Below are 45,093 nucleotides of genomic sequence, written 5' to 3'. Positions count from 1 at the left end.
GTTCCGGACTGGTATGGGGCAGGCGCAGCGTTCCCCGCCGCACACCCGGCTGGTTGAGCACGACGGCCATTTGCTCATGATCACCCGGACGCGAAGCCCGGATGTGCACGGCATTTTGGGGGATTTGTACGGGCGGGATTGCTGTTTGCTTCATGACGTTCCTCGTCTTCAAATGCGAGGAGGTAAGAAGCTTGCGACCCTACCTGCCTCGGCAGGGTCCACAGGATGAAGGCGCTTTTAGCCCAGCACCGATCCTGCGCACCCCGAAAGGTCCGTGCAGGTCATGGTAAGGGTCTTTGCTACGCTGTTCATGCGGTGAAATTGAACGAACGCGCGCGCAAAGGCAAGCTCAAAAAACCCGCCACGCAATCACGATCAGCGTAAGCGCGATTACCCATAGCGCGACGCGACCCGAACGGCTGTGGCGTGCCTCGGAACGGCCGATGGCCTCGGCGGTGCCTTCGTCAAAACGCAGGCCATTTTCCGCCATGGCCGTCAGGTCGCGGGAGAATTTCTCCGTTTTCGCGGCAATCTCGGGCGCGGCCTCGGCAAGACGCAATGCGGCGTGCAGCCCTTCCTTGACATCGGACACAATGCGCCTGGGGCCGAGATTGTCGCGAATCCAGGCACCGACCACAGGCTCGGAAGCCTTCCACATGTTGAAGCGCGGATTGAGCGTGCGGGCAACACCTTCAACGACCACCATGGTCTTTTGCAGCATCACCAGCTCCGGCCGGGTCTCCATGTCGAAAAGCTGGGTCACCTCGAACAGCAGCGTCAAGAGCTTTGCCATCGAAATCGTTTCGGCCGGCTGGCCATGGATCGGCTCGCCGATGGCGCGGATCGCCTGCGCGAAGCTTGCGACATTGTGGTGGGACGGCACATAGCCCGCTTCGAAATGCACATCGGCGACGCGGCGATAATCGCGGGTGATGAAACCATAGAGGATTTCGGCGAGGAAGCGGCGCTCCTTCTTGCCAAGCCGGCCGACGATTCCGAAATCGACCGCGACGATCATGCCCTGCGGATCGACGAACAGATTGCCCTGGTGCATGTCGGCGTGGAAAAAGCCGTCCCGCAGCGTGTGGCGCAGGAAGGACTGGATCAGCGTATCGGCCAGCGCATCGAGATCGTGGCCAGCGGCGCGCAGGCCCTCGACATCCGACATCTTGGTGCCGTCGATCCACTCCATCGTCACAACGTCGCGGCCGGTGCGCTCCCAATCGACCTTCGGCACCCGGAATCCCGGATCATCCGCCGCGTTCTCGCCAAGCTCAGACAGGGCGGCGGCCTCGAGCCGCAGATCCATCTCGATCTTGGTGGTCTGCTCCAGCGTCTTCGTCACTTCGACCGGCCGCAGGCGGCGGGTATGGGGCAGGAAACGCTCCTGCAGCCCGGCAACGAGGAACATCGCCTCCAGATCATGGGCAAAGCGCTGGCGCACGCCGGGGCGAATAACCTTGACCGCGACCTTTTGGTCGATGCCGTCACGCACCACTGTGGCCGGGTGCACCTGAGCTATCGAGGCGGCGGCGATCGGCTCGCCGAAATGCCCATAGAGATCGGCGACCGGACGGCCGAGCGAACTCTCGATGGCGGCGCGTGCTTCCTCCACCGGAAACGTCGCCATGCGATCCTGCAGGAAGGACAGGTCGTCTGCAAAATCAACGCCGACGACATCCGGGCGGGTGGCGAGAAACTGACCGATCTTCACATAGGACGGACCAAGCCGCTCGATGGCCCGGGCCAGCCGGTCGCTGCGGACTTCCTGTTTGGCACGGCGGCGCGCGAAAAGGCCGGCGAAGGATTGCGCGGCCTTCGGCAGTGCCGGCATGTCTTCCGACGGCAGCGCCGACACGACGCCTTCGCGCACCAGAACCCAACCGATACGAACGAGACGGAGATAGGCTCCGGGCGTGCTCATAGCGGCCTGCCGCCGCGCCGGGGCAGCCCCTCAGAGCGCTTCACGAGAATGGATATCATGCGTCAGATCTTCCAGCCGGAATGCAGCGCGGCAATGCCGGCGGTGTAATTGGTATAGGTGACACGCGAGAAGCCGGCCTTGGTGATCATGGCGGCGAAATCACGCTGGTTGGGGAATTTGCGGATCGATTCCACCAGATACTGGTAGGGCTCGGCATCGCCGGTGACCATCTTGCCGAACTTCGGGATCGCGTTGAACGACCAGGCGTCATAGACCTTGTCGAGCAACGGCATATCGACTTCGGAGAATTCCAGCACAAGCAGGCGACCGCCGCGCTTGAGGACACGGTAGGCTTCCGACAGCGCCACGTCGATGCGCGGCACGTTGCGGATGCCGAAGGCGATCGTGTAGCCATCGAAGGAATTCGCCTCGAACGGCAGTTCCTCGGCATTGGCCTCGACGAAGGTGAGATTGGGCGACAGGCCCTTCTTTTCGGCGCGTTCGGCGCCGACGGCGAGCATCGAGCCATTGATATCGAGCACGGTCGCATGCGCCTTGCGGTCCGATGCCTCGACGATGCGGAAGGCAATGTCGCCGGTGCCGCCGGCAACGTCGAGAACCTTGTAGTCCTCGGAGCGGCGCGGATTGAGCGCTGATATCATCGCATCCTTCCAGGCGCGATGCAGCCCCATGGACATGACGTCGTTCATGATATCGTAGCGCTTGGCGACCTTGTGGAAGACATCGTTGACGAGCGCCTGCTTCTCGCCCTGGCCAACCTGGCGAAACCCATAGGAGGTTTCCATACCGCCATCGGCAGAAGTGCGCTCACCAGTCATCAAGGTTTACTCCATTCAATCGCTGTTGCGCCGACCATAGCGAATTCGCTTCATCCACGCTATCTCTGCGGCAGATAGCAGCCTGCGGCATTCGCGCCCGTGGTTAAGATCGGCCTGCTTATAGGACCGGCCTGCTATAGGATATGTGCGCAGCGAATGGAATTGCCAAATGGCCCCGGTCAGTTGGCGCATGGCAAGGAGACGTGAATGCCGGAACTTCCCGAGGTGGAAACGGTCAGGCGGGGCCTTGCGCCGGCCATGGAAGGTGCGCTGCTGGTGCGGGCCGAGCTGCGGCGCCCGGACCTGCGCTTCCCCTTCCCGGCCGGTTTTGCGACGCTTATCTCGGGACGGCGCATCGTCTCGCTGGGCCGTCGCGCGAAATACCTTCTGATCGACCTTGAGGGTGGCGACGTGATCATCGCCCATCTCGGCATGTCCGGGTCCTTTCGGGTGGAAGACGGCCGGGTGGAGGCGGATCCCGCATCCGACACACCCGGTGACTTTCACCATCCGCGTGGCAAAAGCGAAAAGCACGATCATGTCGTTTTCCATCTGGAGGGGACAGGAGGCCCTGCCCGCGTCATCTACAACGACCCGCGCCGCTTCGGTTTCATGGACCTTGCCCGTCGGGACACGCTTTCCAGCCACGCTTTTTTCCGCGAGCTTGGCGAAGAGYCGACCGGCAACGTGCTCGATGCCGCCTATCTGGCGGCGCGATTTGCCGGCAAGGCGCAGCCACTGAAATCGGCGCTGCTCGATCAGAAGAACATTGCCGGCCTCGGCAATATCTACGTCTGCGAGGCACTGTGGCGCTCGGGTCTCTCGCCGCTGCGGGTCGCAGGCACGCTGGTGGATGCCAGGGGGAAACCGAAGAGGGCGCTCGCTCTTCTGACCGAGGCGATCCGAACGGTGATTGCCGACGCCATCGCCGCCGGCGGCTCGTCGTTGCGCGACCATATCCAGACGGACGGCACGCTGGGTTACTTCCAGCACTCGTTCTCGGTTTATGACCGTGAAGGCGAACCTTGCCGGACGCCAGGCTGCGGCGGAATCGTCGCGCGCGCCGTTCAAGCGGGCCGATCGACCTTCTATTGCCCGAAATGCCAGAAATAACGCGGCCGGCCATGGTCACCCGGCCGCGGCGTTTTCGAAAATAGCGCGTTGACGCAGGCGGTGTTTAAGGCTATATGCCGCCCACAGTTTGGAAAGCCGCTCCAAGGTTTTCCGATATTGCTCCCTACTTGCTTGGACGACAGGTCGCAGTGACCCGGCACGGCGGTAGAGAGTTTTTGTCAGATTTCGAAGAGAGACACCAAATGGCCAATACAACTTCGGCGAAAAAAGCGACCCGCAAGATCGCCCGCCGCACGGAAGTCAACAAGTCCCGCCGTTCGCGCGTTCGCGGCTTCATCCGCAAGGTCGAGGAAGCCATCGCTTCCGGCGATCAGGTTCTCGCCCAGGCAGCCCTGAAGGCAGCCCAGCCGGAACTGATGCGCGCCGCAACCAAGGGTGTGCTGCATGCCAATACGGCATCGCGCAAGGTGTCGCGTCTTGCGAACCGCGTAAAGTCGCTTTCGGCTTAAGCCGGCTTATTAAAATATCATCAATGCATTAGCCCGGTTTCATGACCGGGCTTTTCAGATTCGTACCTCCGGCATGCGAATGGTTAATCCGCGCACACGGCATTGTGTCACCGCAATGACAGAAATTTTTAAATAAAATCAATTGCTTGCAGGAGGACGCTCAGACTCACCCGCCTGCTACCCGGGCCAGCCGGGGCTCTAAACGAGTCAAGAAATTTTTTATTTTTTTTGTTTTTCGCCAGCTAACTTCCGGGCCAAAATTCAAAGCCCTTGATTCAAAAGCGATTCTCTTCCACCGGGCTCCGGTCCATGCAGGACACGCTATGAGAGTCAACGCCCGGCCCTTCCCAAGCGTTAAAATTCGCGATTGATCTTGTGCCACGATCCTGCCTAAATGCCCCCACAGAAGGCGCAGGACATACCTGTGGGCAAGATGAGAAAGCGGCCTTTCAACAGGTGGCACACTCTCACTTAAACCTTCTGTAACGGGGTGGTTCCACAACGTTCCATCAATCAGAACAGGGCGTTTTCAACTGAGCAATATATTTGCCCGGAACGATGCCTTGCGACTTCTGGTTGAGAACGACTGGATCTATCCGATACACCGGACATTGCACATCGCGGCTCCTGCTGCGCTGTGAGGGGACGGAGGCCGGTATGCGGATGAGGACGCGATATCGGCAAGCTGGCCTGCCCTTCTTTTAACGAGGGTTGGGAAGGCCGGTTGGAGGTGAGTGGACGGAGAGGACACGAGGCCTCTGCGGATACTGAAATGAAATTGTGCAAACGGGACATGCGTTTGGCTTTTGCCAGATGGATATTGCACGAAACCGGGCCGTGGGAGGAGGATGAGGATTCCTCTTGCGGTGCGGGGAGCGTTTGAATTGGGCGGCATGCCTTTGAAAAGGGCCGCTTGAGACAGACATAAGGGCTGACGCCGGCAGCAATGGCGGCGTCGCGGAATGATATTGGAAGGCGGCAATATGCTTGGTAATTCGGTGACGGCGGCGATTGTGTTCGAGAATGGGGAGAATGCCCGTCAGATCGCGGTAAAGCAGTCTGACAATACGACCGGGGAAAAGGGCGACACGATGCAGAGCGCACTTTTCGAGCGGGTCAGTGCGCGTTTGAAAGCCCAGGTCGGTCCTGATGTTTTTGCCAGCTGGTTCGGCCGGCTGAAGCTCCACTCCATGTCCAAGAGCGTTGTGCGGTTGTCCGTTCCGACGACCTTTCTGAAATCCTGGATCAACAACCGTTACCTCGATCTGATCACCACCATCTTCCAGCAGGAAGACGCAGAGATCCTGAAGGTGGAGATTGTCGTTCGCAGCGCAACGCGCAGCACCCGGCCCGGTCTCCAGGATGATGTGGCCCAGACGAACCACAGCGATACGGCAGCGCCTGTATCTTCACGCCGTGCCGCGCCGCAGACCCTTGCCCATCACGCCGCAGCAACGGTGACCAATCTTCAGAAGCTCCAGCCGGTCGCAGGCCCTCTGTTCGGTTCGCCGCTGGATTCACGCTACACATTCGAAAGCTTTGTCGAGGGTTCGTCGAACCGCGTCGCACTTGCGGCCGCAAAGACGATTGCCGAAGCCGGCGCCGGCGCCGTGCGCTTCAACCCGCTGTTCATTCATTCGACGGTCGGCCTTGGCAAGACGCACCTTTTGCAGGCCATCGCCACCGCTGCGATCCAGAGCGCGCGCGCGCCCCGCGTCGTCTATCTGACGGCTGAATATTTCATGTGGCGTTTCGCAACGGCCATTCGCGACAATGATGCCTTGTCGCTCAAGGAAACGCTGCGCAACATCGATCTTCTGGTCATCGACGACATGCAGTTCCTGCAGGGCAAGTCGATCCAGCACGAATTCTGCCATCTCCTCAACATGCTGCTCGACAGCGCCAAGCAGGTCGTCGTGGCTGCCGACCGTGCACCCTGGGAGCTGGAATCGCTCGATCCGCGCGTCCGTTCTCGCCTGCAGGGCGGCGTCGCCATCGAGATGGAAGGCCCGGATTACGAGATGCGTCTCGAAATCCTCAAGCGCCGCCTCGAAGTCGCCCGTCTGGACGACCCGTCCCTCGACATTCCCGCCAATATCCTCAGCCATGTCGCCCGCAACATCACAGCCAGCGGCCGCGAGCTTGAGGGCGCGTTCAATCAGTTGCTTTTCCGGCTTTCATTCGAGCCCCAGTTGTCGATTGAACGGGTCGATGAACTGCTTGGCCATCTGGTCAATGCCGGTGAACCGCGCCGGGTGCGCATCGAAGACATCCAGCGCGTCGTTGCCAAGCACTACAACGTATCGCGTCAGGAACTGGTCTCCAACCGCCGCACCCGCGTCATCGTCAAGCCGCGCCAGATTGCCATGTATCTGGCAAAGACGCTGACGCCCCGCTCCTTCCCGGAAATCGGCCGCCGTTTTGGCGGACGCGATCACACCACGGTTTTGCATGCCGTTCGCAAGATCGAAGATTTGATCACCGGCGACACCAAGCTGTCGCATGAGATCGAACTGTTGAAGCGGCTGATCAACGAATAGGCCGCCCGTTTTCGGATGAATGGATTGAGACATACCCCCCTGTCCCGGACAGGGGGGTATGTGCCTGTCAAGCGGACCCCAAACTACTTCTTCCCGCTGGCAATCAGATGATACAGCGCGCGGATCGCCTGTGCCTCGCCGCCAAGCGGCGAATGCGGCCTTTCGGCCGGTGCCCAGCCGAAAATGTCGAAATGGGCCCAGCTCTTTGCATTGCTGACAAAGCGCTTCAGGAACAACGCTGCGGTAATCGACCCCGCCATACCGCCTGAAGGCGCGTTGGTCAGGTCGGCGATGCGGGCCGAGATATCCTTCTCATACCCCTTGTAGAGCGGCATGCGCCACAGCGGATCATCGACCGTCAGGCTCGATTCGGTAAGATCGTGGGCGAGGTCCTCGTCATCGGTGTAGAACGGCGGCAAGTCCGGACCGAGCGCAACACGGGCAGCTCCTGTCAGGGTCGCCATGTCGATCAAAAGGTCGGTCTCCTCCTCGTCTGCGTAAGCCAGCGCATCCGCAAGGATCAGCCGGCCTTCGGCATCGGTATTGTCGATCTGCACCGTCAGACCCTTGCGGCTGCGATAGATATCGCCAGGACGGAAGGCATTGGCGGAGATCGAGTTTTCGACCACCGGCACGAGGACGCGCAGGTCGATCTTCAGCTTGGCGTCCATGATCATCAGGGCAAGCCCCATGACATTGGCAGCGCCGCCCATGTCCTTCTTCATCAACAGCATGGAAGCGGCAGGCTTGATGTCGAGGCCGCCGGTATCGAAGCAGACGCCCTTGCCCACCAGCGTCACCTTGCGGTGCCCCYTCTTGCCCCAACGCATTTCAAGCAGGCGCGGTGCCTCGGCGCTGGCGCGGCCGACCGTGTGGATCAACGGGAAATTCTGCTTCAGCAAATCGTCACCGGAGACGACGGAAACCTTGGCCTTGTAGTGTTCGCCGAGCGCTCGGAAGGCTTCTTCCAGGGCATTGGGGCCCATGTCGTTGGTCGGCATGTTGATCAGGTCGCGGGCGAGGAAAACACCGGCAAGCTGGCGCTTTATATCGGATGCATCGGCGTCTGCGGGGATCATCAATGTCGGCGCTTCCTTACCGGCCGCCTTGTAACGGTCAAAGCTGTAGGAGCCGAGGCCGTAGCCGAGAGCGAGACGATTTGCCGTCAGCGGCGCGGTTTCGATATGCCATTTCCCGGCCGGCAATGTTCGTGCCAGCTTACCGGTGAGAAACGGCGCTTCGGAAGGATTGGCGCCAAGCCCGAACAGCGCACCGCCGAGATGACCGTCCTCGGACGGGATCAGCAGGACCGCACCGGACTCCGCCTTGAACCCCGCCTTGCGAGCCCAGTCGAGCGCAATCGGATCAATGGCGCCGATATCGATATGAGCCGGTGTTACCGCGAAGATCGGCAGGGTCTTGCCGGCGCTGGTATTGAACGGCGACGGACGGTCGATGAATTGATAGGAGGCCATGAAAATCCTTCGGAAGGAACGGAGTAGAATCACCCGATTAACGCTCTGTTAGGGTTAACAGATTATTGCTGGAGTGAAGATTGCGCCGATGTGTTGGGGATTTGCGTCCGGTGCTTGAACAAATGCTTAAGGGGCATTGGCAATGAACGCACGCGGACAACAGTCTTTTTCGAGCATCCGGTTCCTGCGAGCAACCGCCATGGCGATCCTCGCAGTGACGCTGGCCGGCTGCGGTACGCAGAAGAAGGAGCTGACGACGGGCTCCATTCCCTCCCCCAATTTCTCCAAACCGGTCCAGTCAATGAACGCGACCGAGCTCTCGACGGCAGCGGAAAGCATCGGCAAGGCCTATGAGCGCAACCCGAAAGACCGCGCCGCCGGCCTGAACTATGCCAACATGTTGCGCATGACCGGCCGCAATGACCAGGCACTGGCCGTCATGCAGCAGGTAGCGATCAATTTCCCGACCGACCGCGAGGTCCTTGCCGCCTATGGAAAATCGCAGGCCGCCGCAGGTCAGCTCGAGCAGGCGCTGGACACGATTACCCGCGCCCAGACCCCCGACCGCCCGGATTGGAAACTGAAATCGGCCGAAGGTGCGATCCTCGATCAGCTCGGCCGCGCAGGCGAAGCACGTCAGCGCTACCGCGAGGCGCTCGACATACAGCCGAACGAACCGACGGTGTTGTCCAATCTCGGCATGTCCTACCTGTTGAACAAGGATCTGAAGACGGCAGAAACCTATCTGCGCTCGGCGGCCGGCCAACCCGGCGCCGACAGCAGCGTGCGCCAGAACCTGGCGCTCGCCGTCGGCCTGCAGGGGCGCTTTCCCGAGGCCGAACAGATCGCCCGTCAGGAACTTTCGCCGGACCAGGCCGAAGCCAATGTCCAATATCTGCGTTCGATCATGTCGCAGCAGAATGCCTGGCAGAAGCTTGCAAAGGACGACAAGGGCACGAACTGAGCCCTGCGGCGCTACCGGCTACCGCAGCTGCGTCTCCCGACGGCAGCGCGGCGTCCAAGGCACCTGTGATCACGCGGTCATAGGTCCAAAGGCTGCAGTGCCGCGGTCATTTGAACCCGCTCTCCAACCCAGTCGATCAAGAAGGCAGCCGCATGGAAGACGCGTATCGCGATCTTCCCGACATGCTTTTGACCATACCGAAAACCGGATCAGAACTTGTCGGAGACCTGGATGCCAGCCGGACCGAGGATGACGGCGATCAAGACCGGCAGGAAGAACAGGATCATCGGGACGGTCAGCTTTGGCGGCAGCGCCGCAGCCTTCTTTTCCGCCTCATTCATGCGCTGGTCGCGGCTTTCCTGGGCAAGCACACGCAGGGCCTGCGCGACCGGCGTGCCATACCGGTCGGCCTGGATCAGGGCCTGCATCACCGATTTGACATCGTCGAGTCCGGTCCGGATGCCGAGATTTTCCAGCGCGGCGCGCCGATCCGGCAGAAACGACAGTTCAGCCGTCGTCAGGACCAGTTCCTCGGCAAGAGGCGCCGACTGTTCGGCGATTTCGTCGGCCACGCGCCGCATCGCGAGTTCCATCGAGACGCCCGATTCCACGCAGATCAACAGCAGGTCGAGCGCATTCGGCCACGCCCTGCGGATCGAGTGCTGGCGCTTGGATACGGCATTGGAAATGAAGATATTCGGCGCGTAGAAACCGAGATAGGCGCTGCAGATGACAGCCAGTACCCGCATCATGAATGGTTTTTCAGCAAGATACCCCAGTACGAAGATATAGAAGGCGCCGACAGCCAGAAAGAGGAAGGGAAGGCAAAAACGAGCCACGAGAAACATGTTCAGCGCGTTTTGCGAACGGTATCCGGCCGACTTCAGGCGGTTGACGGTATTCTCATCGACGAGCGCCTTACGCAGATTCAGCCTCTCGACGAGCTGCCGGACCGACGTGTTGTTCTGAGACCGCAGCGAGGCCTTGCCGCCACTGATCTCGGCGTTGAGCCGCACGCGCTCGCGCGCCCGGATCATTTCCCGCTCCGTCGCAACGGATTTCATCCGTTTTTCCAGATTCCCTCGTTCCAGGAACGGGACAGCCAGGGAGTAGAACGTCGCCAGCACCGCCACCGCCACCAGGAAGGCAACGATAACGTTCGGATTTGTCAGAGTGCTGATCATGCCCTCGCTCATACCGGACCCTTTCCTAGATGTCGAAGTTGATCATGTTGCGCATCACCCAGATGCCGATGCTCATCCATACCGCCGAACACCCCATGATGAAGTGGCCGCGCGGGTCGGTGAACAGGATGCTCATATAGTCCGGCGAGGTTGTATAAACCAGAAACGCAACGATGAATGGCAGTGCGCCAATGATACATGCCGAAGCCTTGGCCTCCATCGACAGCGCCTGAACCTTGGCCTTCATCTTCTTGCGTTCGCGCAGCACCTTGGAGAGGTTGCCAAGCGCCTCGGAGAGATTACCGCCGGCCTGCGCCTGGATGGCGATGACAATGGCGTAGAAATTGACCTCCGGCAGCGGGATGGTGTTGATCATGCGCGCGCAGGCTTCCGGAATATTCAGGCCGATCTGCTGCGCCTCGATGATGCGCTTGAACTCCGTCTTGACCGGTTCCATGCCGTCGCTGGCGATCAGCCGGATGGCATCATTCAGCGGGAGACCCGATTTGATCGAGCGCACCATGATGTCGAGCGCATTCGGAAATTCGTCCAGAAATGCCTTGCAGCGCCGCTTGACCATGAAATTGACGAGCCAGCGCGGGAAGCCGGCGGTGCCGATGAGAAAAATCCCGGCGATGATCGGCAGTTTCATGCCGGCAATCAGCGTCAGGAGACTGATTACGACGCCGAAGACCGCACTGGCGATGTAAAACTGCGAGATCGAGATATTGAAGCCGGCCTGGAGCAGCCTGATCTTCATGCTGGGCTTTGCCTTGGCCGACTTTTCCTGCTGCTTCTTTTCGAGATCCTTCAGCGAATCCTGGACGGATTTCCGCCGTTTCGACATTTCATTCATACGGTCGCGCGCCGCCTTGACCTGAACCCTGTCGGCTTCGGCGAATTTGACCTTGCGGACGCGGCTTTCGGCCTTCTTTTCAGTTTCGATGCGCGTGAACAGAATGCCATAGGCAAGTCCGGCCGTCGAAAGCGCGACGAGACCAACGATCGCCAGAATGGTGATATCTATCCCGAACATGAAGAGCTTCAGTCCTTTTCCATCGCATCGAGCGTCGCAGCCAGCCGCTTGTCCTCATTGAAGTAGCGGGCGCGATCCCAGAAATGCGGGCGGCCGATACCTGTCGATTTGTGCCGGCCGATGATTTTGCCGTTGGCGTCTTCGCCCTCCAAATCGTAGCGCATCAGGTCCTGGGTGATGATCACGTCACCTTCCATGCCGATCACTTCGGTGATGTGGGTAATTCGGCGCGAACCGTCACGCAGACGGGCGGCCTGGATAATGACGTCGATGGAGCCGGCGATAATTTCGCGCACCGTCTTGGCAGGCAGCGTAAAGCCGCCCATGGCGATCATCGATTCCATACGGCTCAGGCATTCGCGCGGCGTGTTGGCGTGGATGGTGCCCATCGAGCCGTCGTGTCCGGTGTTCATCGCCTGCAACAGGTCGAAGACTTCCGGTCCGCGGACTTCGCCGACGATGATGCGTTCAGGCCGCATGCGCAGGCAGTTCTTGATGAGATCGCGCATGGTGATCTCGCCCTCGCCTTCGATATTCGGCGGGCGGGTTTCAAGACGAACCACATGCGGCTGCTGCAGCTGCAGTTCGGCCGTATCCTCGCAGGTAATGACACGCTCTTCCAGATCGATATAGCCGGTCAGGCAGTTCAAAAGCGTGGTCTTGCCAGAACCGGTACCGCCGGAAATGACGACATTGCAACGAACGCGGCCGATGATCTGGAGAAGGACTGCACCCTCCGGCGTGATCGCGCCGAACTTGACCAACTGGTCGAGCTTCAGCTTGTCCTTCTTGAACTTACGAATGGTCAGTGCCGTGCCATCGATGGCGAGCGGCGGGGCGATAACGTTGACGCGGGAACCGTCTGGAAGGCGCGCGTCGCAGATCGGCGAAGACTCGTCGACCCGGCGGCCGACCTGAGAAACGATGCGCTGGCAGATCGACAGGAGCTGGGCATTGTCGCGGAATCGGACTTCGGATTCGATCGTCTTGCCGTTCACTTCGATGAAAGTCTGGCCCGCGCCGTTGACCATGATATCGGCGATATCGTCGCGTGCCAGAAGCGGCTCCAGCGGACCATAGCCGAGAACGTCGTTACAGATATCCTCGAGCAGTTCCTCCTGCTCGGAGATCGACATCGCGAAATTCTTGATCGTGATGATGTCGTTGACGATATCGCGAATTTCCTCGCGCGCGCTCTCATTGTCGAGCTTGGCGAGCTGCGAAAGGTCAATCGTATCGATCAGCGCCGAGAACACCTGGGACTTGGTGTCGTAATAGTCCTCTGTGCGCGCCGCTTTCTTGCGGACCGGCGGAGGAGATGGCGGCGCCCGTGTAACAGGGATGGTTTCGCGAACAGGTTCGGCAAGCACCGGCGCGCTCGGCCGCTCGGCAACTGCCACGGACGCAGCCGGCTGCACGGCGCTGATGGACCCGCCCTTTCCGAAGCCTTCGTTTCCTCGTTTACCAAACATGCGCTCAATCCGGTTTCCGTTTGACAGTCAGTTACTTGCGCCCAAGCATGCCGAGAACTTTGCCAAGGCCGCCCTTCTTGGCTTTCTTGGCTGTTGCCCGGCCGGTCAGCAGATGGGCAAGCTGCGAGAAGGTTTCCGCCGTTGGCGCCTTCTTGTCGATCTCGGCAATCATCCGGCCGCTGTTGGCGGCATTTCCAAACAAAACCACGTCGAATGGAATAATGGCGACCGGCTCGATCTCAAGGGAATCGCAGAAATCGTTCGGCGATATTTCGGGCCGTTTCGGCAATCCGACCTGATTGAGCACCAGATGCGGCATCTTGTCGTTGGGCCTGATCTTCTTTAGTGAATCGAACAGGTTCTTGGCGTTGCGCAGGTTTGCCAGATCGGGCACGGCGGTGACCACGACCTCATCTGCCTCCGCCAGCACCGTGCGGGTCCAGTCCGACCATTGATGCGGCACATCGAGCACGGAAACCGGCGCATTGCGCAACAGGATTTCCATCAGCGGCTGGAAGGCCGTCGCATCGAAGTCATAGGGCCGGTCAAGCATCGACGGTGCGGCAAGCAACGACAGATGCTCGGAGCATTTCGTCAAAAGCCGGTCGAGAAACATTTCGTCCAGACGCTCAGGGGAAAAGACCGCCTCGGAAATACCCTGCGGCGGGTCTTGATCGAAATTGATGTTGGCGGTGCCATAGGGCAGATCGAGATCGGCCAGCACCACTTCGGTGGAAAACAGGTTGGAGATACCCCAGGCGCAGTTGTGCGCGAGCGTCGAAGAACCCACACCTCCCTTTGCGCCGATGAACGCGATGCTACGGCCCAACGGTTCGGCTTCCGGATCGACGAAGATCGCCGCGATGGCGCCAAGCACGTCGGACATGACGACCGGCGCAACAATATATTCGGAGATGCCGTTGCGGATCAGCTCGCGGTAGAGCGGAATATCGTTGTAGCGGCCGATGATGATGACCTTGGTGCTGGGGTCGCAGACGGCTGCAAGCGGTCCCAGTTCCTGCATCAGCAAGCGCGGTTCCGTTGACGTTTCGATGATGATCAGGTTGGGCGTCGGGGTGGTCGCGAACATATTGGCGGCAGCGGCGATCGAACCGCTGTTGATCCTGAAGGTGACCTTGCTCATTCGCCGGTCTTGCCCGCACTTCTCCATCACCCGCTGCAAGGCCTCGGTCTCGCAGAAGGCATGCACGGATATTCGCGGAAGCGGCCGCAGGTGATCGACATCGCTCGGGCGGCCAGCATCGGAAAAGCCATCCGGCTCACCCGACGCGGTCTCAATCTGGTAGTCAATCGTGCTCATTGTGCTATCCCGTCAAACTGCCCGGACATGTCAGTTGATGTTAATCGTGGGACCACCGGGGTCGGTGGCGCCGTCTATGCCGCGATAATCCTTGATGACTTCACCGCGTTGAACAGCATCGATCGGCGACATGGCGCGCGGGCCGAGCAGATCCAGCGGATTGGCAATCTGCGCTGCAAGATTGGCCTGGCTGGCGCAGCCGAAGTTTTCGTAGTTCTTGTTCTCGATCGTGTTGGAGACCAGATCCTTCGGCCAGTTGCCGCACGGCGCTGTCTTTGCGGTAATCGCCGTATAGCTCAGCCGCACCGGCGCTGCGTCGCCATAGGGATCAGCCTGATAACTGACCTCGATCAGCCGGTTGGCCGGGATCCCGGCCCCGACCAGAACGCCGCGAATTTCCTTGCGCAACAACGATGCAGCCTGGGCGTTGGCGGAGCCCCGCGGCAGCAGGATCTGGACCGTACCCGTCGCGGAATTGGTATAGCTTTGTGCGAAGCCGCGGATGACATCGCGTGCGCCCTTCGTCAGGCGCCTGTCGCTCGACCCGACCGGCACATCGATCGCATGTTCGGCTTCGGCAATGACGATCGGATGGCGCGTCCGGTAGTCGTCCGGCAGAGCGCCGGTCGACATACCGTCGCGGTTGGCGCAGCCGGCAAGGCTTGTACCGGCAACCAGCAAGGCGCCAAATGCCAGCAGGCGCGCAAGACGGATCGGGCCCGCAAGGGTGTTTGGCCGCATGATCGTGTGCCTTTTCGTATCGCGGTTCAGAATGATCTTGGTTGTCATGTCCGCTCCCGCCTATTTGTAAATGAAGCCGACATTGCCGTGATACTGCCCGGTGGGGGCGGCCTGACGGTTGCCGTAGATGCGATTGACTTCGCCGAGAAACGCGCTCGACAGGTCGTCGGTCGGATTGAAGTTGTCATCCGGACGCGACAGGTCGCCGCGCGCCACCGGCTGAACCAGGTATGGTGTTGCGATGATGACCAGCTCCGTCTCGTTGCGGACGAAATCCTTCGAGCGGAACAGCGTGCCGAAAATCGGAATTTTCGAAACGCCGGGAAGACCGGACATGGCCTGGCGGATATCGTCCTGGACCAGACCGCCGATCACGATAGAGCCGCCGGAAGGAAGCTCGACGCTGGTGGACGCCTTGCGGCGGCGGATCGACATATAGGTCTGGCCGGGAATGCTGGCCGCGTTGCCGTTGACGACAGAGCCCTCGAACGTCGGCTCGGAAACCTCGGTTGCGATTTCCAGGCTGATGCGCCCCGGCCCCAGAACGACAGGCGTGAAGTCCAGTCCGATACCATATTCGACAGTGTCGACGGTTCGGGTCAGCACGCCCTTGTCGTCCATTTCCTGTTCTGACGGCAGACGATACTCGCCACCGACGGAAAAACTGGCCTTCTTGCCGGAAATCGCCGTAAGGCTCGGCTCCGCCAGCGTGCGCATGACGCCGGCCTGTTCCATCGCGTTGAAATAGCTTGTGAAGCCCATCGAGCCGGAACCGATGGCGCCGCTGATCTGGGAGGCAAATGCATTGACCGCATTGCCGAGGTTTGCAGGATTGCGGAAGGTGATGCCGTTGCCGCTGGTCGAACTCTTGATCGAGCCGCTGAAGCCAAGCTGCTTGAGGACCTGGCGCGAAACCTCGGCCACCGTCACCTTGAGCATCACTTGATCCTCGCCGTCGATTCGGAGGAGATTGACGATTTGCGAAACCTGGCGGCGCTCGGCAAAGATGTCGGCGTCGCCGTTGTTGCCCTGGGCCGTAATATTGCGGGTGGTGGCCTCACCGCCCTTGATAAAGGCCTGTGCAAGCTCCTCGACGCGGGTCGAATCCAGTGGCGTGCGAACCGTGCCGGTCAGAACAATATTGTCCGAAATGATTTCGACCTTGATGTCGGAATCAGGCAGGAAGCGCCTGAGATTGGCCTCGAGGCCGGAAATGTCGCGTTCGATCTCCAGGTCGAGACTGACGATTTCCTCGCCGCCCGGGCCGAAGACGAAAATGTTTGTCTGGCCGACCATCTTGCCGAACAGATAGATGCGGCGCGAGCTTCGTGTCACGGCATCCGCCAGCATCGGGTCGGCAACGAGAATGTCATGCGCGTCGGTGGGCAGATCGACGACGACAGCCTTGTTGAGCCCCAGCTTGATGGTTTTTTTGGCGCCTGGCCCGCTATCGACGATGCGCACCATCGACTGCGAGGCGGCTTCCGCAACGAAAGTCCCGGCCGGCAAGCCCGAAAAAGCCAGGCAAAAGGCCAGTCCGCCTGCGACAGAGCTGCGAAATTTGTTTCCGACCCGCTTCACGTTCCGCTCCCGCTCACTCATCATTTCACTTCACCCATGGATGAGCTGTCATTGCTCTTGACGATAGAGCCCGATTTGATGACTTGAATGGACGGCCGCCCATCGCCGCTTAAGAGATAGTCGGCCCCGATCGTATCCGGCTCCTGCGCGTCGGCGACGCTGCGCAGCACCAGCGACAGGCGCTCGGCCATCTGCTGGGCCACCGTCATGACCTTCGATTGATCCGGCGTCAGCTCCAGTGTGGCGGTCGTTCCAATAACCGACTTGGACCCGTCTTCCTTTTCCTCGACCTGCTGGTCGATGGCGAGCACCCGGACATTGCTGAGAACGGTTTCGGTCAGGAATGTATCTTCATTCTTGCGAACCATGATGACGTCGACGCGATCGTTCGGCAGGATGAACCCGCCGGCACCGGTCGCAACGGTGATATCGGTGGCGACAGCGCGCTTGCCGGCCGGCAGCAGCGACGACATGATCCGGCTCGACGAGTCGGCAATCTTTTCCTGGCGCACCGGTTCGCCATTGAAAATCGGCAGGCGGACGACGACGCCCTGGAGATCCGTCACTGCGTTCGGGCGGACGTCCTCGGTGATCAGGCCGTCCACAACGCCGTCCTTCGGCCAGGAGATCCAGTGCACGGCATCCGGATCAAGCCGCGATCCTACCGGCAGGCTCTTGCTGGCAACCAGAACGTTGACGGTCGGCTCGCGCTCGATCACCGGCTCAGCTGTGCTGACCACGGTCTTGCCGCTGGTCAGCTTGAGTGCCAGGAACCCGGCCAACCCCGCCGATGCGACTGCCACAGCCAGAATAATAACGCGCACCGGTTTCATGATCTTTCCTGCAACCCGAGAATATGCTCGCTGCAGATTGATCAGGAATTGGTGTAATTATAGTTAACGGACCGCTTACATTCATGGTTAACAAATGATTTGCGCCACAAAGGCACATCGGCCGCCTCAGATGTATCGCGGCGCGGACGGTATCGGGTCAGGATGATACGAAGAGATTAATGCAGCTGGGCGAGTGCGGCCATCATCAGCGGGGATGAAGGATAGGCGAGGAAGCCGCCAAGCCCGATGGCAATGCCGTAGGGAATTTTCTTGGCCGTGAACAGCAGATGCGGAACCGGAAGCCCGGATGCGATGATTGTGTTTTCCCGGCTGCGCATCATCAGGATCAGAAGGGTCAGGATACCGCCGATGAACGACACGTAGATGAGAAACGCCATCAATGAGCCGTTGAGGCCGAACCAGACGGCGCTCGCTGTCAAAAGCTTGGCATCGCCGCCGCCCATGATATTCATTGCAAACAGCGCAAAGCACACGGCAAAGACGATAAGCCCGGCGGCCAGATGCATGCCGATCACCGGCAGGCTGAGGCCAGCGAGAGGGGCAACAAGAACGAACGCGCCCAACAGGATGGCCGGTACCCGATTCGGGATCGTCATTGTGAGTAGATCGGAGATGGCGGCAACGGCCAGGCAGAGCGGCACGATTACAAAAATAATAGCTTGTGCCATCTCGCTCTCCAAATTGCTGATTTCAGTCTACGCAATTGCATTTAAAAAATGTTGAAGCACGCAGCAAAGAAACGCTTCACACGACCGAAATAGAAAAAGCCGCTTCCACGGGGAGCGGCTTTCTCAAAATCAAACCGTGTGGCGTGTTATTAATTCGCCGCGGCCAGCTTGTTCTTCAGCTCGGTGAAAGTCGTGTTCAGCTCTGTGCCGAGCACGGTTGCGCCGCTGATCAGGGCGACGGAGATGAGGGCTGCGATCAGGCCGTATTCGATTGCGGTCGCGCCGGACTCATCCTTCATGAAACGTGCGAAAATCTTGGTCATGGTATCTCTCCTACTTCACTTGTTGTTCAGCACTTCCGCCAACTGTTTCCGTTGATCGGATAACCAGACCCTACAGAGCGTGAATTTCAATTCGCTTAAGGAAAAGAGTTACCGGTACGTTAACAAATCCAGCTGGTTTTCATGGTAAAAACGCCGACAACGCAAAGTATAAAATGCCATTATTTTTCGGGCGCCCCGATGCCCATGACGAACACATGGCATGAGGAACACCTTTAAGCGTTGCCGATAGCAGTGATTTAACGCTTCATTCACCAAAGCAGAGGATGCTTGGGATACTCGCGTCATCAGGAAACAGCCATGAATTTGCTAAATACAGCCATCGGCGCCCGGTCGCTGACCACGGTCCTCGCGATTCTGGCTCTCTTCAGCGCCTTCTTGGCACCGCCCACAATTGCCGCCGACGGCATGCTGAACGTTTTCATGAACCAGGCCCGCGTGCTCAAGCTCGACCGGCCGGTCAGCAAGGTCATCATCGGCAATTCTGACGTCGCCGATGCCACTGTGGCCGATGCCAAAACAATCGTTCTTACCGGGCGCTCCTTCGGCACCACGAACCTTGTGATTATCGATGCCGACGGCAACGCCATCGTTGACGAGCGAATTCTGGTCTCGATCGATGAAGGAAACACCGTGCGTGTCTTTCGCCAGACTGTCCGTTCCGTGCTCTCCTGCACACCCAATTGCGAAGAGCACGCAACGCAAAAGACGACTGTCGCAAACTGAGGAGCGGCGTTATCTAAGGGCGCCCGCAGAGACTGAGAGCGCAGGAAACGACGGCATAAGAATTCGTATGGAGGGGCAAAATCTTGCCGCCAATCCTTATCATGCGGTAAGTGTTTCCATTCAAATTATTCTCGTTCTTGCATACGAAATATCAACAGTCGCCGCCTAATATGCCTCATCGTATGGCGGAATGGCGAAATGTTGAACAATCCTGATGGAAATGCTGCGGCCGGTAACGGCCCTCAGCAAAAGAAACGCAACCGCGGTCTGCTGCGGCGTTTGCTCAAAGACAGATCCGGCACATCGGCGATCGAATTTGCTGTTCTCGCCTTGCCCTTCATGATGGTCATCTTCGCCTCGCTCGAGACATTCATGGCATTCACGGCCGAACAGCTTCTCGCCAACGCCACGGAGACGATGGCCCGCAAAGTGCGAACCGGCGAGATAACCTCGACCACCACCCGGGAAGAATTCCGTCGGGCCTTCTGTACCGAGATTTCGGTTATCATGACCTGCTCGGCGACCGAGGCTAAAACACCGTCGAAACTGTTTATCGACGTGCGCAGCTTTGCGGACTTCTCCAAAATCCCGAACACTATTCCGCGGATAAATGGCGATCTCGACACCAGCGGCTTCCAGTTCGCGCCGGGCGGACCGACGACGGTTACCATCGTGCGCGCCTACTATCGCTGGGAAGTCATCACCGATCTCGTGCGCCCCTACATCACCAATTTGCGCCCCGCCGGAACCAGCATGCCGAACGACTATCTGATGGTCGCAACGGCCGCCTTCCGCACTGAAAGCTATTGAGGAGCAGGCTATGAAGGCCATGCGTTATCATGGGGCATTGCTCCGCTGGAAACTGGGCGCTTTCAGCGCTTTTTGGCGTGACCGGAAGGGAACGGGCGCAATCGAGTTCGCGATCATCGCCCCATTGCTGATCGTGGCCTATATCGGTTGCTTCGAAATCTCGGTCGGCTTCAACGTCAGCCGAAAAGTCTCCCGCGCCTCAAGTACTGTCGCTGACGTGCTGACGCAGATGCCGAACGTCGATAAAGCCACTCTCGAGGGCATGAAGGCCGTCGCCATGAGCGTCATGTCGCCGTTTGAAATGGCCACATACACGCTGAAAATGACCGGCATCAAGATGACCGCCCCCGGCGTCGGCGTCGTGACATGGTCCTATGACCAGAGTGGCACCGCACCCTACAAGGCCGGTTCGGTCGTCACGATGCCAAGCGACATTTCCGCCATAAACACCTTCATCGTGCGCTCAGAACTGGTGGTTCCACACGATATACTGCTGTTTGCACCGGGGGTCGCCAAAAACACGCTGAATACCGTCAATATTTCCAAGACTTCCTATTTCCGCCAGCGCGTCGGCACCGAAATAAAATGCAGCGATTGTCCAGCCTGATCGAAATCTGACAACAACCTGGCATTTGCAATCTGGTCCGCCCCGGAGTATTTCTGCGCGCTTTCACCTCGGCCGCTTGAATGGCGCGAGATGACGAGCAACATTTGTTCTGCTGCAAGCGGCCTGCATATCGCGGGCTTGGCTCCGGCAGCATCCCGGGTGGTCCATGGCGCGTGCCTTTCTGTTCGTTCTTGATTCCTTCGGCATCGGCGGGGCGCCCGACGCGGCCGCGTTCGGCGACGATGGCGCCGATACGCTCGGCCATATCGCCGAATTCTGCGCAGCCGGCGCTGGTGACCGGGAGGGCTTGCGCCAAGGACCGCTGACGCTTCCCAACATGTCGGCGCTCGGCCTGCTGCACGCTGCAAAACTCGCCAACCGGCGCCTGCCCGCCGGCATGCCGCTGCCGGAGCGGGTCTTTGGGCTATACGGGGCGGCAAGCGAAGTCTCGCGCGGCAAGGACACGCCATCCGGCCATTGGGAAATCGCAGGTACGCCCGTCACCTTCGAGTGGGGCTATTTCCCGGTGGAAGGCGATGCCTTCCCGGCGGAACTGGTCGAAGCGATCTGCCGTGAAGGCAACGTCCCAGGCATTCTCGGCAATTGCCATGCCTCGGGCACCGACATCATCGCCCAATATGGCGAAGAGCACATGCGCACCGGCAAGCCGATCTGCTACACGTCCTCGGATTCCGTTTTCCAAATCGCCGCGCACGAACATTCCTTCGGCCTTGAGCGCCTGCTTGCTTTTTGCCAGACGGTGCGGCGCCTGCTCGATGACTACAATATCGGCCGCGTCATCGCCCGGCCCTTCGTCGGCACCACCCCGAAGGACTTCGTCCGCACCGGCAACCGCCGCGACTATTCCGTTTTGCCGCCGGAACCGACGCTTCTCGACAGGCTGACCGAAGCGGGCCGCACGGTTCACGCCGTCGGCAAGATCGCAGATATCTTCGCGCATCAGGGTATCGGCCGGATGATCAAGGCGAACGGCAATATGGAGCTGTTCGAGGCGACGCTGAAAGCCATGGACGAGGCCGAGGACGGCGATCTGGTCTTCACCAATTTCGTCGATTTCGACATGCTCTACGGCCATCGCCGCGACGTGCCGGGCTATGCGGCGGCACTGGAGGCCTTCGACCAGCGGCTTCCCGATCTGGACCGCAAGCTGAAACCCGGCGACATCGTCATCCTGACGGCCGACCATGGGTGCGACCCGACCTGGCGCGGCACCGACCATACGCGCGAACGCGTACCGATCCTCGTCTTCGGACCAGATATCCGCACCCGCTCGATCGGCGTCCTGTCAAGCTTTGCCGGGATCGGCGAAACGATTGCCAAGCATCTGGGCCTTGTACCGGGCCTCCACGGGAGAAGTTTTCTGTGACCGCATATCTGAAGAAGGCCGAGCTGCACTGCCATATCGAAGGTGCCGCCCAACCGGCGCTCGCCCTGCTGCTGGCGCAAAAATACAATGTCGATATCAGCGGAATCATCAGGGACGGGGCCTATCTCTGGGCGGACTTCACCCAGTTCCTGAGATGCTACGACGCCGTGGCCGAGCTTTTTCGCACGGAAGAGGACTACGCGCTTCTGGCCGAGACCTATCTGACGGAACTCGCAGCCGCAGGCACCATCTACAGCGAGATCATCGTTTCCCCCGACCACGGCAATACGATCGGCATCGGCAGCGACGCCTATATCCGCGGGCTTTCCGCCGGCATCGAGGCTGCCAGGGAAAAGACCGGCATCGAAGGCCGGATGATCATCACCATCATCCGGCACATGGGTCCGGAAGCGGCGGAGCGTACAGCCCTCTATGCCGCCAGGCGCGAACACCCGCTGGTCACCGGCTTCAATCTCGCCGGCGATGAACGCATGCACACGGTCGCAGATTTCAGGCGCGCATTCGATATCGCCCGCGATAGCGGCCTTGGCTTGACCATCCATGCCGGCGAGATGGCCGGAGCCATAAGCGTGCGCGATGCGCTCGATCATGTGCGCCCGTCGCGCATCAGCCATGGCGTGCGCGCCATCGAGGATGCCGGCCTCGTCAAGCGGATCGCCGACGAGGGTGTCGTGCTCGAAACCTGCCCAGGCTCCAATGTGTCGCTGCAGGTCTTTCCAGACTTTGCCTCGCATCCCTTGCGGGCTCTCTATGAAGCCGGATGCCGGGTGACGCTCAACTCTGACGACCCGCCGTTCTTTCACACCTCGCTTAGCCAAGAATACGAAATCGCCTCGCAGGTGATGGGTTTTTCCGACGACGAGATCAACGGCATGACCCGCATCGCGATCGAGGCCGCCTTTGTCGATGAGTCGACGCGCGCACGCTTGCTCGCCGCCCTTTGATCCGCGAGGACTGGGGATGATGCAGTAAAGCGCCGTTCGGGCCTTGCGGCCTCTCGCCTTTCCATGAAAAAAGGAATTTAAATTCCATATTCCGCAGGAGGGCTTGGCCATGGACGGCGTTACAGTCATCAATCACCCGCTTGTTCAGCACAAACTGACCATCATGCGCAAAAAGGAGACCTCGACCGCAGGTTTCCGCCGGCTCTTGCGCGAAATCTCCACCCTGCTCTGCTACGAAGTCACCCGCGACCTCGAGCTGACGATGGAAACCATCGAAACACCGATGCAGACCATCCAGGCGCCGGTGCTCGAAGGCAAGAAGCTGGTGTTCGCCTCCATCCTGCGCGCCGGCAACGGCCTGCTCGAAGGCATGCTCGAACTCGTGCCCTCCGCCCGCGTCTCGCATGTCGGCGTCTACCGCGACCATGAAACGCTGGAAGCGGTCGAGTATTACTTCAAGGCGCCGGAAGCCATGTCCGAACGTCTCGTCATCGTCGTGGACCCCATGCTGGCGACCGGCAATTCCTCGATTGCCGCCATCGACAAGCTGAAGGAGCGCGGCGCGAAGAACCTGCGCTTCCTCTGCCTGCTGGCTGCCCCCGAAGGCATCAGGAACTTTCAGGCCGCGCATCCGGATGTACCGATCTTCACCGCTTCGATCGATAGCCACCTCAACGAGCAGGGCTATATCGTACCGGGTCTCGGCGATGCCGGCGACCGGATGTACGGCACGAAGTAACGCTTTCCTGTTCAAGCCGCCGATTTCGTGCATCCTCGATAGGCAGCCAACCGAACAGAATCTTGCCAATTCCTTAACCAGATTCGCAACTCGACACAGAGCCGCCGGAAAATCCGGCGGCTTTTTGCCTCCTGTTAGCGGCCTTCATGCTTAGCTGCGTAGCGTTTTTGTGTTGCGGGGTGTGATCCAATGCTGGTTCGTATGGCTGTGTTTGCCGGAGGCATCGTTGGCGCCGCGATGGTGCTGCCGGGCCTTGCCACGTCCTATCTTGACCGTCCGCAGACTAATCAGACTGCAGCCAGTCCTGCCCAGAGCAGCCCGGCGAAATATACCGGCGGCAAGGGCGTCATCATGCAGCCTGGTCCCGGCGGGCATTTCTTCGGGACCTTCACCATCAACGGCCGCAAGGCAGATGGCCTGGTCGATACAGGCGCCAGCGTGGTTGCCATCAACATTTCGACGGCGCGGAGGCTGGGCGTCGCCACAGGATCGTTGTCCTTCGACGCCAAGGTCAATACTGCCAACGGCATCGTCAAGGCCGCAGTTGTCATGCTGGATCGCGTCGAGATCGGCACGATTTCGGTCAAGAACGTCGAGGCCATGGTGTTGCCCGACAAATCGCTGTCGGGCATGCTGGTCGGCATGAGTTTCCTCAACAAGCTCTCGTCCTACCGGGTCGAGAACGGTGCATTGCACCTTACCCGGTGATTTTCGAAACAATCACCGGCCGCTCAGACACCGCGTCTTCTCCGATCGTATAGATACCTTGCAGCCGTGTGCGTGCCTTGAACGCCTGATCTTCACCGGCGGCATGGACGAACGCAAAGGGTTCGCCCTTTTCGACCCTGCTTCCAAGCGGTTTCAGGCCGCTGAAGCCGACACGGTGATCAATCACCTCGTCCGGCCTTGTGCGGCCGCCGCCGAGCGCAATGACCTCCATCCCGACATCGCGGGCATTGCAGGCCTGAAGATAACCGTCAGTCGGCGCTTCGACGGGGAGAATAACCGGCGCCTTTACAAGGTTCGGCCGATCGACGAAATCGGCGGGGCCGCCAAGCAAGTGGACCATACGGCCAAACCGGTCCAGGGCTGCACCACTGTCGAGCGCGCCGCGGGCAAGCTCGGCACCCTCCGTGGCACTGTCTGCAACGCCCGACGACATCAGCATTTCGGCAGCAAAGGCCATCACCACGGCTTCCAGGCGGGTTCCGGCTTTTTCTCCACGCAGAAAGGCGATGCAGTTTTCGATCTCGACGGCATTGCCGGCCGCATCGGCCAGCGGCTCGTTCATGTCGGTGATCAACGCTGTCGTCTTCACGCCGGCACCATTGGCGACGCCGGTCAGCGAGCGGGCCAGTGTCTCGGCTTCCTCCAGTCCGACCATGAAGGCACCGGTACCGATCTTGACGTCGAGCACCAGCGACTGCAGGCCGGCGGCGAGTTTCTTCGACAGGATGGAGGCGGTGATCAACGGTACGGAATCGACCGTCGCCGTCACATCGCGAATGGCATAAAGCCGCCGGTCGGCAGGCGCGAGATCGGCAGTCTGACCGATGATGGCGCAGCCGGCCTCCTGAACGGTCCGGCGAAACAGCGCTTCGGATGGCTTGATATCATAGCCCGGAATCGATTCCAGCTTGTCGAGCGTGCCTCCCGTATGGCCAAGCCCCCGGCCGGAAATCATCGGCACGGCAAGCCCGCAGGCCGCCACGATCGGCGCCAGCATCAGCGAGACATTGTCGCCGACGCCGCCGGTCGAATGCTTGTCGGCAACGGGATGGCCGATATCGTCCCAGGACAGCACGGCGCCGCTATCGCGCATGGCAAGGGTCAGCGCCACCGTTTCATCGAGGTCCATGCCGGAAAACCAGACGGCCATGGCGAAGGCTGCCACCTGCCCCTCGGAGATCGATCCGTCGGTCAAGCCACGGATGAAACCGGCGATATCCGCTGCCCCCAGCGCTTCGCCGTTTCGCTTTCGCCGGATCACCTCCTGCGGGATCATGATCAGTAGGCCGTCGCGCCGGCCACAGGCTCGCGGCCGTCGAGCACCGAGAGAATATCGCCGAGCAGGCTGGAAGCACCGAAGCGGAATGTCGAGGGCATTGGCCAGTCCGGGCTGTGGATCGTGGCGGCCAGATTGAGATAGAGGCGGGCGTCGCCAATCGTGCGAACCCCACCGGCCGGCTTGAAGCCGACCTTCCGGCCGCTTTCACGGATGCAGGTCAGCATGATATCGGCCGCCTCCAGCGTCGCATTGACCGCGACCTTGCCCGTCGATGTCTTGATGAAATCGGCGCCCTCCTGAATGGCGATGTGGGAAGCGTTGCGGATCAGGCCGCGATCCTTCAACTCTCCGGTTTCAAGAATGGTCTTGAGCACGACAGGCGCCGGGCAAGCCTGCCGCACGGCTGATATCATCGTGCGGACAGCCTGCTCGTCGCCGGCCATGAAGGCGCGGTAAGGAATGACCAGATCGATTTCATCGGCACCGTCGGCAATCGCCTCAAGCGTCTCGGCGACGACGGTTTCCACCGGCAGGTCACCGGAGGGAAAATTGACCACAGTCGCAATCTTGACTGCGCTGTTTAGCCCAAGGATTGCGCGCGCCTGAGCGACGAAACGTGGCCAGATGCAGATCGCGGCCGTATGCCCGTGCGGGGTGCGCGCAGCGGCGCAAAGCGTTTCAATCGCCTCCGGCGTGCAGTCGTCCGTCAGGTCTGTAAGGTCCAGCAATGACAGCGCAAGTGCTGCTATCTGACGATTGGAAGCTTCGAGCATCATGGGGTCCGTCCATTTCTACAACACGATCAATCGTGAGCGGAGCTGCGGCCGGTCACGAACGGTTGTTCTATACGCTTGAGACGATCGCGCAAACCCGTTTTGCGCGCGGTCAAAGGCCCGAAATGCCGATCGAACCTATGCCGAAATCATTTCCGCAAGAATTGAAGCCAGCCGCCGGCCACCGATGGGCGCCATGTCCTTGGTCTCGTGATGGCTGAGTTCGCCACCCGTCATGCCCGCGCCGAAATTGGTGATGACGGAGGCGGCCGCGACCTTCAGGCCGAAGAACCGCGCGAGAATGACTTCCGGCACCGTCGACATGCCAACAGCATCGGCGCCGAGAATGCGAGCCATGCGGATTTCGGCAGGCGTTTCGAAATTCGGGCCGGAAAACCACATGTAAACGCCGGAACCGAGCGGGATATCCAGCTTGATCGCGGCGGCGCGCATGCGCTCAGTCAGTTCCGGATCATAGGCCGATGTCAGGCCGACAAAGCGATCGTCGCTATCGACGCCGATCAGCGGACTGGTGCCGGAGAAATTGATATGGTCGGTGATCTGCATCACCGAGCCCGGCGGCAGGTCCTGGCGCAACGAACCTGCGGAGTTGGTGAGTATAAGCGTCTCGACGCCCAGCGCCTTCAGCGTTTCTATCGGCGTGCGCATCGCATTGGCATCACCGCGTTCGTAGAAATGCACCCGGCCGGACAGAACGATGACCGCAACACCGCCAATCTTGCCGGCGACCAGTTCGCCGGCATGGCCGGACACGGCGCTGACCGGAAAGCCGGGAATATCCGCATAGGAAATCCGCACCGGATCGGCCACGGCATCGACCAGCGAGCCGAGACCCGAGCCGAGCACGATGCCGTAGCGCGGCGACAGGCCCGCCAGCTTCGCCTTGAGCATATCGGCAGCTGCGGTCATCCGAGGATCTCTGTTTCGAAGGAGTGCGGCAACAGGTCGGAAAGGGCCAGCGTCTTCTTCACGCCGGTCTCGTCGCAAAGATAGATGCGGGTGCTGGCGCCGGAGAATTCGGCAAGGCGCTGACGGCAGCCACCGCAGGGCGGGCAGAGCGCCAGTTTCTCGGCAATGACGGCGACTTCGACGATCTTGCGCTGGCCGGCCATCACCATGTGGCTGATCGCCGTCGTTTCGGCGCACCAGCCCTCCGGAAAGGACAGGTTCTCGATATTGGCGCCGGTATAGATCTTGCCGTCCTCGGCGCGGATGGCGGCACCGACCGGAAACTTGGAATAGGGCGCATGCGCTTTCGCCATCGCCTCGCGTGCCGCCTCGAAAAGTTCGTTTTCCATGGTCAGCGCTCCTTCACATAGGGTATGCCGCCTGCCTTGGGCGGGATGGCCTTGCCGATGAAGCCGGCAAGCAGGATGACCGTGAGGATATAGGGCAGCGCCTGCATCAATTGTACCGGCACCTGACCGATCAGCGGCAACGGATTGCCCTGCAGCCGGATCGACAATGCATCGAGGAAGCCGAACAGGAGGCATGCCAGCATGATGTTCAGCGGGCGCCATTTGGCGAAGATCAGCGCAGCAAGCGCGATATAGCCCTTGCCGGCGGTCATGCCCTTGACGAACCCGGCGCTCATCGCAAGCGAAAGATAGGCCCCGGCAAAGCCGCAGAGAATGCCGCAGCAGATGACGGCACGGTACCGCAGCCAGATCACCGAAATCCCGGCGGTATCGACGGCGCCCGGATTTTCCCCGACGGCGCGAAGGCGAAGGCCGAAGCGGGTGCGATAGAGAATCCACCAGCTGAACGGCACCAGTGCGAAGGCGACATAGGTGAGGATGAAATGACCGGACAGCAGGTCCGAATAGACCGGTCCGAAAAACGGCACGTCCTTCACCGCATCGGCAAAGGGCAAGGTCACCGTCTGGAAGCGGGCATCGCCGGACAGCGCCGGTGTGCGGCCGCCCTGACGGAACCAGGCTTCGCCGAGAATGACGGTGGAGCCGGCAACGATGAAGTTGATGGCGACGCCGGAGACGATCTGGCTGCCGCGCTGGGTGATCGAGGCATAGCCGTGAACCAGCGATAGCAACACGGAGATGAGGATGGCGGCCAGAAGCCCCATTATTACCGAGCCAGTGACGGCAGCGGCGGCGCCAGCGGCAAAGGCAGCGCCGAGCATCTTGCCTTCAAGGCCGATGTCGAACACCCCTGCACGCTCGGTGAACAGGCCCGCGAGCGCTGCAAAGATCAGCGGAACGGAGACGCGAATGGTCGATTCGAGGATCGCGATGATCGTGTGGAAAAAATCCATGGCTCAGGCTCCCCTTGTCTGCGCGGCGGCAACGGAGCGGCGGCCGATTCTTGCAAATGCGTGGCCGATGGCCGGGCGGAACATGTTTTCGAGCGCGCCTGCAAAAAGAATGACCAGGCCCTGGATGATGACGATCATGTCACGCGAGATGGCCGGCATTTCGAATGCGATCTCGGCACCGCCCTGATAGAGCATGCCGAACAGAACCGCCGCCGGAATGATACCGGCCGGATGCGAGCGGCCCATCAGCGCCACAGCGATGCCGACGAAACCGGCGCCCTGCACGAAATCCAGCTGCATGCGGTATTGCTCGCCCATGATCGGGTTCAGCGCCATCATGCCGGCCAGACCGCCGGAAATCATCATCACGATAACCGTAATCCGCGCTTCGCCGATGCCGGCATAACGCGCGGCCGAGGGGCTGTGGCCCATGGTCCGCATCTCATAGCCGAGCTTGGTGCGCCAGATCAGCACCCAGACGCAGAACGCCGCAAGGAGAGCCAAGAGGAAGGAGACGTTGAATGGCGAATTGCCGAGGTTGAGGCCGAAGATCGACATCAGCCAGTCAAGCTTGGGGAGTTGGCCGCCCGCCTCAAAGGTGCGGGTCTGCGGCGCCATCTGGCCCAGCGGCTTCAGCACCCTGGTCAGAAGATAGACCATCAGGCTGGACGCGATGAAATTGAACATGATCGTGGTGATGACCACATGGCTGCCGCGCTTGGCCTGCAGCCAGCCCGGCAGGAACGCCCACAGCGCGCCAAACGCCGCCGAACCGATGATCGCCAGCGGAAAGACCACGAACCAGGGCATGGTCTTGTCGAGCCAGAGGCAGGCGAGCGCCACGCCGATGCCGCCGATATAGGCCTGACCTTCGCTGCCGATGTTGAACAGGCCGGCATGGAAGGCAACGGCAACCGAAAGCCCGGTAAAGATGAAGGTCGTGGCATAATACAGCGTAAAGCCGATATATTCGCCGCGGCCGAAGGCGCCGTTGATCATGTGATAGGCGGCTTTCAGCGGATTTTCGCCGACCAGCAGCACGACGAGCCCGGCCACCAGGAAGGCGACGATCAGATTGACCAGCGGGATCAGGCCGTATTCGGCCCAGGCCGGCAGTTTTGCGTATGGATTGCTCATTCGGCGGCCTCCTTGCGGCCTTCGACACCGGCCATCAACAGGCCGAGTTCCCCTTCGGTCGCATCCGGGTCCCGCTCGCCGACGACACGGCCGGCAAACATGACGATGATACGGTCGGATAGGGCACGGATTTCATCGAGTTCGACGGAGACGAGCAGGACAGCCTTGCCCTGATCCCGCATCTCGATGATCCGCTTATGGATGAATTCGATGGCGCCGACATCGACGCCGCGCGTCGGCTGGCCGATAATCAAGACGTCAGGCCCGCGCTCCATCTCCCGCGCCAGCACAATCTTCTGCTGGTTGCCACCGGAAAAATTGGCGGTCTTCAGCCGCGGGCTAGGCGGCCTGATATCGTATTTCTTGATCTTTTCCTCGGCATCCGCCTGGATCGCCTTGGTATTCAGGAAAACGCCGTTGAGATAACGCTTGTCGTGGTGATAGCCGAGGATACCGTTCTCGGCCTCTTCAAACTTCAGCACGAGGCCGACATGGTGCCGGTCTTCCGGCACGTGTGCGAGGCCCCTGTCGCGCAGTTCGCGCGGATCGACATGCGCGGTGACGTCGATCGGCTGGCCATTGAGCAGGACCTTGCCGCCAACCGCCTTGCGGATGCCGGAGATCGCTTCCAAGAGTTCGGACTGGCCGTTGCCAGCCACGCCCGCAATGCCGACGATTTCGCCGGCACGCAGGTTGAAGGAGACATTGTCGACCATGGTCACGCCGCGACCGTCGCGCACTGTCAGGTTTTCGACCGCGAGCTTGACGTCACCCGGATTGGCGGCACCCTTTTCGACCCGCAAGAGCACGCGGCGGCCGACCATCAGTTCGGCCAATTCCTCGACCGAGGTTTCCCTGGTGTTGCGCGTCGCCACCATTTCGCCGCGGCGCATGACGGAGACCTCGTCGGTGATCGCCATGATCTCGCGCAGCTTGTGGGTGATGAAGATGATCGTCTTTCCCTGGTCCTTCAGCTGACCGAGGATGCGGAACAGGTGATCGGCCTCCGGTGGCGTCAGCACGCCCGTCGGCTCATCGAGAATGAGGATATCGGCCTTGCGGTAGAGGGCCTTGAGGATTTCGACACGCTGCTGCAGGCCGACCGGCAGTTCCTCGATCAGCGCATCCGGATTGACCTCCAGCGCATATTCCTTTTCCAGCCGCTTCAACTCGACGCGCGCCTTGGAAATGCTGGTATTGAGGATCTGGCTGTCTTCGGCCCCGAGCATGACGTTTTCGAGAACGGTGAAATTCTCGACCAGCATGAAATGCTGGTGCACCATGCCGATGCCGCTTGCGATCGCCGCATTCGGATCCTTGATCGTCACCGTCTTGCCGTCGATGACGATATCGCCTCTGTCGGCCTGGTAGAAGCCGTAGAGGATGGACATCAGCGTCGATTTACCGGCGCCATTTTCACCGATAATGCCGTGGATGGTGCCCTTGCGGACGGTCAGGTTGATATTCTTGTTGGCGTGCACAAGGCCGAAGCTCTTGTCGATGCCACGCAGCTCGATGGCAATATCGCTCATATTGACCCATGTTCCCCAAGTCGGCCCGGTTTTCTCCGCTTTGACAGCGGTAGCCCGGGCATCGATTTTTTTACCAGTTGGTATAAGTTTAGCATCGAATCCCGGACAGGTAAGTCAAAAAATCGAAAGCCCGTCTACTCTTCCCAGTTCAATCGGGAGAGTCCAGCGCGATTTACGCACTTCCAGACGAAAGGCAATATTGCCGTACCGCCAGGCTTTATCGATCATGTGGATATGATACGGAATGGCCTGGAACACGAACGGCTGGCCTAAGGAAAAACCATGAGCAATGACAGCGAACGTATCACCCGGCTTGAGGAGACGATCGCGCATCAGGCGAAAACGATCGAGGAACTGTCCGACCAGTTGACGCAACAATGGACGGTGGTCGAGCAGGTCCGGGCCAAGCTCGACCGGCTGACCGAGCGCTTCCTCAGCCTCGAGGAGCAGAGCCTCGAAGCGCCCGCAAATACCCGCCCACCGCATTATTGAGCCGGCTTGAATCGCCCAAGAAGACTCCTCCTGCTTGTGCGGAGGGTCTTTAGTCTCCGACCGAACGAAAAGCCGCCGATCCCGGGGACCGGCGGCTTCCTTCATTCAATGACTTGAGTTCAATAGGGGCAGGCTTCGTCCGACATGTAGTCGTGGACCTGAACCGTGCCGGCAATGATGTCGGCCTTGGCCTTGTCGACGGCAGCCAGCATTTCCGGTGTGATCAGCGCCTTGTTGTTGTCGTCGAGCGCGAAGCCGACGCCATCTTCCTTGAGGCCGAGATTGGAAATACCGAACTCGAACTTGTCGTTCTTTGCAGCCGAGAAAGCTTCGTAGACAGCAACGTCGACGCGCTTCAGCATCGAGGTCAGAACCTTACCCGGCTGAAGGGCGTTCTGGTTGGAATCGACGCCGATGCCGAGCTTGCCGGCGTCAGCTGCAGCCTGCAACACGCCAACGCCGGTACCGCCGGCCGCGTGATAGACGACGTCGGAACCCTGGTCGATCTGCGACTTGGCGATTTCGCCGCCCTTGACCGGATCGTTCCAGGCGTCCGGGGTCGTACCGGTATAGGCCTCAAGAACCTTGACGTCGGCACCGGTGGACTTGGCGCCACCGATGTAGCCACAGGCAAACTTGTGGATCAGCGGAACATCCATGCCGCCGACGAAGCTGACGGTCTTCGACTTGGACGCGAGACCGGCGAGAACGCCGACGAGATAGGAGCCTTCCTGTTCCTTGAAGACGATCGACTTGACGTTCGGCTTGTCGACGACCATGTCGATGATGGCGAATTTCGTGTCCGGATATTCAGCCGACAGCTTTTCGAGCGGCGGCGCCCAGTTGAAGCCGACAACCACGATCGGGTTGTTGCCGTCGCCGGCGAAGCGGCGCAGCGCCTGTTCGCGCTGGGCGTCGTTGCTGATTTCGAACTCGCGGTATTCAACGCCGGTTTCGGTCTTGAACTTTTCCGCGCCGTTGAAGGCTGCTTCGTTGAAGGATTTGTCGAACTTGCCGCCGAGATCGAAAATGAGCGCCGGCTTGACGTCGGCGGCGAGCGCCGTGGCGGACATCATCGAAAAGGCGAAGAGACCAAGGAGGGTTTTTTTCATTGTGCAGCCCTGTTGTTGCTATTGATCTTGTTGGGTCCTCCCGCAAGCTCCTCTTTCGGGAGCATGTCTGCGGAACCACCACTCCCTTTTTTGAGGGTATGTCTGGCTGGTGCACATCCTTGCATGCCTCCAGCTAAAATTCACCCAAAATTTTTCAATTGGTAAAAAAAGGTAAATAGCCCAAAAAACCGGCAAAATCATCAGATTGACCGGTAAAAACAAGGTCATTATTTGCCACGGATGACGTCAGGAACATGACTGTCTTGCATTTCGCCGGCACAGGCTCGTTCGCCGGCACAGGTTCGGCGGCGCCTGTGCTCAGGCCGAGAACCGGCCGGCGGCGGGCGGGCGCTTGTAACCGATCACCCAAAGGACCAGCGCGATCAGCAGGAAGAATGCAAAAGCCGGCTGCTGCAGCGACCACCGGATCACCGGATCCAGAAAAGCACCATTCACGTGCGGCCGTTCCAGGCTTTGCACGAGCGACTGCGTCGAGGATCCGCCGGCCGCAAGTGCGACCGCCAAGGGCGTCAGGACCGGGCGGGATGCCGAAACCGACTGGATGGCATCGACGGATGCCACAAGAATACCGATGACCAGCGCCAGAAAACTCGCAAACCGCAGCAAAAACCGCATTCCGCCTCCACCACGCGTCCGCTTTCGTCCCGGCCGGACTGTGTTTTGCCGGGTAGACCAAGCAATAAGCATAGGCCCGGACGAGTGCAATCCCACCTTTTCACAGGCGCGGATCGCAAGAAGTCAAAAAACTGTCAGAAATCAGTTGATCCCACCGAGTTCATCGGTATATATCGCGCCGGTCCGCTGGTTTTCGCCCGCGGCCAACCCGGTTTGGCGCAGCCGAACGGGGTTTCAGGAGAAAGCAAGCGCTTGTCTCTGATCCACCGGACCCAACCGCCGGTGCGATTGACAAAACGGACAGGTGGCCGAGTGGTTGAAGGCGCACGCCTGGAAAGTGTGTATACGTGAGAGCGTATCGCGGGTTCGAATCCCGCTCTGTCCGCCATTTCCAATCCTCCATATTTCCTAGCGGCGGCCTGCGCGTCTTGGCATTTGTAAACTGCCCCCCGGACGGCGAGGCGGTTCGCATCAAGTTCAGCTTTCCGCAAGCCTGCGCCTGCGGTAAACCATCAGGGCAAGCGACAGTCTGTCTTTAGCGCGAATTTCCAGCGCGGCCACCGCCAAGGAGAAATGAGCATGACTTATATTGCATCCCCCAAACGTCCCATCGGTCATCCGGAACGTGCGCTCGACTGCGAAGAAGCGCTGCAAGTGGCACTCGAGCACTTGTCGATCCAGGAATCCCTGACGGAAGAGGACGTCGAGGCAAAGCTTGTTGAAGGCGGCCTGGCAGCAGGATGGGAAGAGGCGGAACTGAAGATAGCGATCGCTGACCTGCGCCGGAATGCGGCATTGGGATTGCAGGGCCTGCCGGAATAGGCCCGCGGCTGCTTGATCCGTCCGCTGGTGCCCGGCCAGCCGCCTGACGCGCTTCGGCAAGACCCCATCTATGGTCAGCCTTGGTTGTGTGTTCGTTGATTGCAAAAGGTTGCGTGCGAGCGCAGCAAAAACATTCTGCCCCACCGGCACGCTGTGTCAAAAATACAATATGAACCTGTGTCATGGATCAGCCGGACCGGATTAGTTGCAGGATACGGACTTGACGGCAGCAACCGGCTGTGGGCTGAGTCCGGAGCACAATTCTGGGCTGTTTTGTGAAATCTTGTGTTTTGTCGGAAGAGTATCCATGACCTCAGCATCGATTGGCAGGCCTCTCACGTCTTCATCGCAGGGCACCTTGCAGCGCCTGGCCATCATCTTGCCGCTCGTCGTGGCGCTCACTGGCTGCGGCGGCCATGCCAAGGGCGTCATGCAGCCGCTCAATCTGGCTGCCGAGCCCAAGGGCAACGCTGTCGTGGACATGCTTGTGGCAACCAGCCGGCTTCCGTCCGACGATCCGGCCACACTGTTTTCCGGTGAGCGCAGCGTCCATCCCTCGATCACGGATGTTGCCGTTTCCATTCCATCCGACACGATGCGCGCCTCAGGGACCGTGCAATGGCCCAAGAAGCTGCCGCCCAACCCGCAAACTGATTTCGCCGTTGTGCGCGTCAAGCCAGTGGAAACCATTGAGGCAGGGCATGAATGGGTGCGCGAGCATTCCAAAGGCGGCCATGCAATGGTCTTCATCCACGGCTTCAACAATACCTACGAGGATTCGGTCTTCCGCTTCGCCCAGATCGTCCATGATTCCGGCGCCGACGTGACGCCGGTGCTTTTCACCTGGCCGTCCCGCGCCAAGGTGTTCGACTACAATTACGACAAGGAAAGCACCAACTATTCGCGCACCTCGCTGGAAAACACGCTGAAGGCGCTGGTCGAGGACAAGAACATCAAGGACATCACCATCCTTGCGCATTCGATGGGAACCTGGCTGGCGATGGAATCAATCCGTCAGATGGCGATTCGCAACGGCGGCCTTCCGAAAAAGATCGAGAACGTCATCCTCGCCTCGCCCGATATCGACGTCGATGTGTTCGCGCGGCAATGGACCGAACTTGGCGCAAAGAAACCGAATTTCACCATCTTCGTCTCGCAGGACGACCGCGCTCTGGCGCTGTCGCGCTACATCTCCGGCGATGTGCAGCGGCTGGGACAGATCAATCCGGCGGAAGAACCGTACAAGACCAAGCTTGAAACTGCCGGTATCACAGTGGTCGACCTGACGAAGGTGAAATCCACCGATCGTCTCAATCACGGCAAGTTTGCAGAGAGCCCCGAGATCGTTCAACTGATCGGCCAGCGGCTTGTTACCGGCCAGACCCTGACGGATTCCGATGTCGGCATTGGCGACGGCATTACGGCAATCGTCGCCGGTACGGTAAACACCGTGGGTAAAGTCGCAGCGACCACCGTCGCTACGCCTGTCGACCTGCTTTCCGGAAACATGAAGCCACTACCGAAGAAAAAGGCCGGAGACATCGGCGGAACATTGCAGGGCGAAAAAGCTCTTCTGAACTAGGAGAGCAGCGCTTCTCACGCGCTATTTTCCGGCAAAGGCTCAGGCTAAACCCGAACATCCAGGGTAGGGCCATGACTGCGGGGACATTTGGGCGCTCTTTTGCGCAAATGTCCCCTGCCCGATTTCCGGCAAACCTGTGAGCGGATCCATCCTGCCCGGTCAGTGTTTCACCACCTCAACCAGGTTTTCGACGAGATGCACGCCGATCACCGAGGCCGCCGCTGCTTCAACGCATCCGACCTCTGCCTCGCACGAAACGTAGCCACTGAGGACAACGGTGCGCCCGACGGCCACCACCGACAAACCCGACGTATCGATCAGCGCGGAATACTGGATATAGCGCAGTACCTTGTCGGCCAGTTCGTCATCGGTCAGGTCCGAATGATCGTCCTGGTGAATATAGATCTGCTTGTGCATGGCAATTGTCCTTCCTTAGGACAACGCAAGCTTTTCCCGAATGTTCCCCCGGCCATCCTGGCGCAAACTGGCTTCAGGCTCCCGGTTGCCCATGAACGAACGCCTCGACGGCCGCGGCGATGAAATTCTGGAGGGCATCGTCCACCGGCTGTTCGCCCCGCAACACGCGGCGGCACGTCTGGATCGCAGCCCTGAGCCGTCATGAACCGGCCACCTTCCGAGAAGACCTAGTGCCGCTTCGCGGGTGCTGCGAACGACGCGGTAGCGTCCTATCCCGTCGGGTTCGAGGACGACGGGCTCAAGACACCATTTTTCAATCATTTGCCAACCTCCTTCCGCATCCTGTCCTATGAGCCTTGGGTGAAATATGCGCTCCATCACGCACTGGCGCGCCCTGGGTTGCGGCTGCCGGGCGAATGGGTCTATGGCGGACGTACATTTTGCCAAGGGGCTGCGCCTGATGTCCGATGTCTTCCTGAATGTCGTACCGATTTTCGTCCTGATCCTTCTCGGCTGGCTGATCGTGCGGATGAACTACCTGAACGCCACGGTTGGAGACGCGCTCGGAGATTTCGTCTTTCGGGTCGCCGTGCCGGTTCTTCTGTTCCGCACTATTGCCGAAGCCGACTTCAGGGAAGGCTCGCCGTGGCCGCTTTGGGCCGCCTATTTCTCCGGCGTCGCCGTGACCTGGACGCTGGGACATCTGGCAGCCACCTTGTTTTTCAAGAAAGATGCCCGCGTCGGCGTGCTGGCCGGGGTTTCGTCCGCATTTGCCAATACCGTCTTCATCGGCCTGCCGCTCGTGTCGCGCAGCGTCGGCGAGGAAGGCGTGGTGGCCTTGTCCATTCTTCTGTCGGTGCACCTGCCGGTGATGATGATCGCCGGCACGATCCTGATGGAACGTGCCGAACGCAAGACCAGCGGCAAGCCGGGACAGAGCCCGCTCAGGCTGTTAAAAGGCATTTTGCGCAATCTCGTGCGCAATCCGCTGGTCATCGGTCTGGTGCTGGGCGCGCTGGTCCATCTCGCCGGCGTGCCGCTCAGCGGCCCGGTCAAGATCGTCGTCGATCAGTTGGCCGGCGTAGCAGCCCCTGCGGCGCTTGTCTCCATCGGCATGGCAGTCGATAAATATGGCCTTGCGGGCAATACCGGTCTCGCATCGATCACCAGTGCGCTGAAATTGATTGCCCTGCCGGCAACCGTCTATGGCGCCTGCCAGCTGCTCGGCCTCAACAGCAACTGGACGGCGGCGCTGGTGCTCACCTCATCCGTGCCGACCGGCGTCAATGCCTGGCTGATCGCCAACCATTTCAATGTCGGTCACGGCCTTGCGTCATCGACAATCACCATTACGACGGCGCTTGGCGTTATCTCCGTCTCTGCCTGGGCCTATATCCTGCTGTAAAGCGGGACAACAGACACGAAAAAGCCCGGCGCATTGGCCGGGCTCTGTTCTTTCCATTGCCAATTGGGCAACGCTTTATGGAGCGGGCGCTGTCTCAGTCGCCGGCTTCGTTGCTTCGCCTTCGGCCGCAGGCTTGGCAGCCTCACCTTCCGTAGCAGGTGCCGCGGCGGCAGATGCGTCAGGCAATGCGACCGGCGCATCGGACTGTGTGCGCAGCCAGGCAATCAGGTTGGCGCGCTCTTCCGGCTTCTTGAGGCCGGCAAAGCCCATTGCGGTACCGGGAACATGCTTCTTCGGCGCTTCGACGAAGAAGCTCAGGTGATCGTAGGTCCAGGTCTTGTTGGCTTCGGCGAATGTCTTCATGCCGGCCGAATAGGCAAAGCCCTCATGCGAGGCGATCGGGCGCTCGACAACACCCCACAGGTTGGGGCCGACCTTGTTGGGCCCGCCCTTCTCCGCGGTATGACAGCTTGCGCATTTCTTGAAGACGGTGGCGCCTGCAGAGGCGTCGGCTGCTGCGAGCAGCGGCTTGATATCGACTTCGACTTCAGCGGCGGCGCCAGCGCCCGCTTCCGAAGCGCCCTCTTCGGCGATAATCGCAAAACCTTCCTTTTCGGGAACTTCCGAATGGAAGATGCCTTCCGATGCGATCGATACGGACATCAAAACAAAGACCGTACCGAGGAAGGCACCTACGCCCATGTTCACATATGAGTTCATCCGCAAATGCTCCCCTTGCAACCGGCGCGAACAAAACGCCAGCCTATCTTGAAATCGCGCGGAACCTATGTCTTTTGGCTTTGTGTTGCAACAGACATTATAAGCCCCGGTCTGAGACCTTTTGACACTTTTCCGGCGCGTTTTGAAGGCCCAAGCATGAATAGCGACAATTTCGACAAAACCCTGATTCTGATCCCTGCGCGCATGGCCTCGACGCGGCTGCCCGGCAAGCCGCTTGCCGACATCTGCGGCCTGCCGATGATCGTCCAGGTCGCCTTGCGCGCCAAGGATGCACAAGCCGGCCGGATCGTCGTGGCGGTCGATCATCAGGATGTTTTCGATGCAGTGACAGCCGCAGGCTTTGAGGCGGTGATGACCCGGGCGGATCATCAATCCGGCTCCGACCGGATCTATGAGGCTCTTTTGAAGAGCGATCCGCAGGGCAAGGCCGAAGTCATCATCAATGTCCAGGGCGATCTGCCGACCATCGAACCGGAAACCATTCGTGCGGCGCTGCGGCCATTGGAAAACGCTCAGGTCGACATTGCGACGCTGACCGTCGAGATTGAAGACGAGGACGAGAAGCTCAATCCAAACGTCGTCAAGGTCGTCGGTTCGCCGCTGTCGGAGACCCGGCTGAAGGCTCTCTATTTCACCCGCACCACCGCGCCGCATGGCAAGGGACCGCTCTACCATCACATCGGGCTCTACGCCTATCGCCGCGCCGCGCTTGAAAAATTCGTATCGCTGCCGCCTTCGACGCTGGAAAGGCGCGAATCGCTGGAGCAGTTGCGCGCGCTCGAAGCCGGCATGCGCATCGACGTGGAAATCGTCAAATCAATCCCGCTGGGGGTCGATACTCCCGCGGACCTTGAAAAAGCCCGGCGCCTACTCTCCGCCAAAGCCTGATCGGAACCTGCCATGACGACCAAGACCAACCGGATTTCCTTCCAGGGCGACTACGGCGCCAATTCCGACATGGCCTGCCGCGACATGTTTCCGGACATGGAGCCGCTGCCCTGCCAGACGTTCGAGGATGCATTCCTGGCGGTCGAGAACGGCGAGGCCGACCTGGCGATGATCCCGATCGAGAACACGATCGCTGGCCGTGTCGCCGATATCCATCACCTGCTGCCCGAATCGCGGCTGCATATCATCGGCGAATATTTCATGCCGATCCGCTTTCAGCTGATGGTGCTTCCAGGCGTTTCGCGCGACGAGATCCGCACCGTGCACAGCCATATCCACGCGCTCGGCCAGTGCCGCAAGATCGTCCGCGCCAACGGATGGAAGCCGGTGGTCGCTGGCGATACGGCGGGTGCCGCCAAGCTGGTGGCGGAAGTGGGCGACCGCTCGATGGCGGCACTTGCTCCCCGGCTGGCCGCCGATCTCTACAAGCTCGAGATCATCGCGGAGAACGTCGAGGACACGGAAAACAACGTGACGCGCTTCGTGGTTCTCTCGCGCGACCCGAAGAACATCAAGCGGCAGGCGGACACCGACGTCATTGTCACGACCTTCGTTTTCAATGTCCGCAATATCCCGGCCGCCCTCTATAAGGCGCTCGGCGGCTTTGCCACCAATGGCATCAACATGACCAAGCTGGAAAGCTATCAGCTCGGCGGCAAGTTCATCGCCACGCAGTTTTACGCCGATATCGAAGGGCATCCGGACGATGCGCATGTGCGCCAGGCGCTGGACGAGCTACGGTATTTTTCCGAAAAAGTCCGCATCCTGGGCTCCTACGCAGCCCATCCGATGCGGCTCGTTTTGTAGACAAAAACCGCACGCCACCGCATAACCCATGAGAATTCGCAGCTGGAATTCAGGGTGAAAACGTGATTGTTTGCAACAAAACCGTTTAATCTTCGCATTGCGCGCCACTGATTCGCAGCGCGCAATGCCTTCCCGGCAACGACAGGCGCCCACGAATTCATGGGCGCAACAAAGGTCGAAACATGGCAATCAGAACCCTTCTTTTCTGCTCTACCGCCGCCTTGATGGTTTCCACCGGGGCGCGCGCCGCCGACGCGATCGTCGCTGCAGAACCGGAGCCCATGGAATATGTTCGCGTCTGCGACGCGTTCGGAAAAGGTTATTTCTACATTCCCGGCACGGAAACCTGCCTGAAAATCGGCGGTTATGTCCGGTTCGATTCCAACTACGGCGAAGATCCCTATTCGGGCGAAAGCAACGGATGGGACGCATTTACCCGCGGCAACATCACGCTCGATGCACGCTCGGACACCGAATACGGTACGTTGCGCAGCTTCATCGACATACGCAGCGACGCCAATAACGTCACCGACACCAGGACCTATCTCAACGGCGCCTATATCGAGATCGGCGGTTTCCGCGCCGGTTATGCCGATTCGCGCTACGACACCTGGCTGAACTCAGCCGGCAACATCATCAACGACGATGTCGTTGACTATACCGGCGACCGGACCAACCAGGTCAGTTACGTTTATGGCGGCGATGTTGGCTTTTCGGCCTTGATCGGCCTTGAGGAGGGCTCCGGGACTTACGATACCGGATTTGGGCCGGCGCCCAGTGCGTCCTATGACGGCAGCAGCTTTCCGCACGTGATCGGCGGCGTAAGATACGCTGAAGGCTGGGGCGGCATCGCTGCGATTGCTGGCTATGACACCAAGGCGGAAGCATTCGCCGGCAAACTGCGCGTCGATGTGACGTTGAATGATCTGTTTTCGGTCTGGGTGATGGGCGGCTATCAGTCGGATTGGGACAACGACAACGGTCCTGGCGGCACCCGGCGGCTGAATTACTACGGTCCGTGGAGCGGCGACTGGGCTGCCTGGGGCGGATTTTCCGCCAAGATGAGCGAGAAGGCATCGCTGAACGGTCAGGTGGCCTACGAAGAAGACGGAACCTTCGCGGCCGCTCTCAATGTCGAATACATGGTCACGAGCATGCTGAAGGTCCAGCCGGAAATCAATTACACCGAGTTCGGCGGCGAACGCGGCACCGGCAGTGCTGTCGGCGGCATCGTTCGCCTTCAGCGCAATTTCTAAGCCGGCAACCACTTGATTCCCATCGGCGTCCGCCATCGCGGGCGCCGATTTTGTTTTATCTAGGCCAGTCCAGCCAGTCGCGCATCAGCAGATGGGCTATGGCCCCCTTCGGCGGGGTACCGAGTTCTCCTGCCGCAAGCGTCACGCCGGTATTGCGCGCCAGCATTGCAGCGGTTTCCTCCCGGTTAAACCAGCGGCAGTCTTCCAGTTCCTGCACGTCGCGGTGAATGTCGCGGGACTTTGCCTCGGCATAGCAGCCGATCATCAGCGTATGCGGCATCGGCCAGGGCTGCGTGGCGTGGTAGCGCACGCGGCCAACGCGGATGCCGGATTCCTCATGTGTTTCCCGCCGCACGGCATTTTCCATGGTCTCGCCCGGTTCCACGAAGCCTGCGAGACAGGAATACATGCCTTCCGGAAAATGCGGGCTGCGGCCAAGCAGGCAGAGGTCGCGTTCCAGATCGATCGTCAGCATGATGACGACAGGGTCGGTGCGCGGAAAAACCATGTGGCCGCAGGCCGAGCAGATGCGCCGGTAGCCGCCGGCCTTGCCTTCCATGGCCGATCCGCATTTTCCGCAGAAACGGTTGGCCGCATTCCAGGAGATCAGGCTCGAAGCCTGCGCGAACTGGCCGAGCAGTTCGTCGGGCAGCATCTGCTGGCGGTAGAGCGTGCGGCCATCGGCGAGCTTGAAGGGCTCCGGCAATGTCTCTTCGGTCAAGCCGATGGGCACAGCCAGACGCGGCTCGCCATTGGCCAGGAAACCGAGCAGAATGGCGTCGTCGAGAACCGGCTCCAGCCCCGCCAGCTCATAGGGCGCAAACAGCGGGTCGATGATTTTCTCGTCGTGCTTGACCACCAGCTTGCCGCCGGAAAAGGCAAAGACATGCGCGCCTTCCTTGCGGAAGGCGACCTCGACGCAATCGTCGGGGCGATGTTCGGATTGCCGGTCCAGGTGATTTTCGGAAAAGGCGACGAGCGTGCTCGRCTCGGGATGCGGGCTGTGCAGGTCGAAGATCGATGTCGTCATGGTCAGAGATTTTCCACTATCCGTGCTGCGAATGCCTTGCGCTCGTCATCGCTCCAGGGTTCGGCCGATCCGAAACCCCAGACAGGCCCCGGCCAGTTGGCATCACCCTCGCTGCGGGCGATGACATGAACATGAAGCTGGCGGACGATATTGCCAAGAGCGCCGACATTGATCTTCGTCGCCCCCGTCACCTTTTTCAAGGCGGCTGCGACCGTGTTCGTTTCGAACGTCAGCATGGCCTGGTCAAGCGGCGTCAGATCGAACACTTCCGACACGCCATTGCGCTGCGGGATCAGCACAAGCCAGGGCCAACGGCGGTCATTGTTGATCCGAAGCTGGCAAAGGCCGAGCGTCGAGATCAGCAATCCATCGCGTTGAAGGCGTTCATCAATCTCGAAGGCAGGCAAGCGGATCTCCCCAGGGACAGTGATTTTGTGTTTGTTTGTGCAATGATAGCAGTTTTTTGAAGGCGTGGCTTGCATTTGGTTTCGATATTGCCGATATGAGAGCCGGGAGGTTGGTGGTGGACGAGCCACTCGCCAACCGGGTCAGGTCCGGAAGGAAGCAGCCCCAACGAGCCAGGCACGGGTCATCGTGCCAGCCTCCCACCCTTTTCCTTCTGTCCTGTCTGGACACGATTTGCAGCCAAGCGGCCCCATCGTGGGGAAAAAAGGGCGATGAGCGAAGATAGCCTGATCCCGACATCCGAAAAGCCCGCCGCCTACCGCGTCCTTGCGCGCAAGTACCGGCCGAAGGATTTCTCCGATCTGATGGTCGGCCAGGAACCGATGGTGCGCACGCTCACCAATGCGTTCGAGACCGGCCGTATCGCGCAGGCCTATATGCTGACCGGCGTTCGCGGTGTCGGCAAGACCACCACCGCCCGCATCCTCGCCCGCGCGCTGAACTACAAGACAGCCGAGATCGACAAGCCGACGATCGACCTTCGCATTCCCGGCGAACATTGCCAGGCGATCATGGAAGGCCGCCATGTCGATGTCATCGAGATGGATGCCGCCTCGCATACCGGCATCGACGATATCCGCGAGATCATCGAGCAGGTGCGCTACCGCCCGGTTTCGGCGCGCTATAAAGTTTATATCATCGACGAAGTGCACATGCTCTCGACCCAGGCCTTCAACGGCCTGTTGAAGACGCTCGAAGAGCCGCCGGAACATGTGAAATTCATCTTCGCCACGACCGAAATCCGCAAGGTTCCGATCACGGTCCTGTCGCGCTGCCAGCGCTTCGACCTGCGGCGCATCGGCGCTTCTGATCTCGTCGGCCTGTTCACCACCATCCTTGGCAAGGAAGGCATTTCTGCCGATCCGGATGCCATGGCGATGATAGCACGTGCGGCCGAAGGCTCGGCGCGCGACGGCCTGTCGCTGCTCGACCAGGCGATAGCCCATGGCGGCGGCGTGGTCGAAGTGGAAGCCGTGCGCTCGATGCTCGGCCTTGCCGACCGCGCCCGCATCGTCGATCTGTTCCAGCACATCGTCAAAGGCGATGTCGCAGCCGCCCTCGATGAATTCGCCGCGCAGTATGAGGCAGGCGCCAGCCCCTCGGTCGTGCTCACCGATCTTGCCGATTTCACCCATCTGGTCACCCGGCTGAAATATGTGCCCGATGCCGTGGGCGACCAGTCGCTGAGCGAGATCGAGCGGACCCGTGGTGCCGAGTTCTCCTCCAGCATCGCCGTGACCACGCTGTCGCGCATCTGGCAGATGCTGTTGAAGGGCATTCCCGAAACGGAAAGTTCGTCGCGCCCGGCCGGTGCGGCCGAAATGGTGCTGATCCGGCTTGCCCATGCCGCCCACCTTCCCTCGCCGGAAGATGCCGCCCGGCGTTTGCTTGAACTCTCCAGCGGCGACGCCCCGCGCCAGCCTGCCGCCCCGAACGGCGGCAATGGCAGCGGCGCGCAGGCATCCATGGGCGCCACGATCCAGGCGCGCGGCAGTGACATGCCGCCGGCGCAACGGGCGACCGGAAACGGCGCGACCATGCTGCGCGCCGTGCCGGACGCAGCACCGCCACAGGTCATGCCTGTCGGCCGGATCGAGGAACGGCCCGCAGAAGCACCGGTTGCAAAAGCCGAACCCAAGGTTCCGCTGCGCTCGGTCAGCGATATCGCCGACCTCTGCGGCACCAACCGTGATATCAAATTGAAGACGCTGGTGCGCGGTTTCGTCCGGCTGGTGAACCTGGAGCCCGGACGGCTGGAAATCAACCTGCCGGAAGACGCGCCGAAAACGCTGGTTGCCGAATTGCAGAAGAAGCTCGAAGACTGGACCGGCATCCGTTGGATGGTGATCCTCAGCCGCGAGCCGGGAGCACCGACGCTG

General features: G+C 60.2%; 45 protein-coding genes, 1 tRNA gene and 1 other RNA gene (1 of these 47 cut by a window edge). 21 read left to right on the top strand and 26 right to left on the bottom strand.

Annotated elements, in window-relative coordinates; translation table 11 throughout:
- Positions 1-349: 349 nt before the first annotated feature.
- Entirely contained in the window at positions 350-1,924 is a 1,575-nt protein-coding gene (ubiB, locus tag AC1D17_RS12195) for a 2-polyprenylphenol 6-hydroxylase (protein ID WP_477565661.1), read from the bottom strand.
- A gap of 62 nt (positions 1,925-1,986) precedes the next feature.
- A complete protein-coding gene (gene ubiE, locus AC1D17_RS12190; protein WP_477565660.1) occupies positions 1,987-2,763 on the bottom strand; it encodes a bifunctional demethylmenaquinone methyltransferase/2-methoxy-6-polyprenyl-1,4-benzoquinol methylase UbiE in 777 nt (258 codons plus the stop codon).
- A gap of 207 nt (positions 2,764-2,970) precedes the next feature.
- Between ubiE and mutM the strand changes: the two genes are divergently transcribed.
- From mutM to dnaA, 3 genes are all read left to right on the top strand, one after another.
- A complete protein-coding gene (gene mutM / locus AC1D17_RS12185; RefSeq protein WP_477565659.1) occupies positions 2,971-3,876 on the top strand; it encodes a bifunctional DNA-formamidopyrimidine glycosylase/DNA-(apurinic or apyrimidinic site) lyase in 906 nt (301 codons plus the stop codon).
- 203 nt (positions 3,877-4,079) lie between these two features.
- The gene (gene rpsT / locus AC1D17_RS12180; protein ID WP_037104210.1) at positions 4,080-4,346 is read left to right on the top strand and encodes a 30S ribosomal protein S20; all 267 of its coding nucleotides are present in this window, start codon (positions 4,080-4,082) and stop codon (positions 4,344-4,346) included.
- Between the two features lie 983 nt (positions 4,347-5,329).
- Entirely contained in the window at positions 5,330-6,886 is a 1,557-nt protein-coding gene (gene dnaA, locus AC1D17_RS12175) for a chromosomal replication initiator protein DnaA (RefSeq protein WP_477565658.1), read from the top strand.
- A gap of 83 nt (positions 6,887-6,969) precedes the next feature.
- Here dnaA and AC1D17_RS12170 read toward each other — a convergent pair whose 3' ends face one another.
- On the bottom strand, positions 6,970-8,361 hold the full coding sequence (locus AC1D17_RS12170; RefSeq protein WP_477565657.1) for a leucyl aminopeptidase family protein: 1,392 nt from the start codon (positions 8,359-8,361) through the stop codon (positions 6,970-6,972).
- A gap of 142 nt (positions 8,362-8,503) precedes the next feature.
- Between AC1D17_RS12170 and AC1D17_RS12165 the strand changes: the two genes are divergently transcribed.
- On the top strand, positions 8,504-9,325 hold the full coding sequence (locus tag AC1D17_RS12165) for a tetratricopeptide repeat protein (protein ID WP_477565656.1): 822 nt from the start codon (positions 8,504-8,506) through the stop codon (positions 9,323-9,325).
- Positions 9,326-9,534: 209 nt separating this feature from the next.
- Here the strand turns inward: AC1D17_RS12165 and AC1D17_RS12160 are convergent, their stop codons facing one another.
- From AC1D17_RS12160 to AC1D17_RS12120, 9 genes are all read right to left on the bottom strand, one after another.
- The gene (locus AC1D17_RS12160) at positions 9,535-10,521 is read right to left on the bottom strand and encodes a type II secretion system F family protein (RefSeq protein ID WP_477565655.1); all 987 of its coding nucleotides are present in this window, start codon (positions 10,519-10,521) and stop codon (positions 9,535-9,537) included.
- 13 nt (positions 10,522-10,534) lie between these two features.
- Positions 10,535-11,545, bottom strand: coding sequence for a type II secretion system F family protein (locus AC1D17_RS12155; RefSeq protein ID WP_477565654.1), 1,011 nt, complete (start codon positions 11,543-11,545; stop codon positions 10,535-10,537).
- Positions 11,546-11,553: 8 nt separating this feature from the next.
- Positions 11,554-13,017, bottom strand: coding sequence for a CpaF family protein (locus AC1D17_RS12150; protein ID WP_477565653.1), 1,464 nt, complete (start codon positions 13,015-13,017; stop codon positions 11,554-11,556).
- A gap of 31 nt (positions 13,018-13,048) precedes the next feature.
- Positions 13,049-14,338: a CpaE/TadZ family protein gene (locus AC1D17_RS12145; protein WP_477565652.1), complete on the bottom strand. Its 1,290-nt coding sequence runs from the start codon at positions 14,336-14,338 to the stop codon at positions 13,049-13,051.
- A gap of 30 nt (positions 14,339-14,368) precedes the next feature.
- Positions 14,369-15,127, bottom strand: a complete 759-nt coding sequence (locus AC1D17_RS12140) for a CpaD family pilus assembly protein (protein WP_477565651.1) — start codon at positions 15,125-15,127, stop codon at positions 14,369-14,371.
- Between the two features lie 12 nt (positions 15,128-15,139).
- Positions 15,140-16,660, bottom strand: a complete 1,521-nt coding sequence (locus tag AC1D17_RS12135) for a type II and III secretion system protein family protein (protein WP_477565650.1) — start codon at positions 16,658-16,660, stop codon at positions 15,140-15,142.
- A gap of 20 nt (positions 16,661-16,680) precedes the next feature.
- Positions 16,681-17,493: a Flp pilus assembly protein CpaB gene (gene cpaB, locus AC1D17_RS12130; RefSeq protein ID WP_477565649.1), complete on the bottom strand. Its 813-nt coding sequence runs from the start codon at positions 17,491-17,493 to the stop codon at positions 16,681-16,683.
- Between the two features lie 176 nt (positions 17,494-17,669).
- Positions 17,670-18,182, bottom strand: coding sequence for an A24 family peptidase (locus tag AC1D17_RS12125; RefSeq protein ID WP_477565648.1), 513 nt, complete (start codon positions 18,180-18,182; stop codon positions 17,670-17,672).
- Positions 18,183-18,331: 149 nt separating this feature from the next.
- A complete protein-coding gene (locus AC1D17_RS12120) occupies positions 18,332-18,505 on the bottom strand; it encodes a Flp family type IVb pilin (protein WP_477565647.1) in 174 nt (57 codons plus the stop codon).
- A gap of 318 nt (positions 18,506-18,823) precedes the next feature.
- Here AC1D17_RS12120 and AC1D17_RS12115 point away from each other — a divergent pair, with 318 nt between their 5' ends.
- From AC1D17_RS12115 to AC1D17_RS12085, 7 genes are all read left to right on the top strand, one after another.
- Positions 18,824-19,249, top strand: coding sequence for a pilus assembly protein N-terminal domain-containing protein (locus tag AC1D17_RS12115; protein WP_477565646.1), 426 nt, complete (start codon positions 18,824-18,826; stop codon positions 19,247-19,249).
- A 198-nt stretch (positions 19,250-19,447) separates the two neighbouring features.
- Positions 19,448-20,059, top strand: a complete 612-nt coding sequence (locus AC1D17_RS12110) for a TadE/TadG family type IV pilus assembly protein (protein ID WP_477565645.1) — start codon at positions 19,448-19,450, stop codon at positions 20,057-20,059.
- 19 nt (positions 20,060-20,078) lie between these two features.
- Positions 20,079-20,666, top strand: a complete 588-nt coding sequence (locus AC1D17_RS12105; protein WP_477565671.1) for a TadE/TadG family type IV pilus assembly protein — start codon at positions 20,079-20,081, stop codon at positions 20,664-20,666.
- Between the two features lie 166 nt (positions 20,667-20,832).
- Complete coding sequence (locus AC1D17_RS12100; RefSeq protein ID WP_477565644.1) at positions 20,833-22,053, top strand: phosphopentomutase; 1,221 nt, start codon at positions 20,833-20,835, stop codon at positions 22,051-22,053.
- The gene (locus AC1D17_RS12095) at positions 22,050-23,018 is read left to right on the top strand and encodes an adenosine deaminase (protein WP_477565643.1); all 969 of its coding nucleotides are present in this window, start codon (positions 22,050-22,052) and stop codon (positions 23,016-23,018) included. The genes AC1D17_RS12100 and AC1D17_RS12095 overlap by 4 nt, the downstream gene beginning before the upstream one ends.
- Positions 23,019-23,127: 109 nt before the next feature.
- Positions 23,128-23,757 carry a uracil phosphoribosyltransferase gene (gene upp / locus AC1D17_RS12090; RefSeq protein WP_264220907.1) on the top strand — a complete coding sequence of 210 codons (630 nt, stop codon included), beginning with the start codon at positions 23,128-23,130 and terminating at the stop codon, positions 23,755-23,757.
- A 189-nt stretch (positions 23,758-23,946) separates the two neighbouring features.
- Positions 23,947-24,465 (top strand): TIGR02281 family clan AA aspartic protease, encoded by a 519-nt coding sequence (locus tag AC1D17_RS12085; RefSeq protein WP_477565642.1) that lies wholly within the window; start codon positions 23,947-23,949, stop codon positions 24,463-24,465.
- On the opposite strand, the gene deoA is transcribed toward AC1D17_RS12085, so the two are convergent.
- From deoA to AC1D17_RS12050, 7 genes are all read right to left on the bottom strand, one after another.
- Positions 24,455-25,768 carry a thymidine phosphorylase gene (gene deoA / locus AC1D17_RS12080; RefSeq protein WP_477565670.1) on the bottom strand — a complete coding sequence of 438 codons (1,314 nt, stop codon included), beginning with the start codon at positions 25,766-25,768 and terminating at the stop codon, positions 24,455-24,457. The genes AC1D17_RS12085 and deoA overlap by 11 nt on opposite strands.
- On the bottom strand, positions 25,765-26,538 hold the full coding sequence (gene deoC / locus AC1D17_RS12075) for a deoxyribose-phosphate aldolase (RefSeq protein WP_477565669.1): 774 nt from the start codon (positions 26,536-26,538) through the stop codon (positions 25,765-25,767). The genes deoA and deoC overlap by 4 nt, the downstream gene beginning before the upstream one ends.
- A gap of 138 nt (positions 26,539-26,676) precedes the next feature.
- Complete coding sequence (locus AC1D17_RS12070) at positions 26,677-27,468, bottom strand: purine-nucleoside phosphorylase (protein ID WP_477565641.1); 792 nt, start codon at positions 27,466-27,468, stop codon at positions 26,677-26,679.
- On the bottom strand, positions 27,465-27,857 hold the full coding sequence (locus AC1D17_RS12065) for a cytidine deaminase (protein ID WP_113562880.1): 393 nt from the start codon (positions 27,855-27,857) through the stop codon (positions 27,465-27,467). The genes AC1D17_RS12070 and AC1D17_RS12065 overlap by 4 nt, the downstream gene beginning before the upstream one ends.
- A gap of 2 nt (positions 27,858-27,859) precedes the next feature.
- The gene (locus AC1D17_RS12060; RefSeq protein ID WP_477565640.1) at positions 27,860-28,831 is read right to left on the bottom strand and encodes an ABC transporter permease; all 972 of its coding nucleotides are present in this window, start codon (positions 28,829-28,831) and stop codon (positions 27,860-27,862) included.
- Positions 28,832-28,834: 3 nt separating this feature from the next.
- Positions 28,835-29,968, bottom strand: coding sequence for an ABC transporter permease (locus tag AC1D17_RS12055; RefSeq protein ID WP_477565639.1), 1,134 nt, complete (start codon positions 29,966-29,968; stop codon positions 28,835-28,837).
- Positions 29,965-31,500, bottom strand: a complete 1,536-nt coding sequence (locus tag AC1D17_RS12050; protein ID WP_477565638.1) for an ABC transporter ATP-binding protein — start codon at positions 31,498-31,500, stop codon at positions 29,965-29,967. Before AC1D17_RS12050 ends, AC1D17_RS12055 begins: the two co-directional genes overlap by 4 nt.
- A gap of 282 nt (positions 31,501-31,782) precedes the next feature.
- Here AC1D17_RS12050 and AC1D17_RS12045 point away from each other — a divergent pair, with 282 nt between their 5' ends.
- Complete coding sequence (locus AC1D17_RS12045) at positions 31,783-31,992, top strand: SlyX family protein (RefSeq protein ID WP_264220914.1); 210 nt, start codon at positions 31,783-31,785, stop codon at positions 31,990-31,992.
- Between the two features lie 119 nt (positions 31,993-32,111).
- Here the strand turns inward: AC1D17_RS12045 and AC1D17_RS12040 are convergent, their stop codons facing one another.
- Together AC1D17_RS12040 and AC1D17_RS12035 are read right to left on the bottom strand one after the other, a co-directional pair.
- Positions 32,112-33,104 carry a BMP family lipoprotein gene (locus AC1D17_RS12040; RefSeq protein WP_477565637.1) on the bottom strand — a complete coding sequence of 331 codons (993 nt, stop codon included), beginning with the start codon at positions 33,102-33,104 and terminating at the stop codon, positions 32,112-32,114.
- Between the two features lie 318 nt (positions 33,105-33,422).
- Positions 33,423-33,740, bottom strand: a complete 318-nt coding sequence (locus AC1D17_RS12035; RefSeq protein ID WP_477565636.1) for a hypothetical protein — start codon at positions 33,738-33,740, stop codon at positions 33,423-33,425.
- A 298-nt stretch (positions 33,741-34,038) separates the two neighbouring features.
- Between AC1D17_RS12035 and AC1D17_RS12030 the strand changes: the two genes are divergently transcribed.
- The 3 genes from AC1D17_RS12030 to AC1D17_RS12020 all read left to right on the top strand — a co-directional run bounded on the left by AC1D17_RS12030 (position 34,039) and on the right by AC1D17_RS12020 (position 36,144).
- Positions 34,039-34,128 (top strand) — tRNA-Ser (locus AC1D17_RS12030).
- A 191-nt stretch (positions 34,129-34,319) separates the two neighbouring features.
- On the top strand, positions 34,320-34,562 hold the full coding sequence (locus AC1D17_RS12025; protein WP_477565635.1) for a hypothetical protein: 243 nt from the start codon (positions 34,320-34,322) through the stop codon (positions 34,560-34,562).
- Between the two features lie 307 nt (positions 34,563-34,869).
- Positions 34,870-36,144 (top strand): alpha/beta hydrolase, encoded by a 1,275-nt coding sequence (locus tag AC1D17_RS12020; protein ID WP_477565634.1) that lies wholly within the window; start codon positions 34,870-34,872, stop codon positions 36,142-36,144.
- 159 nt (positions 36,145-36,303) lie between these two features.
- Here AC1D17_RS12020 and AC1D17_RS12015 read toward each other — a convergent pair whose 3' ends face one another.
- Together AC1D17_RS12015 and AC1D17_RS12010 are read right to left on the bottom strand one after the other, a co-directional pair.
- Entirely contained in the window at positions 36,304-36,561 is a 258-nt protein-coding gene (locus AC1D17_RS12015) for a BON domain-containing protein (RefSeq protein ID WP_477565633.1), read from the bottom strand.
- 73 nt (positions 36,562-36,634) lie between these two features.
- Entirely contained in the window at positions 36,635-36,727 is a 93-nt protein-coding gene (locus tag AC1D17_RS12010) for a hypothetical protein (RefSeq protein WP_477565632.1), read from the bottom strand.
- 294 nt (positions 36,728-37,021) lie between these two features.
- Between AC1D17_RS12010 and AC1D17_RS12005 the strand changes: the two genes are divergently transcribed.
- On the top strand, positions 37,022-37,966 hold the full coding sequence (locus AC1D17_RS12005) for an AEC family transporter (RefSeq protein WP_477565668.1): 945 nt from the start codon (positions 37,022-37,024) through the stop codon (positions 37,964-37,966).
- 75 nt (positions 37,967-38,041) lie between these two features.
- Here AC1D17_RS12005 and AC1D17_RS12000 read toward each other — a convergent pair whose 3' ends face one another.
- Positions 38,042-38,686: a c-type cytochrome gene (locus AC1D17_RS12000; protein ID WP_477565631.1), complete on the bottom strand. Its 645-nt coding sequence runs from the start codon at positions 38,684-38,686 to the stop codon at positions 38,042-38,044.
- 156 nt (positions 38,687-38,842) lie between these two features.
- On the opposite strand from AC1D17_RS12000, the gene AC1D17_RS11995 reads away from it, so the two are divergent.
- The 3 genes from AC1D17_RS11995 to AC1D17_RS11985 all read left to right on the top strand — a co-directional run bounded on the left by AC1D17_RS11995 (position 38,843) and on the right by AC1D17_RS11985 (position 41,718).
- Positions 38,843-39,595: a 3-deoxy-manno-octulosonate cytidylyltransferase gene (locus tag AC1D17_RS11995; RefSeq protein WP_477565630.1), complete on the top strand. Its 753-nt coding sequence runs from the start codon at positions 38,843-38,845 to the stop codon at positions 39,593-39,595.
- Positions 39,596-39,607: 12 nt separating this feature from the next.
- Positions 39,608-40,462 carry a prephenate dehydratase gene (locus tag AC1D17_RS11990; RefSeq protein WP_477565629.1) on the top strand — a complete coding sequence of 285 codons (855 nt, stop codon included), beginning with the start codon at positions 39,608-39,610 and terminating at the stop codon, positions 40,460-40,462.
- A 182-nt stretch (positions 40,463-40,644) separates the two neighbouring features.
- Positions 40,645-41,718 carry a porin gene (locus AC1D17_RS11985; RefSeq protein WP_477565628.1) on the top strand — a complete coding sequence of 358 codons (1,074 nt, stop codon included), beginning with the start codon at positions 40,645-40,647 and terminating at the stop codon, positions 41,716-41,718.
- Positions 41,719-41,773: 55 nt separating this feature from the next.
- Here the strand turns inward: AC1D17_RS11985 and nudC are convergent, their stop codons facing one another.
- Together nudC and AC1D17_RS11975 are read right to left on the bottom strand one after the other, a co-directional pair.
- On the bottom strand, positions 41,774-42,748 hold the full coding sequence (gene nudC / locus AC1D17_RS11980; protein WP_477565627.1) for an NAD(+) diphosphatase: 975 nt from the start codon (positions 42,746-42,748) through the stop codon (positions 41,774-41,776).
- Between the two features lie 2 nt (positions 42,749-42,750).
- The gene (locus AC1D17_RS11975; RefSeq protein WP_264220927.1) at positions 42,751-43,155 is read right to left on the bottom strand and encodes an HIT domain-containing protein; all 405 of its coding nucleotides are present in this window, start codon (positions 43,153-43,155) and stop codon (positions 42,751-42,753) included.
- A 105-nt stretch (positions 43,156-43,260) separates the two neighbouring features.
- Between AC1D17_RS11975 and ffs the strand changes: the two genes are divergently transcribed.
- Both ffs and AC1D17_RS11965 read left to right on the top strand, forming a co-directional pair.
- An RNA gene (gene ffs, locus AC1D17_RS11970) (signal recognition particle sRNA small type) lies at positions 43,261-43,357 on the top strand.
- Between the two features lie 68 nt (positions 43,358-43,425).
- A protein-coding gene (locus tag AC1D17_RS11965) for a DNA polymerase III subunit gamma/tau (protein WP_477565626.1) crosses the window boundary here: on the top strand, positions 43,426-45,093 show its 5' portion. 213 nt of this gene lie beyond the right edge of the window; the window shows 1,668 of its 1,881 coding nt (coding positions 1-1,668); the start codon lies at positions 43,426-43,428; its stop codon lies beyond the right edge, outside the window.

The organism is Pararhizobium sp. P1_E7, assembly GCF_056405855.1.
Note: the sequence above shows the minus strand (reverse complement) of the source record. Positions and strands in the feature narration are given on the sequence as shown.

Excerpts from the sequence above, each read along its gene's own strand:
- ubiB (WP_477565661.1), bottom strand. The coding sequence starts at position 1,924 with ATGAGCACGCCCGGAGCCTATCTCCGTCTCGTTCGTATCGGTTGGGTT.
- ubiE (WP_477565660.1), bottom strand. The coding sequence starts at position 2,763 with ATGACTGGTGAGCGCACTTCTGCCGATGGCGGTATGGAAACCTCCTAT.
- rpsT (WP_037104210.1), top strand. The coding sequence starts at position 4,080 with ATGGCCAATACAACTTCGGCGAAAAAAGCGACCCGCAAGATCGCCCGC.
- dnaA (WP_477565658.1), top strand. The coding sequence starts at position 5,330 with ATGCTTGGTAATTCGGTGACGGCGGCGATTGTGTTCGAGAATGGGGAG.
- AC1D17_RS12165 (WP_477565656.1), top strand. The coding sequence starts at position 8,504 with ATGAACGCACGCGGACAACAGTCTTTTTCGAGCATCCGGTTCCTGCGA.
- AC1D17_RS12160 (WP_477565655.1), bottom strand. The coding sequence starts at position 10,521 with ATGAGCGAGGGCATGATCAGCACTCTGACAAATCCGAACGTTATCGTT.
- AC1D17_RS12155 (WP_477565654.1), bottom strand. The coding sequence starts at position 11,545 with ATGTTCGGGATAGATATCACCATTCTGGCGATCGTTGGTCTCGTCGCG.
- AC1D17_RS12150 (WP_477565653.1), bottom strand. The coding sequence starts at position 13,017 with ATGTTTGGTAAACGAGGAAACGAAGGCTTCGGAAAGGGCGGGTCCATC.
- AC1D17_RS12145 (WP_477565652.1), bottom strand. The coding sequence starts at position 14,338 with ATGAGCACGATTGACTACCAGATTGAGACCGCGTCGGGTGAGCCGGAT.
- AC1D17_RS12140 (WP_477565651.1), bottom strand. The coding sequence starts at position 15,127 with ATGACAACCAAGATCATTCTGAACCGCGATACGAAAAGGCACACGATC.
- cpaB (WP_477565649.1), bottom strand. The coding sequence starts at position 17,493 with ATGAAACCGGTGCGCGTTATTATTCTGGCTGTGGCAGTCGCATCGGCG.
- AC1D17_RS12125 (WP_477565648.1), bottom strand. The coding sequence starts at position 18,182 with ATGGCACAAGCTATTATTTTTGTAATCGTGCCGCTCTGCCTGGCCGTT.
- AC1D17_RS12120 (WP_477565647.1), bottom strand. The coding sequence starts at position 18,505 with ATGACCAAGATTTTCGCACGTTTCATGAAGGATGAGTCCGGCGCGACC.
- AC1D17_RS12115 (WP_477565646.1), top strand. The coding sequence starts at position 18,824 with ATGAATTTGCTAAATACAGCCATCGGCGCCCGGTCGCTGACCACGGTC.
- AC1D17_RS12110 (WP_477565645.1), top strand. The coding sequence starts at position 19,448 with ATGTTGAACAATCCTGATGGAAATGCTGCGGCCGGTAACGGCCCTCAG.
- AC1D17_RS12105 (WP_477565671.1), top strand. The coding sequence starts at position 20,079 with ATGCGTTATCATGGGGCATTGCTCCGCTGGAAACTGGGCGCTTTCAGC.
- AC1D17_RS12100 (WP_477565644.1), top strand. The coding sequence starts at position 20,833 with ATGGCGCGTGCCTTTCTGTTCGTTCTTGATTCCTTCGGCATCGGCGGG.
- upp (WP_264220907.1), top strand. The coding sequence starts at position 23,128 with ATGGACGGCGTTACAGTCATCAATCACCCGCTTGTTCAGCACAAACTG.
- AC1D17_RS12085 (WP_477565642.1), top strand. The coding sequence starts at position 23,947 with ATGCTGGTTCGTATGGCTGTGTTTGCCGGAGGCATCGTTGGCGCCGCG.
- deoC (WP_477565669.1), bottom strand. The coding sequence starts at position 26,538 with ATGCTCGAAGCTTCCAATCGTCAGATAGCAGCACTTGCGCTGTCATTG.
- AC1D17_RS12070 (WP_477565641.1), bottom strand. The coding sequence starts at position 27,468 with ATGACCGCAGCTGCCGATATGCTCAAGGCGAAGCTGGCGGGCCTGTCG.
- AC1D17_RS12065 (WP_113562880.1), bottom strand. The coding sequence starts at position 27,857 with ATGGAAAACGAACTTTTCGAGGCGGCACGCGAGGCGATGGCGAAAGCG.
- AC1D17_RS12060 (WP_477565640.1), bottom strand. The coding sequence starts at position 28,831 with ATGGATTTTTTCCACACGATCATCGCGATCCTCGAATCGACCATTCGC.
- AC1D17_RS12055 (WP_477565639.1), bottom strand. The coding sequence starts at position 29,968 with ATGAGCAATCCATACGCAAAACTGCCGGCCTGGGCCGAATACGGCCTG.
- AC1D17_RS12050 (WP_477565638.1), bottom strand. The coding sequence starts at position 31,500 with ATGAGCGATATTGCCATCGAGCTGCGTGGCATCGACAAGAGCTTCGGC.
- AC1D17_RS12045 (WP_264220914.1), top strand. The coding sequence starts at position 31,783 with ATGAGCAATGACAGCGAACGTATCACCCGGCTTGAGGAGACGATCGCG.
- AC1D17_RS12040 (WP_477565637.1), bottom strand. The coding sequence starts at position 33,104 with ATGAAAAAAACCCTCCTTGGTCTCTTCGCCTTTTCGATGATGTCCGCC.
- AC1D17_RS12035 (WP_477565636.1), bottom strand. The coding sequence starts at position 33,740 with ATGCGGTTTTTGCTGCGGTTTGCGAGTTTTCTGGCGCTGGTCATCGGT.
- AC1D17_RS12025 (WP_477565635.1), top strand. The coding sequence starts at position 34,320 with ATGACTTATATTGCATCCCCCAAACGTCCCATCGGTCATCCGGAACGT.
- AC1D17_RS12020 (WP_477565634.1), top strand. The coding sequence starts at position 34,870 with ATGACCTCAGCATCGATTGGCAGGCCTCTCACGTCTTCATCGCAGGGC.
- AC1D17_RS12015 (WP_477565633.1), bottom strand. The coding sequence starts at position 36,561 with ATGCACAAGCAGATCTATATTCACCAGGACGATCATTCGGACCTGACC.
- AC1D17_RS12005 (WP_477565668.1), top strand. The coding sequence starts at position 37,022 with ATGTCCGATGTCTTCCTGAATGTCGTACCGATTTTCGTCCTGATCCTT.
- AC1D17_RS12000 (WP_477565631.1), bottom strand. The coding sequence starts at position 38,686 with ATGAACTCATATGTGAACATGGGCGTAGGTGCCTTCCTCGGTACGGTC.
- AC1D17_RS11995 (WP_477565630.1), top strand. The coding sequence starts at position 38,843 with ATGAATAGCGACAATTTCGACAAAACCCTGATTCTGATCCCTGCGCGC.
- AC1D17_RS11990 (WP_477565629.1), top strand. The coding sequence starts at position 39,608 with ATGACGACCAAGACCAACCGGATTTCCTTCCAGGGCGACTACGGCGCC.
- AC1D17_RS11985 (WP_477565628.1), top strand. The coding sequence starts at position 40,645 with ATGGCAATCAGAACCCTTCTTTTCTGCTCTACCGCCGCCTTGATGGTT.